This is a genomic window from Dyella humicola, assembly GCF_026283945.1.
Lineage (GTDB): Bacteria > Pseudomonadota > Gammaproteobacteria > Xanthomonadales > Rhodanobacteraceae > Dyella > Dyella humicola.
In genome coordinates, this window is the sequence record NZ_JAPDPC010000001.1 from 3,097,607 (window position 1) to 3,153,099 (window position 55,493).

The following is a 55,493-nucleotide window of genomic DNA, read 5'->3' on the forward strand; positions in this document are numbered from 1 at the left end:
GCCGTGTACGACGTGTAAGGAAAGGCGGGATACAGCGCCTTGCCTTGCTTGTTCACGCCCGCATGCAAGGCACGCACGAAATCGTCGTCGCTCCAGGTGCCAATGCCCGTCTCAATATCGGCCGTGATGTTAGTGGAATAGAGGGTTCCCATCGGCAGTTTGAAGGCCACGCCACCGGCGTAGGCCTGGCCGCCGGGCGCCGTGTGACATGCCGCGCAATCGGCCGCGCGCGCGAGGTATTCACCGCGTGCCAGCGGATCGGTGATGCTGGCAGGGGCGCCGGCGCTGGCCGGTTGAAGCGCCTGATCGTTCCCGCCGTTGCGCGCGGTGAGCAAGGCATAGGCGCCGAAACCGAGTACACCCAGCAGGATCAGGATGACGAGCACACCGATGAGGCGACCAATCTTCATACGAGCATCCTCGTAACCGAGGCAACATCGCCGGGAATATCCGATGGCGTCGCTGCCGACAATGCGGCCTTGAGCGCGTTGTTGTCCGACACCAGCGCCGAAGTGTCGATCGGCAAGGTCCTTATGCGCACACCCGTCGCCGCAAAGACCGCGTTCAACAAGCTTGGCATGGACATGACGGTGGCGGTTTCACCAATGCCACCCGGCTGCTCCTTGCTGGGAACGATGTGAACTTCCATCGGTGGCGTCTGGTTGAGGCGCATCACGCGGTAGTCATTGAAGTTGCGCTGCTCGACCGCGCCTTGCTTCAAGGTGATACCGCTGTAGAGCGCCGCGCTCCAGCCAAACACCAGTCCGCCCTGAATCTGCGCCTCCACGGTGTTCGGGTTGACCACCATGCCGCAATCGACGGCTGTGACCGCGCGTCGCAGACTGATCTCGCCTTGTGGCGATACTTCCACCTCCACCACCACGCACAGGTAGCTGCCAAACGGTGCGGCCAGGGCCACGCCGCGCCCGTGTCGCGGCGGCAGCGGGCCCTGCCCCCAACCCGCTTTCTCCGTCGCCAGCTCCAACACGGCCAAGGCGCGCGGATGGTCGCCGAGCATGGATTTTCTATAGGCAACCGGGTCCTTGCCTGCGGCATGCGCAAGCTCATCGACAAAGCTCTCGACGACGAACACGGTATGCGTCGGCCCCACACCTCGCCACCAGCCGACCGCCAGGCCGGAGGGCATGTCATGCCGCACCCAATCCACGCGCATGTTCGGCACTTCGTAAGGCAGGTCCGCCGCGCACTCCACCAGGTCAGGATCGAGTCCGTTCTTGCCCATGGCCGGGGGAGCGAATGTCGCCAACACCGAGGCGCCCGTGGTGCGATGCGTCCACGCCACGGGCTTGCCCTGGCCGTCGAGCGTGGCGGAGATCCGGTCGTAATAGGCGGGACGGTAGCGGTCCTGCGCGATGTCTTCCTCGCGGGTCCAGATTATCTTGACGGGATAGTCCACCTGCTTGGCGATGGCGACCGCCTGCTCCACGGAATCCTCGAACAGACGCCGCCCGAAGCCACCCCCCATGTACTGGTTGTGCACCACGACGCGCTCGGCCGGCAGGCCGGTGATCTTGGTAGCGACATCGACACAGCGCGCAGGCACCTGCGAGCCCACCCAGATTTCGCATGCATCGGGCCGCACATGGACCACCGCATTGATCGGCTCCATGGTGGCATGCGCGAGCATCGGCAACTGGTAGGTGGCAGAAACCAGCTTGCCGCTGACGCCGTCGACATGCCCGACATCGCGCGCCACGATGGGTGTGCCATGCTCGGAGGCCTGGGCCATGTCCTTGAACAACTGCTCCGTGGTGAAGCTGCCGTTGGCACCGCGATCCCAGTGAATGTCCAGCGCGTCGAGGCCCTGTTTGGCCGCCCAGAAGTGTTCGCCGATAACTGCCACTGCATTGTCCAGCTTCACCACCTTGAGCACGCCGGGAACCGCGCGGGCGCGCGTATCGTCCACCGATGCCAGCCGCCCGCCAAACGTCGGGCAGGCCTGTACCGTGGCCACCTTCATGCCCGGTACGCGTATGTCGATACCGAAGGGCAGGCTGCCATCCACCTTGCCTGGCGTATCCACGCGACGCAGTGGCTTGCCGATGAGCTGGAAATCGCTCGGGCTTTTGAGTGGCGCCTTGTCGGGAGGCGTTACTTGCGCCGCCGCATCGGCCAGCTCCGCATAGCGCAGCGTACGACCGCTAGGCGCATGCGTTACGACACCGCGTGCCACCGTGCATTGCGAAGGGTCCACCTTCCAACGCTGCGCTGCGGCGCTCACCAGCATGTAGCGCGCGACGGCACCCGCGTTTCGCAGGGTCGACCAGCAATAGCGAATGGTGGTCGAACCACCCGTCGCCTGCTCGCCCAACAGGGGGTTGGAATAGAGCTTGCGATTGGGTGGCGCGTGCTCGACGGTGATCTGGTCGAGTCCCACGTCCAGCTCCTCGGCCAGCAACGTGGCCTGGCCCGTATACGCGCCCTGCCCCATCTCGATGCTTGGCATCACCAGTTGCACGCTGCCATCGTTGCCGACGCGTACGAAGGCGTTCGGCGCAAACAGCGATTGACCCTGGTCGATTCGCGTCGCGTCCGCCAGTCCCCAGGCGCGCATGGGGCCGCTCAGCCACATGAAAGCCACCACCAGACCGCCACGCTTGATCAGCTCGCGGCGGGACGGATCTTGCAGACCATCGTCGTCCTGAACAGGGGTAACGCGGATAGCCATGACTTCGCTCTCGGTCGGTGTCTGAAGCCCGTCACCACGTCGTCGCAGCAGCATCGCCAGATCTCATGCGATGGTCTGCGGCAGGGTGATTTGTCCCGTTGCGGCCTGCTTGATGGCTGCGCGTATGCGAACGTAGGTGCCGCAGCGACACAGGTTGCCGGACATGGCCCTATCGATGTCCGCATCCGTCGGTTGCGGCGTCTGCGTGAGCAACGCCGCCGCCGACATGATCTGGCCCGATTGGCAGTAACCACATTGCGCCACTTCGATGCCGAGCCACGCTTGCTGTACCCGCTTACCGACATCCGTGGCACCGATGCCTTCGATGGTCGTGATGTTCTTGTTTACCGCACCGCTCACCGGCAACACGCAGGAGCGAACCGGCTGGCCGTCCAGATGCACGGTGCACGCGCCGCACTGCGCAATACCGCATCCGAACTTGGTCCCGGTCAGGCCAATGACATCACGCAACACCCACAGCAGCGGCATGTCATCGGGAACGTCGACCTGCGATTCCTGACCATTGATAGAAAGGACGATCATGCGGATCTCCCTGCGAACTCGTGTCGTCGCGGCGCGCCCGGACCGTGAATCCGAAAACCAAGGCGTTGGGTTATTGGCGTGCTGTCATTACCGCATGGAATGCCACGCGCGGCGATGAAAATACCGTCAAATCTTCCTCCAGCGAGAAGAAAAGACAAGTGAAGACGTGGCTGTCGCACAGCCGCTGGCTCCGGCCGAGCCCATCCTTGGCTCGATCGACGCCGCCAGGCGCCGCTGGCGTTGGCCGGGCGTTATGACCGAACATGACACCCGGACCCTCCTTGGCCTCGCGTCATGAACGTCGCCCAAGAGTTCGACTCGCTTTACCGCGCGGCCCGGGCACTACCCCTGGGACCGGGTCGGGAAGGTGCTGCACTGGTCACCATCACGCAGACGCGCGGATCCACCTTCCGCCGCGCCGGCGCGAGCATGCTTGTTCTGCGCGACGGACGCATGGTGTGCGAGCTGTCCGGTGGATGTCCGCAGCGGGACATCGCGCTTCGCGCGCAACGGGTTATCGACCGTGATCAACCGGCGCTGGTGGAGTACGGTCGCCACGCAAACCTTGACGTCATGCTTGAAACCGGCTGCGGCGGCGAGTTGGAAGTACTCATCGAGCCGCTACGAGAGCCGCGCGACCTGGCCTTCCTTGAGACCATCGCGCACATGCATGCACAGCGTGTCGCCGGTGCCATGGCCACGGTTTATGCGATGGATGGGCAGGTACTCGATCCCCGACCACTTCGGCTGCTACAGGGCGATGGCATTCACTGGAGCAATATCGAAGACCCTATCTTTCGCGATCGGATAGCCACGGAGCTGCTCCCGATCCGCGCGACATCCGCGAACACGGCCGCCACCCGGCATGTGGCGACGAGCGGGAAACGTTACGACGTCCTCGTCGAATCGCAGCACCCGCTGCACGCCCTGGTCATCGTTGGCGACGGTGCCAGCGCGCGATCGCTCGCCGAATTGTCGGTGCGACTGGGCTGGCAAACCACGCTGGTCGACTACACCGATGGGCTCGTCGATGGAGCCGATGGCATTCGCCACATCAACGCATCGCCGCGGGCACTCGCGGTGCAACTACCGCTTGACGGCGCGACGTCTGCGGTCGTGATGACACACCGTCTGGAGCGCGATCTGGCCTATCTCGAGGCCCTGCTGGAAACGCCGGTCGGCTACCTGGGCGTGATTGGATCGCGTCAGCGAACGGCACGCGTGCGAGAGGCTTTTCCCCAGACACAGGCACGTCTGCATGCACCCGCAGGGCTGGACGTGGGCTCAGAGACGCCGCATGAAATTGCCCTGGCAGTCGCTGCGGAAATCCTGGCCGTGCGCAACGGCAGAGACGGCGGACCACTGTCCCACTCGCAAACCCCGATACATCCATGAACAGCCAAGGGCAACGCATAGCCGCCGTGTTGCTCGCCGCGGGCAACGCCAGCCGTTTCGGCACGGCCAAGCAGACCCTACCCATCGACGGCATGCCCATGGTGCGCCGTGCTGCCATGGCTGCGCTCGACGCCGGTCTCTCACCGGTGGTCGTGGTGATCGGAGCCTATGCAGACACGGTCCAGCCATGCCTCGCCGGCTTGCCGGTGCAACTCACCGAGAACCCCGACTGGGCGTCTGGCATGGGTAGTTCGCTGGGACTTGGCGTCAGAACCGCCATGGCGATGGGAGCCATGCCGCATGCGCTCCTGGTGCTGTTGGCGGACCAGCCGGGCATCAGGGCCGCGGACCTGAAACGCTTGGTCGAAGCACATGCCACTGCACCCGGGCGCATCCAGGCCGCGCACTTCGATGGCCACCTTGGACCACCTTGCCTGTTCCCTCGAGCCTACTTCGACGAACTGGCCTCGCTGCGAGGGCCCAATGGCGCCCGGCGATTGCTCAAACGCTATAGCGACCGCGTCGATCGTCACGAGCTTCCATCAGCCGCCTTTGACATCGATACACCTGCCGGTCATGCAGCGTGGCTCGCCCACCAGGGAGCCGATTGAGGAGGCCGGCGGCGCCCCTCGTCGAACGTCCCGTTCGACTGAAATTTTCTGGCGTTGTGACGACGTCTTGCCCCTGCGGCGACGTCTCATCAAGGTATCGCCAGTGGCCGCACCGATGCAGCCCAGCCCTATAGCCCCGTTTTCTCGCGAGTCACCCGTCGCGTTCACAAGACGACACGGATGCCACGTTGCTGGATCAAACTGCACACAAACTTCGCGAGTCACTTCGTGCAACGTTCATCGCCAGGTCTCGGGTTCTTCTCGACATCGTAAGGCACGTAGTGCGGCTCCCAGACCAGACTGCGAATTTTCTTTGAGAGCGTCGCCGCATCGCATGCCTTTGCGACGCCATCGATCTGCGCCTGCCGCGCAACCGCGTCAGCGACAGCGATCGAAACCTCGCGCAACTGCGTTACGGGTGGAAGAAGTCGGCCATGCTTGTCGCCAATAGCAGGCGACATCGAGGCTACAGCCTTTCCGGCTTGCATGAACATCGCGTCGGTGACACGGCGTGCACCGGCGGCCAGCACACCCAGCCCGATGCCAGGAAATATGTACGAGTTGTTGGTTTGATCGACGGGTACAAGCGCGCCCTTCCACGGGACCGGTGGGAACGGACTTCCGGTGCCAATGAGCGCGCGCCCATCCGTCCAGGTGAAAATGTCTGCTGGAATCGCCTCGGACCGCGATGTTGGATTGGAGAGGGGGAAAATGACAGGCCGATCCGCATGCTTGGCCATCTCCCGAACAGCCGCTTCGGTGAATGCACCCGCCTGCCCCGAGACGCCGATCAGCGCGGTTGGCTTAGCATTGCGAACGACGTCCAGCAGGCCGAACTTGCCTTGCTCGTCTAGAGTCCAATCTTGCACATGCTCTCGCGCTTGCAGGAACGGTTTCTGGGCAGCCGTTATGTTCGGCATGCCTTCCGTGAGAAGTCCAACTTGATCAATCAGAAAGAAAGATGCGCGCGCATCCTTTTCGCTGGCCCCGGCATCGATCATTGCTTGCAGCAGCAGTGCCGCGATGCCGCAACCGGCGGACCCTGCGCCGACGACAACAATCCTCTGCGTGGTCAGCTCCACGCCCGTGACGTTGATCGCCGACAGAATGGTCGCGGTGGCGACAGCGGCGGTACCCTGTATATCGTCATTGAAAGTGCAAAGCCGGTCCCGATACCGCTCCAGCAAACGACTCGCATTGCGCCCGGCGAAGTCTTCCCACTGAAGAAGTACGTCTGGCCAGCGTTCGATGACGGCAGCCACGAATTCCTCGATAAACGCGTCGTAGTCCGCACCTGTGATCCGTTCGTGACGCCATCCGACATATATCGGATCATCCAGGCGCTCCTGATTGTTGGTGCCGACGTCAAGCAGGATCGGCAGCGTTGAATCTGGATGGATGCCCGCACAGCCCGTATAGAGGGAGAGTTTCCCAATCGGAATGCCCATGCCCCCGGCACCTTGGTCGCCCAGGCCGAGAATACGTTCGCCGTCGCTGACCACGATAACCTTGACGTTGTCGAATCGCTGTTCGTTGAAGATCTCCCGAATGCGATGCTTGTTCGGGTAGCTGAGAAAGAGGCCACGCGGCTTGCGCCAGATTTCACTGAATCGCTGGCAGCCCTCTCCTACGGTGGGTGTGTACACCAGCGGCAGCAGCTCGGCGATATTTCGAACGAGCATGGCGTAAAAGAGGGTTTCGTTGGTGTCTTGTAGATCGCGAAGAAAGGCGTAACGCTCGAAGTCGGTGCGGAAAGCGCGCAGCACTCTCACCCTTCGTTGCACCTGTTCCTCAAGTGTACCGACGTGGGGCGGAAGCAGTCCATGTAGATGGAACAGATCACGCTCGGTCTCAGAGAATGCCGTGCCTTTGTTCAACATGGGCTTATTGATCAGGTCGAAGCCCTTGAGCATCGTTTCTATGTAGGCATCGCCATCCATCGGTGAAGGCTCGCTCATGACAGATATTCCCGCAATGAAGCGGCAGTTTGTTTCAGTAGCTGCTAGGCAACGAAGGCCTGCGCAGATCCAGGCAAACATACTTTCTCAACCGTTTCCAACTCGTGAGAACTCGGTCGAGTCTGCGTCCGAGCAACGCATGACTCCCATGAGTTGAACGGATAACGTCAATTTGTCTTGACAAAGCCTTCACGGCCAGCCGCGCACCGGGACGCAATCGTCAAGTGCGTGATTGCCGGAGCGGCTTCCCGCGACGAAATATCACGCGAAGAACGCGTTCATTCCGGCAGATCCAGAAGATAGGTTTTGGCAGCCAAGAGCCGACCACGACGATCTAAAGCAAGCCCAGCTGCGTCGCTTTCAAGGTAGCTGCCGCACGCGTGGAGCACTCCAATTTCCGGAATACGCTCTCGATATGGGTGCGCACGGTACTCGGGCTGATGGACAGCTTTTGCGCTGCCTCCTTGTTGCTCGCGCCAAGGCTGATCCAGCGCAGCACATCGCGCTCGCGCGCCGTAAGGAGGCTGGTCAACGGCGTAGCGACTGGCTTGCCCCTGCTCGCGCGCGGCACCTTCAACAGTGCGCGGACGACATCAGCGTCGTAGCGGCCGGCGGCCGCCTCGGCCATCATCAATGAACCTGCCGCGCCTTCCTCCAATGCTTCTCGCCACGGGCGCGCGACGTACAACGCGGCTAGCGCCGACGCGGCCGCCAGGATGCGTCCTTCGATGGGGATAGTCCCGGCCTTGGCCTCGCGGTAGTAGCCGGATCCATCCGGCCTCTCATAGGCATACGACGCGACTTCCGCCTCGTCTGCGAGTGAACCGATCTGCCGCGCGGCCCGTGCGGTCCAATAGGGAACGAGGCGCACCCGCTCCCACGCCGATTCCATGAGTTTGCCGGGCGTATCCCAGATCATGTTTGGCACTGACGCACGACCTATGCCATGGATCAGCGCGGCGCGGTAGACCTTCTGCTGGCGAGACGCGTCCAGGCCCAGCTCGATCGCCGCGTTCAGGGCGAGTTGCGCCACCCGCCGCGAGTGCCCGGTCATCCAAGGCAGCTTCAAGTCGATGACATGCGCCAGGATTTCCAACGACGTGGTACGCCCGGCAAACGTCGTCTCGAGTGAACACGGTCCTGACAGCGTCGGGTCGCCTTCAAGTTCCGCCAGCCAGCGCTGGGCGTTGTCGATGAGCAGCGAAGCCAGACCAAGCGGATACATCACGTCTGCGCGCTGGCCAATCAGTCGACACGCCTGCTCCAGGCCATACAGGCGATGGAAGATATCGAGGTCACCGGCGAGCGATGCCATGTAGACCGACGCCGGAACCTGTTCGCCGCGCAGGCCATCGGGCGCTCCGCTGCCGTTGTGACTTTCAAACAGATGATGCAACGCGAACTGGGTCGCCTCGCCCAGGCCCAGCTCCTTGGCGATATCCCCGGAGACTTCGCAATGGATGCGCGACAACGAGAGGAAGGCCGAACCGATGCCGCCAGTGCTGGAATGGGATTGAAAGCCGCCGTCGGAGGATTGGATGGCGAGCAGCGCATTTCGGCCGCTCACGTCGTCGCCGAACAGCTGTGCGAACTCTGGGGCATTGGCGGTGCAGCCTGACCAGCGCAGCAGCGCGACCGTCGTGGCCTCCGTGCAAGTGGCGTCATCGGCAGCCGCGGCCCTGGCCAGTTGCCCAGCCATCCATGCGACCCGCGGTGAATGGTCGATGGGCTGCCCCATGGCGAGATCGCCCACGAACGCGATCGACCGGATCACATCGAGCAAGGCGACGGCGGAAACGTCCACGGAGGGTCGGGAGCTGTTCATGGGCAGGAAGTCTAGCGCCACCGCTACCGCGCCAACCTCGGTCATTCAACCGATGGTGCGCGTGGGCGGCAGCGCGCAAGCTGCGCCCCGGATCGATCGCAACACCCGCCCTCTTCCACGCGATGTATGTCCCCGTTCCATTACGCCAACTAACCTCTGGAGTATCCCATGTCCATCAAAGCTCTTGGTCTCGCCGCCGCCACCGCCATGGCCTTCGCCTCCACCGCCAACGCCGCGGCCCCCAAGGCCCAGGAAGTCGTCAAGAACGTCGTGCTCGTGCATGGCGGTTTCGTCGACGGCTCTGGATGGCAGCAGGTTTACAACATTCTCAAGAAGGACGGCTACAACGTCACCATCGTCCAGAATCCAACCGCCTCGCTGGCCGACGACGTCGCTATCACCAAGCGCGCCATCGCCAAGCAGGACGGCCCCGTCGTGCTCGTCGGCCACTCTTACGGCGGCGTGGTCATCTCCGAAGCCGGTACCGACCCCAAGGTCCAGCGCCTGGTATATATCGCCGCGTTTGCCCCCGACCAGGGCGAGTCGGTTCAGTCCCTGATCGCCAACCCGCCCCCGGGCGCGTCGCAGCCGCCAATCCTGCCGCCACAGGATGGCTTCCTGTTCCTTGATCGCGCGAAGTTCGCGGCCGCGTTCGCGGGCGACGTCCCCGCCGACGAAGCCAGCTTCATGGCGGACTCGCAGGTGCCATGGGGTGTCCAAGCCTTGGGCGGTCAGGTGACGGTGCCTGCTTGGAAGTCGAAGCCGAGTTGGTATCTGGTCACCACGGAGGACCACATGATCCCGCCGCCGGCGCAGGAGATGATGGCCAAGCGCGCGGGCTCAACCGTTGTCGAAACGCGTGGCAGCCATGCGATCTATGTCTCGAAGCCGGAGGTCGTCGCCAAGATTATCGAGCAGGCGGCGCTCGGCAAAAAGTAATCGCGACCATGGAGCGGGGCGCAGCGCGCGCCCCGCTCCTCATTACCCATGGAGGCCACTGCAGCCATGGTGATGCTGCGGTGCGGTTCGCTAGAACCACGTGAGGCATGCCAAGTCGGATGCCAGCGTGGTTCAACGTTTCTGGTACGGGTGGAAGATGTAGTTCTTCGCCTCCACTTTCACATGGCACTTGTGCCCGCAGTCTGCGAGCGCCGTCGGATCGACCTTGAATGTGTCGGATGCGACCTCGTAGTTGAATAGCGCGTAGCCCCATCCACCCGTTTTCGGGAATCGCTTGCTGTCCTTTTCCATGACGAACGCCTGTGAGAAGACGTCCGGCACATCCACGACGAAGGGCGCCTCGGTGCTCTTCTTCGGCTTCCACTGGAGCTTCACGATCTTCGAACCCTCCGGGAAGGGCTGGCCGTTGCCGGGGATACCTGACTTGTACGCCTTGATCATGATCGGATTGGCGACGATCACCTTGAGCACTTCGTCGGTCCGGGCGGAAGAGACCACCGACCAGTCCTCGTATCCTCGGAAGTCAGCAAACGCGATGCCACCCGGCGATACCAGTGCGTACTTGTCGTTGTTCTTGTCCTGCGCGTAAAGGGCCGCGCCGCCGAGGACGGCGAGCAATCCCGTGGCCAGCGCGATCGTGAGCTTTCTTTGGCGCTTCATGGCTGATCCTCGCTTGGCTGTCGTAGATGAGCTCCATTGACCGGCGACTTGCTCACCCACAAGTTCGAACGAACCGCGTATCGCGGCACCACTTCGGCAGGCAGGTGCAGCGCACCCGTCGCGCGGCTCGATATCGGTTGCCGAGTGTAGTCAGCACTATTTCATCGCCGCGTGAATTCGTCGTCGCGCACGCGATGGTTCCGCCAACGAGCTACGACGGTTGATCCATACTTTACGAGCCTTGGCTGCTTTGGCTTGGACTGTCCCTGAGATGACAGCACTTCCAGCCTATGATGGGTGTCCGGGAACGCCGAAGAGCGTGCTCGATTCATTTCAACACAGGATTGGCTGTGCTCTATGCGCTAGACCACGGCTCGGCCAGGAGAATGCTTTTATGTCGATAACCCAGGGCGACGAGCTCACCTCGATGCGGGCGACCGCCCCACTCGTACACTGCATCACCAACTACGTCGCCATGAATATGGCTGCCAATGTGCTGCTCGCTGCAGGAGCGTCGCCCGCGATGTTGCATGCGCAGGAAGAGGTCGCGGAATTCGCCTCCCTTGCCAACGCGCTGACAATCAACATCGGAACACTTTCCTCACCCTGGTTGGCCGCCATGAAATTGGCGGCAGCCAGTGCCAATGCCTCGCGTACGCCGTGGGTGTTGGACCCGGTAGCCCATCACGCCACTGCCTTCCGGCGAAGCTCCATCAACGAACTCATCGATCTCCGTCCCACGATTATTCGTGGCAACGCGTCGGAGATCATTACGTTGAGCGGTGGGTACAGCGAGAGCCGTGGCGTCGACAGTCTGGATTCCGTGGCGGCTGCCGAGGATGCTGCCGTACGCGTAGCCAGGCAGCGTGGATCCATTGTCGCCGTCACGGGGGCAGCCGACTTCGTGACGGACGGTGACTGCGCCGCCCGCTTGACCGGCGGATCGCCGCTGATGCCACGGATCACGGCGCTGGGTTGCTCGCTGACCTGCATGATCGGTGCCTTTGCGGGAGCCCGCCCCACCCACTTGCTTGGCGCTACCGTTTCGGCCCTGGCTTACTTCAAATTGGCGGGTGAGTTGGCGGGACAGCAGGCTGCAGGCCCTGGATCGTTCGCTTGGCGTTTTCTCGATGCCCTGGCATCCATAGAGCAGGACGATCTAAACGCGTGGATGGAACACGGCGTCGTCACCCTCTAGTAGCGGGAATTCCATTGGCTGCACCCTCTCGACGGCCAAGCATCGGACGCCTGCCTATCGCAAGCATCCCGTTCTTGGGGGCCTATACCGACTGCACACGCGTGCCCGTCGCCAACGACCGAAGCACCGTGCCATAGCCGGCCAAGATGGGCTAGCCGCGCGGCGGCCCCCAAGGGCTTCGTCGCATGCGTGGCGCCAGGGCCATCAGGCCCTTCCCAGGGCCAGTCCCCGCCGCGCGGGTGCCACCCGACTTTGTGCGGGGTGTCTTTCGGCCGTCTCGCCCAGCCGGGCGATCCCTGAAGCGCGCTCGCGCGCCCGCCGCCTCGGTCGCCGAGTGGCTCTCTTCGCGTCGCCTTATTTTTATACATTTACGCACACAACTATTGACCGCGACCTTTTTGAAGAATATTATCCGCTTCGGTACAAATATTACGCGCGTGCAATCCGGGCGCCCTACAGACACAGGAAACCAATCCACGGCGATTCGTCGCCACCATTCTTGGAACTCATGCATATGAACACCTCACGCTTCTCCACACTTACCGCGCTATCACACAAACGCATCGTCGCCAGGGCCCTGATACTGGCGCTGAGCCTTGTCGGCACGCCGTTGCTGGCCGGGCAGACCGTTGACGCGAAGGGGCCAGCGCACGGCGCGTCGCAGCGCCAGTCGGTGCCCAGCTCGCGCGGCGACGACAAGCACGACGAGTCGGGCAGTCGGATCAACGGCCGCGCCGATTGGGACGTCGACTATCCCTCGCAGCTCGCGCCGCCGGAGCTGAAATCGCCTCGCGATACAGACGCGGTCGCGACCTTGGCAGCGCCGGCTTGCAGTGCGGCGGACGAGTGCGCGCCGTAACTTCCGTGGCGCTAACTGCGGGCTGCCGTGGGTGACCGGGTTCGCCTGGAAGGAGATCTCGGACTGGGCCTCTGGCCATGCTGGCGCGCTTGAGTCGTCTTCCGTGATGGCTTGAAACGCGCGCCACCGCGGGCATCGATATGCTCCTGCAGATTTTCAATGAAGAGATGGCACCTGGCTGGCACATGGCATCCCGCCGCCATCAGTGGCAACAACGTGGGGCGCTAGCGCTGCGGGCCGCCGGAAAACGCGAGCGTAGTTACCCAGGTATCGGTGACACCTTGGTGCAATGGCGGTCGCGCTGCCTGCCGAGTAGGCTTTTCGGAGAAGTGGGCGCGAATCCACGGCGCGCTGTAATCCATAGCCAACAAAGGTACGGGTTTCAGCTTGCACCTATGGGACGTGGGCGATGCGCGGAACCGGGCTGCGGCGTGGCGAACTGCGCGAGGGTTGTGGGATCGCACAGAGGTGCTTTCTCAAACGACCTGGCACGAGCCGCGCGTCGCATGTAGCACCGATTTATCGAGGCGCGCCGCCATGGCACTGCTGAGCAAGCTACCGATTGTTCCCGCGAGCTTCTTTGGCATCGTGCTTGGCATCGGGGGCTTGGGTGGCGCATGGCGCGCGGCGCACCGCGTGTGGCAGCTGCCGTCGCTGATCGGCGAGGTGCTGCTGCTCATCGCGACCCTTGTGTGGGTCATGCTGTTGGCCCTTTATGCGCGCAAGTGGATCTTTGCGCGCGATCAAGCACTCGCCGAGCTCAGCCATCCAGTGCAATGTTGCTTCGTTGGCCTGGCCGGCCTGACGGCCATGGTGATCGCGATAGCGGTATTGCCCTATTCGCGGACGACAGCCCTGGTGCTGTTCGCCCTGGGCTTCATCTATACCGTCGCCTTCGCCGTGTGGCTAACCGGCAGCCTGTGGGAAGGTGGACGGGACAACGCGAACATTACGGCAGCGCTCTATCTGCCCGTCGTAGGAGGCTCGTTTGTCGCGGCGGCCGCCGCGGCGGCATTGGGCTACGCTGATTGGGGACAGCTCGCATTTGGCGCCGGCGCTTTCACCTGGTTGGCCGTCGACGCCATGCTGCTGTACCGCCTCTATGCTTCCGAGGCTCTGCCACCCATCATTCGCACGACCATGGGCATTCAATTGGCGCCGCCCACCGTGGGAGCGCTGGCCTACATCAATGTGTCCCATGGTCCGCCTGACATGTTTATTCACGCCATGCTTGCTTATGGCTTGATGCAGGCCGTCGTGCTCACACGCATCCTTCCGTGGATAGCGGCACGGCCATTTTCGATGGGCTACTGGGGCTTCAGCTTCGGCGTGACGGCTCTTTCAACCGCACCCTTGCGACTCATCGAGCATGGCGAAACCGGGCCGTTTGCCGTACTGGCGCCGTATCTGTTCATCGGCGGAAATCTGATTGTCCTGCTGATGATCGCGGCTACCATCCGCTTGCTATGGCAGGGCAAGCTGCTGTCTACCTAGCGAGTGCACTATGGTGAGGCTTTTGACGAGGAGTCAGCCATGATTTCAGCCATTTTTCTGATCGCGCCCCAGGTTGTCAGGACCGAGCACATGGAAGAAGCGCCGGAGCTTCTTGAGCGCGATGGCGTCACGTTCTCGCTTCGTGGCGGACCTCGGCAACCGAAGCCAACGGACCGCGTCTGGGATTGTGTCGCCGTGTATGCCCCCGACGAGCTGACGGAAGAGGAATTCCAACATCTCTACGAAACCAACCGGCCCCAGGTACCCGAGCTGAATTTGCACTACTGAGTGCACGGAACCAAGCACATGCAGCTTCGATGCCTCCAAATGCCAGAGGAGCACGGCACGCGGATCGGCAGAGACGCAAGCAATGTCGCGATATTCGACTTCCACTTCGCGGTTTCCAGTCGATCCCGGAAGCTGCCACTTGAGGTGAATCACCATGGCCAAGGGCTCTGACTTGCTGGTTGCGGCGCTGGAAAACGAAGGCGTCGATCGCATCTATGGTATTCCCGGCGAGGAGAACCTGGACTTCGTGGAGTCATTACGGGCGTCGAAGATCGAGCTCGTGCTCACCCGCCATGAACAAGCCGCCTCCTTCATGGCCGCAACGCAAGGTCGACTCACCGGTCATCCTGGAGTATGCCTATCGACGCTTGGGCCCGGCGCGCTGAACTTCACCACCGGCGCAGCCTATGCACATCTAGGTGCCATGCCCATGTTGATCATCACCGGGCAAAAGGCCATCAAGAGCGCGCGGCAGGCACGCTTCCAAATCGTCGACATCGTCGCCGCCATGCGGCCGCTGACGAAGATGACGCGGCAAATCGTGTCTGCGGCATCGATACCTGCCCTGGTGCGCGATGCATTCCGGGTGGCCAGCGAAGAGCGACCGGGGCCAGTGCATCTGGAGTTACCGGAAGACATTGCCGTGGAAGAGGCCGATGTGCGACTGGTGCCGCCGCACCGGGTCGACCCTCCCATTGCGGCACCCATGTCCGTAGAGCGAGCGGCCGAGATGATCGCCAAGGCCGCATGTCCCATCATCATGGTCGGTGCGGCCGGTAATCGGCCACGCCTGGTGGAGCCGCTTTCGGATTTTGTACGCCGGCTGCAAATCCCATTCTTCAACACGCAGATGGGCAAAGGCGCCGTCACGGGCGGTTCGAATCTGTATCTCGGCACGGCTGCGCTTTCTGAACACGATTACATCCACAGCGCGATCAAGCGGGCGGACCTGGTGATCGCCATTGGCCACGATACCGTGGAGAAGCCTCCGTTTTTGATGGGGGGAATCACCGGTGGCCCGAAAGTCATCCATATCGGTTACGAATCCGCCCATGTGGAGCAAGTGTTCTATCCGGACGCCGAGCTGATTGGCGACATAGGCGCCAGCGTGACCGCGCTTGCCGACCGTCTCGCTGGCCGTGTGAGTGCCGACCCGAACATGCTGACGCTGCGGAAGCGCATTCTCGAACGCATCGGCGAGCGCGGCGATTGCGCCGCGTTCCCGCTGGTTCCGCAGCGCATCGTGCGTGATGTCCGTAGTGCCATGCCCGAGGATGGCATCGTGTGCCTGGACAACGGCATGTACAAGATCTGGTTCGCCCGCGGGTATCGCACGTATGTGGCCAATACCCTCTTGCTCGACAACGCGTTGGCCACGATGGGCGCAGGCCTTCCTTCTGCCATCGCGGCAAAGGTGCTCTATCCGCATCGCCGCGTTATGGCGGTCTGTGGGGACGGCGGCTTCATGATGAACAGTCAGGAGTTGGAGACGGCCGTCCGCCTCGGTCTTGATCTGGTGGTGCTTATTATTGAGGACAGTGCCTTTGGCATGATCCGCTGGAAGCAGGCCGTCGATGGTTTTGCCGACTTTGGCATGGGTTTTGGCAATCCCGACTTTGAACTGTATGCCAAGGCCTACGGTGCGCAAGGGCACCGCATAGAGGCCACCGATGCACTCTTGCCGACGCTTGAGATGGCGTTCAAAGCCGGCGGTGTGCACCTGATCACGGTGCCGGTGGACTACAGCGAAAACACTCGCGTGCTCATCGATGAGCTAGGCAGCATGCCAGAGAACATCGCGTCGCCTTGATGGGCCTCTTCACCGATGAAGAGCCTAACGAGAGCGATTGGCCATCCGTTCCACCGCTCGCGGCGAACACCATCATGAACCAATGCCTATGGCGGCTCGCGCCAAACCACGTTCAATGCCGTCGAGTCGCTCGAACAAACAGGCTAGAGGTCAAGTTGTAGATCGCCCATCGGCGACGAACAGCATATGAGAACCCGCCCTTCCGCCGGTGCCTCGAGAGGCTCCGGCGAGTAAGTCACTCGCCCACCGATCAGGGCTGTCTCGCAATTGTGACAAACGCCAGTACGGCACGACCAGCGAACAGGAACATCGCATGCCTCGGCTAGCTCCAACAGGCTGAGGTAGTTGCCATTCCAGTGGACCATCAGACCACTTCGCACGAACGAGACTGCTACTCCCTCATTGCGTTCGTCTTTCGGTGGGTGCGGGAACGTGTCAGAGATGGACGTAACGCCAGGTCGAATAGCATCGAGCGCCCCGAACAACTCCGATGAAATGTTGGCATCGGCGTAGCCGGCAGCGCGGAGACCGCTGCGCGCTGCCGATAGGAACGCGGGCGGCCCACATAAATAGAAATGCGCATCGCCAGGGATCTGAAGCACCGCGAGTCTCGCCACGTCGATGCGCCCTTCGACATCAAACTGCGCGCCAATATGGTCAGTCGCGTTCGGTTGGCTGAAGCCGATCAGCCGCTTGAACTGACCCAGACCTGCAAGCAAGCCATCAACTTCCTCAGCAAACACGTTTTCATCGCCACTTCTGGCGCCGTAGACCCAGTAAACCGTCCTGGGCGAGGCATCGCGCCGCGCAGCCAGCTCATGAAGCATCGCCAGGAGAGGGGTGATCCCGATGCCCGCCCCCCAGAAAACCACGGGATGCGGCTCCTCGCTCAGGCAGAACGTCCCGCGTGCTGCACTGATGCTCAAAACGTCGCCAGCGCGCACTTCATCGTGCAGGTATCGACTTCCTTCGCCGGCGTCTCGCTTGACGGAAAAACGATATCGTCCCGGCGTGGAGCCATCGGATATCGAGTAACTGCGCATCAGCGGAAGACGAGGAGGTGGCGGTGTCAACTTGACCACCACGAACTGTCCGCCTGGTGCGGGCGGCAGCGCTTCGCCCTCGGCCGCTTCAACGGTAAACGAGCGCACCGAAGCACTTTCGTCATGGGTCGCAACGATCCGCACCGCCCGGAAGCCATTCCAGGCCGGCGCTGCGGAGGCAGCGCCGGTGAGGCCGGCGTTGCCCTGCCCTGTCTCCCCGGCAGCAAGCAAGGCGGCGAACGAATGGCGCCAGCCTTCGCTAAGCGCCGGCATCTGGACGGCACGCTCGAGTTCCTCTCGCGGATGGCCGGGTAGATATAGCAGGGCATCCACGTCTGCCACCGTCATGCCATCACCCGATCGCTCCTTGACGAACTGATCTCCCGCGCCCACCAGTCCCTCTTCGATCACTCGGCAGTAGAACCCCGGGCGCTTGTGCGAGACGAGCAGAGAAGCCATCTGCGGGTTCTCCATTCGAATGCCTACCCGATAACAGGTCACCCGAGGTTGCGTTACTTCCAGGAGTGCTTCTCCGATGCGATAGCGGTCGCCAATGCAGACCTCGTGATCGGCTAGACCATCAACGGTGAAGTTTTCCCCGAACGCGCCGTAATCCAGCGGGGCGCGCCGCAAATAGGTTTCCCAGTATCGATACGACTCAAGCTGGTAGACCATGACCGCGCGATGTTCGCCGCCATGCCCTGCCAGATCACCCTGGCCGTCGCCGTCGATATTCAAGCGTCGGACCATCACCCGTCCTGTCACAGGCGTTTTCCATACCGCGGTATGGACCACCTTTCCCTGCCAAGGAATGTCTTTCGGCAGGCCAACATTGATCGAGAGGAGTATGGCCATGATCCTGACCTCAAGCGCCATCTGGCGCTGTTGGTTTGCAACGAATGCCGTCACGCACGCGCCCGGCATGACCCGCTAGCGCGCAACGCCGGCTACCCGGGGACCGGCGGACAGCACCTCTCGCTGTACCGCCGGCATCGGTTTTGCCGGATCCGCCTGGCATTCACTCATTTTTCCCGCGGGACAAAACCGGGCAACCCGGTGTCGACGACCTGATTCAAGCGGATCCTCGTCGTGATGTCATGCTGCATCGCCTGCAAGGCGTCTTCCGGCAGCGGCGATATGTCGAAATTCTCCAAGATATGATCCGGGTTGGTCGACGTAGTCAGGAACGCGGTGCCGCGTTGCAGAGCCCAGGCGAGCGCAACTTGCGCAGGCGTCTTGCCGACACGCTGCGCGATGTTCGTGATCACCGGATCGTTCACTACCCTCGGTTCCATGCCATGGCCCAAAGGAGCGAACGCGAGCAGCACGATGCCTTGCTGTTGGCAGAATTCGAGCAGCTCCCATTCGGGGAGATACGGGTGGCATTCGACCTGCACCACGGCAGGCTTGATTCGGGCCGCCGCGACAATTTCCTTCACCGCGTCCAGGCGCACGTCCGATAAGCCGATATACCTGCACAGGCCCTCGTCAACGAGGCGCTCCATCGCTTGCCACGTCTCCAGCAACGTTACGTCGGAGTCATAGATCGGCCGACCATCTTCGCCGGTCGGATACTGTTCCTCGCCAGACGCGAAGGCAAAGGGCGTGTGGATCAGATAGCAATCCACGTAATCCAATTGCAGGCGACGGAGGCTCGCCTCGAGCGCAGGCTTTACGCGCTCAGGACGATGATTGTTGTTCCACAACTTCGTAGTGACGAAGAGATCCTTGCGCCAGACCGTCCCTTCCGCAAAGGATTCCTGCAACGCGGTCCCGACCACGTCTTCGTTCCGGTAGATCTCGGCAGCGTCGATATGCCGAAACCCGATCTCCAGCGCCACCTTGATGGCCTTCTTGGCCGCGACGGGATCGGCAATCAACGTACCAAAGCCGAGAGCAGGGATGGCCCCCTTTCCTCCAGCGAGCGGAATGGTCGTGTCACGGAGGGTGTTAGAACGGTGCATGCTTGTACTCCATTGTGGGGCCACCTGTCGCACAAGTGGCGTAATCCGCCGGCGCAGTCCCGCATGTCAACGCAGCCAATCGCGATGCTGCATGCGTGAAGCGACGTCGACGGCTTCAGATCATTCAATAACGCCAGAGCAAGCTAGGTAGCGTAGTCCGCGTGCAGCAGCCGTCACGTGAAAACTCAGGCCGTTGCAATCGCCCCGGCGACGCGCGACCTGCCGCTCCGGCTTTTTTTCGACCGCCTGCCCTGGTGCGCAGCGCGCTCATTCGGAAGTCAGACGTTGGCCGCGATCCGCCGCAGTTCGCTCGAAGGCTTCGCTCGCATTGCCGCCGAGCGCAACGGAAAGCTGCACCGTATCGAGATACTGTGCCGATTTCGCCCGGATCTGGCCGATCGATGCCCGCTGATAGGCCCGCTGAGCGTCCAGTACCTGGAGCACGCCGGTCTCACCTGCCCGGTACCCTTCCTGACTCAACCGCAAGCTCGCCGCGGCGGCATTCAAGGCGCGCTCCTGCGCGGCATATTCCTCGCTGTCATGGTTGATGGCCTGCAGCACGTCGGCGACTTGACCCAACGACTTGACGACCGTCTGTTGGTAGCCAGCAAGGGACGCCTTGTAGCCATCGACCGAGGCGCGACGGTTTGCCTTGAGCGTTCCGCCATGGAAAATTGGCCCCGTCAGCCCAGCGGCGATGCCCCACAGGGTTCCCATCCCAGCGCCCGGCCCTACCTGGCTGAGCGACGCCGAGAGCTGCAGGTGCGGGTACATGTCGGCCGTGGCTACGCCGATCGCGGCACTTGCTGCATGAAGCTGGGCTTCCGCCTCGAGGATGTCCGGCCGTTCGCGAGCAAGCTCCGAAGGCAGGCTGACGGGTAGATGCGCCGGCAGCGCGAAATCGTCGAGATCAAATTCTGGTGCCACCCAGTCGGCGGGGCCTTTACCCGCCAGGACTGACAACGCATGGCGCGCGGTATCGCGCTGTTGAGCGAGCGGCGGTAGCAGGGTCTCATCCTGCGCCAGCTGGCTCGTCGCCAGCGCGATATCGACCTGCGTGGCGCTACCGTACTGGTGCGCCGAGCGGACGAGCTCGAGGTTCTTCTGATCATCGGCGAGCAGCTTCTGGACCGCGTCTATTTGCGCCCGCGCGGATGCGAGCGAGATAGCCTGGCTGGCGACGTCGCCGGTCACCGTCAGGTAGGCAGCGTCGAAGCGATGCCTCTGGAGATCGGCCAATGCCGTCCGCTCCTCGACCAGCCGCTTGGTGCCGCCGAAAATGTCGAAGTCGAAGCTCACCGTCGGACCGACCGCGTAGAAGTTGGACGTCGATGGCGCGCCGGTGCCATCGGAGCGCTGGCGACCAGCCTGAGCGCCAAAATCCACCTGCGGCTTCAGCGCACCCGCGGCGGCCGCAATGCCTTCGTCCGCTTGAGCGATTGTCGCATCCGCCGCTTCCAGGTCGAGGTTGCCTTCGATCGCCTTGCGCATCACTTGATCGAGCTTCGCGGAACGGAAGGTCGACCACCAATCGCCATCGATCTGCTTGTCGAAGTCGGCGTGCTGCGCGCCCACCGTCCCACCACCCCCGGCAAGCTGAGTTTCGGCATCGACATCGTAGTGTTTCGACGCAGACGCCGACGGTCGCTCGAAGTTGGGGCCCACCATGCACCCGGATAGAAGCACGAGTGAGGACGTCGCCACTATTGCCATCCGAACCATGCGCCCGGACAGGATCGATCTAGCCAATTTCATTTTGCAGCTCCACGAAGGTCAGTGACTGGTACGCGGTTTGCGAAGAAACAGAACAAGCGGGCTCACCATCAGCATGGCGATCATCAAGAGCTTGAACTGGCCGATGACCGCGATGATCGCTGCCTGCCCGGTGACCAGTTCATTCATCAAGGCGAGTTGCAGCCCCGCGAGGTGGCCAGTCGCGTGGGCAACGGCGCCGTAGGGCCTCAGGTTCTTGGCGAGGGCCAGGTGCATACTTTGGGTATTGCTATAGAAGAAGATCTGCACGATCGCGATGCCTATCGTGCTGCCATACAGCCGCGACAGGTTGAAGACGACGGTGCCTGCCGAACGGAATTTCGGATCCAGCGTGCTGAAGGCGGCCCTGCTGAGTGCGGGCAACAGAATGCCGAGGCCGGCGCCCTGAAGCGCGCCTGCTGCGATCACCGGCAACGAATCCATCAATGGCGAATAACCAAGCATCCGCCAGTTGCCGTAGATCACCAGAGCCATGCCGCCGAACAGGAACAGTCGGTTGTCGATCCGCGGCGGCACGCGCCACGTCAGAATCAACAAGGCCACCAGTGCTGCGCCGCGCGGGATCGTCAGGTAACCGGCCGTGTCAGCCGGATAACCGAGCAGCTCTTCGAGCATCGGCGAAGTGAGGGCCAAGGTCGGTAGCAGGACGAAGCCGAACACGAAGAACATCACAGTGGAGAGACTGAAATTACGATCCCTCAGTACCGCCGTGTTGAGGAAGTGGTCTTTCCTGGTAAACACGTGCACGGCATAGAGGTAGAAGCCGAGCAGCGCAGCCAGGCCTTCGACCCAGGTCTCGGTCGACGCAAACCATTCCATGCGTTCGCCGCGATCCAGCATCATCTGCAGACCCGCGATGCCTATGGAGAACGTCGCGAATCCAAAAAAATCGAAAGCCGGGCTTTTTTCTGCCTTCTTCTCCTTCAGGCAAAGAGCCATCGTCAGGAAGACGGCGCCGGCGATCGGAAGGCTGATATAGGAGAGTGAACGCCACCCGTAGTATTCGCTGAGCCAGCCGCCCATGGCCGGACCGCTGACGATGCCGAGCATCGCCGTAACGCTCCACACCGGGCCGATGCGCCCATGCCTCAGGGGCGGCAATTCGTCCAACAAAATGGCCATCGATAGCGGCGCAAGCGTGCCGCTCGCAGCGCCCTGAAGGATGCGGGCGAATACGAACTCCAGCGGCGTCGTCGCCAGCGTGGCGAGGCCCAGCGCGACGGCGAAGATGGCGATGGAAACCTGGAAAACCGTTTTGCGCCCGAACCTGCCGGCGAGCCAATGGGTCATTGGCATCACGATGGCGCCTCCCGCTATGTACGACGAAAACACCCAACCGATCTCATCATCGGTCATCGACAAAGCGCCTTGGACGTGTAGTACCGCCGCGTTCGGGAGCGAGATGTTGTACGCCTGCATGTAGGTCGCGAGCAGGCCGGCTGCGATGAGGGCACGATGCCGCCACACCACCCTGCTCGGGTTAACGAGGGTGCTCACTGAGCCGCTCCCGCCACAGGCGCCGCCTGCCGGGTATCCACGCGCACATTGACGCTGATGCCGGAGTACAGCGGCCACTTGGCATCGGCGGCATCCAGTTCGAGGCGCACCGGCAGACGCTGCACCACCTTGACCCAATTACCAGTCGCGTTCTCAGGCGGCAGTACCGCGAATTCGGATCCCGTGCCGGGGCTCATGCTGATGACGTGCGCCTTGAAGCGGTGTCCCGGATAGGCGTCTACATCGATGGTTGCCGCCTGGCCCGGCCGCATATGGGTTAAGCCGCTTTCGCGGAAATTCGCCTCCACCCATACGTCCCGGCTCGACATCATCGAGAACACGGCGGCGCCGCCATTGACGAAATCGCCTACTTGCAGATCGTCGACCTTGGTCACGATGCCGTCGTCGGGCGCCACCACGTCGGCATAGGAAAGGTCCAGCCGCGCTCGATCCAGCTGTGCTTTAGCCTCGCGAACCGTCGGGTGTTGATTGACATCGAGTTCGGGGTCGCCATTCAAACCGGCGATACTGTTCGCCACCTGTTGTTGGACCGAAGCAATGTGCTGCCGGGCAACCTTCAAATCGGTTTCGGCCTGCTCATAGGACGAGCGTGAGGCGAAATCCGAAGCCAGCAGCGCCTTTTTCCGGTCGTACTCGCGCCCGGTGAAGTCGGCCGAATCCTTGGCGGATTGAAGCTCAGCCAACTGCTGGCGATACGTCGCCTTAAGGCCCTCCACCTGCAGGCGCGCACTGTTTAGTCTCGCCGCAGCTTGCTCGACCGCAATCCTGTAAGGCTCCGGATCGATGCGAAACAGCAGCTGGCCCTTGCGGACACTCTGATTGTCCTTGACCGCGACTTCCACCACTTGCCCGGAAACCCGGGCATTGATGGAGTCCTTCGCGGCCCGAACGAAAGCATCATCGGTCGTTACGTAAGGTTCGTCAGCCAGGTATTTCACCCCACCGCCAACGATCAGCAAGAGCGGCAGCGCGACCATCAGCGGCCAACGCAGCTTCGCCCTGATACCCCGGCGCATCGTCTCGGCTTGATCGCCTGAATCCAGGCCACTAGCCATCTCATCGAATTGTTTGCGCATCATAAGATCCGAAATCACCGTGGGAATTACGCCGGTACCGGCCATCGTTGGTTGGGTTGCTGCCGCCTTCGCAGGCGCTCCTCGGCGGAGTCCAAGTACGGACTCACCTGCTCGTCACTCAAGCTCGAGCGGCCGCCGCCCGGCAAACCAGCTATTCATGCAGCCACCTCTCTGCGCCTTCGCCAGCGCGTGGTGACCTGACGAGCGGCACGGGCCGCCTTCGCCCGCTTGCTTTTTGTACTGCCGCGTATAATATTCTCGCAAAAGCTGGAGGTCAAGTTTTTTATGCGAAACGATACAAAACAAGGCGAGGCAGCAAAGAGGCCCCGGGGCCGGCCACGCGCCTATGAGCCAGAAGTGGCACTGCGGCAGGCGGCCGACGCCTTCTGGAAGGGCGGCTACTCAGGCACATCGCTGGACGACATCACGGCTGCGACCGGCATGAATCGGCCGAGCCTTCGCGCGGCGTTTGGCGACAAGCACACGATGTATCTCAAGGCACTGACCGATTATTGGGACCTCAAATTCGCTGTGATGCATGAAACGCTCGCAAGCGATCGGTCCTTGAAAGACACGCTGATGAGCGTTTATGACGCAGCGCTATCTATCTATTTCTCTGGCAATGGCCACGCACGCGGGTGTTTCGTGGTGGGTACGGCCATCACCGAAGCCGTCAACGATCCTGAAGTCCAGAGCATCGTCATGGATGGATTGCGTATGCTCGATGCGGACTTCGAGGCTCGCCTGAAAATGGCCCGCGATGCGGGAGAGCTGAAGCAAGACGCTGATCCTGGAGCGCTCGCCGTGCTCGCTTCCGCGACCATGCATACGATTGCCATCCGTGCCCGGGCGGGCGTGCCTCGGAAGGACCTGAGGAAGCTTGCGCGAAAGGCGGTGAGCGTGATCTGCGGATGAACAGTGGGCGGCAGAGAGTACGCTTTGAGGGCGGTCGGCCGGGCCGCGGCTCGCACCTCATTGGAGCTATCAGCGTCAGCGGGTCATTGACCGCGACTTCGGTGAAAGCTCATCGGATGACGGAGCACGATGCTTGTCTGACTCGTGAGGCGAGTCATGCCTGACTCCCTCCCCGACATCATCGCTCCGCATCTAACCGTGCTGTTCTGCGGCATCAACCCCGGAATGATGGCGGCGGCCACCGGGCATCATTTTGCCGGACGCGCGAATCGGTTCTGGCGAGTGATTCATCTTGCCGGCTTCACTGCGCAGGAAATCCTGCCCGAAAACGACCGCCTGATCCTTCGAAACCACTGTGGCCTGACGTCGGTGGTAAAACGGCCAACAGCACGGGCAGATCAGCTGTCGCCCGAAGATTTCATTTCTTCTGCCGCCGGGTTCGAGCAAAAGGTCGGGCGCTATGCACCGCGTTTCGTCGCCTTTCTCGGCAAGGCGGCGTACGCCGCGTTATCGGGTCAACGAGAGGTCGCCTGGGGTTTGCAAGCCGCGACCATCGAGCACTCTGCCATTTGGGTACTACCCAATCCCAGCGGGCGGAATCGCGCGTTTTCGCTCGATCAACTGGTCGAGGCTTACCGCCAACTCTATCTGGCGGCAGGTTAGCGTTTAGCGTCAGAAGCTCGTCGAACGAAATGCTTCTGCCGCAACTCTGGTGCACCAAGGGCATGCAAAGCAGCGCTCTGCCGGCCGTGCATCAGCGCGCGGTGAAGACCGCCTGGCAAAACCATTAGGCGCTTGTCAGCACGGGGCCAGATACGTACCGATTATTCGGCACGCGCCATCGCCACGGCAGATCTTTTGCCAGTCGGATGCCGACTCGAGGTCCACCCGAGAGGTTTTCCGGTGCCGCGATACCGTCGTCAATGATGGCGTAGCCATCACGCGCGCCGGCTAGATCAATGCCATTTTGCTCCCCGGTAATGCCCATCGCCTGTGTCAGGCGAGCCGGCCCCCGGCACAGGTCGCGATCCTTGGTCCCCCAGGGACGCGCTTCGCGCATTCGCTCCAGGCCATGCAAAGGCTCGATCGCCCGGATAAGCACGCCGTCGCCCGCCGGCGTGCACACGCAATTGCAACACCAATGCATGCCATAGGTGAAGTAAACATACATATGCCCCGCAGGGCCAAACATGATGGCGTTTCTCGCGGTTTTGCCACGAAAGGTGTGCGCTGCCGGGTCGACCGAACCGACATAGGCCTCTACCTCGACGATACGACCTGCCCGACCGTCGGCGGAGGCCAGTATTTTATTGAGCAACTGCGGCGCCACCGTGGTTGCTGGCTGTTCGTAGAACGATCGCAAGAGGACCGCCCCCGGCCAGGCGACCGCCCGATGAGATCCTTTGGACATCCCACAGCTCCATCGATCGTATCGAAGGCGACATTCTAGGCATTGCGAATGTCGTCCCTCGGTCAAGATGTTCCAAAGAGGCGTGCCCGGACTATCTCAACACTCGACCTTGCTCGGTTAGCCCGAGGCGACCTGCGGCCGCGACGGCTTCACCTCGCGAGCCCACCTCGAGTTTGCGCAGGATCGCTGATATGTGATGCTCGACGGTCTTCTCGGAGCGAACGATCCGGCTAGCAATTTCAGCGTTCGACAGTCCCTTGGCCAGCAAGGACATCACGTGCCGCTCGCGCAAGGTCAAACCGGCGGGATTCGCTACGGTCGTGGCTCTGGGACCACGTGTCACGCCGCGCACGCCAGCCTGACGCAGCTGTTCGCGACAACGCCTGACGGTGGCGCAAGCACCTAAAGCGGTGAAGGTTGCCAAGGCCTCAAGCTTGCTGGCTTCGTCACCATCCAACAGCGCCACGGCGCGCATGTAGGGGCAATCGAGTCGGTCCCAGATCGCAGCCGCAGCCCGCCATCTTCCATCCCATTGCAGCGCGTAAGGATCGTCTTCGTCATGGTAGCTACCCTGCACGGCGCCGAGCTTCCAACACCAGAAGCCAAGTTCGCCTAGCGCACGCCGGTCACTCAGCTGTTCAGCCAACTGGTAGGTCTGCTGCACCAATGGATCGGCCAGACATGCATCACCATGTAGCCACGCCGCCTCTGCACGGGCCGCGGCGATAGGTGCAAGCCGTTGCAGCTCGCCGGTGGCGCGGGCAAGCTCGCTGGCTTCGTCGAGCAGTTCGCTGGCACCGGGATCGCCACGCCGCAAGCGGATCCGTGCCAGCACCGCCAACGCGGGAATGCGCGTGACCGGCGCTACCGTCGGGCGGGTAATGAGTTGGCCGGCGATCGTGGCGGCAGCTTCCCAGCGCCCTTGCTCGAAATCCAGGCGCGATTGCCAAGCCAGTACATAGTTGGACCACGAATCGAAGTCGCGTTCGGCGAAATACACCCCGGCTGCCCGGATCGTTTGCATGGCAGCCGGATAGTCACGGATGGTGACCTCCGTGCTTGTCAGGTTGGCATATGCGCGCGCGACATGTTCGCCATAGCCTCGCTCAAGGGCCAGACACAGGCTTTGCTCGAGGAGAGCTTTCCCCCCTACATCGCCACTGGCGTATAGCGCCGTGCCCACATTGTTCAACGCGTGAGCCAAGACTTCCGCATCACCGATCTGCTTCGCCAGGTCGATCGCGCAGGTGCCCCAGGCGACGGCATCTTCGGTTCGCCCGGCAAGCATATATAGCTGCGAACGATTGCTCAGCGCCCAGGCGAGTTCGCTATCCGCCGGGAGGCTCTCAAGCAGTTGCACCGCCTGGTCCGCGTAGGCCTCGGCGTCTCGATTGCGCCCGGCAAACCAATGCAGGCGCGAAAGCCAGCGCAGCATGTGTCCCTCTTGCCGCTGGCTGCCCAACTCACGCCAGATGGCCAGCGCCTGCAAGCCCGCCGCGATGGCGTTGTCTGCCTGATCGGTGAGGTAGCACTGGTACGCGCGCTGTTCGAATAACTCCGCCTGTGCCTTCAGGGGCAGTTTCGCTGCATGTGCCAAGGCCATGCCATAGAGTGTGGCCGCCTCGCAATGCGAACCGTGTGAAATCGCCTCCGCCGCCGCTTGCGGCGCATATTTCAACACGGCCGCAGCGTCCCCGGCCCCGGCGGCGTGATGCACCAGGCGCGCGGTTGCCACGTCATCGTAGCCCGCTTCCAGGCAGGACAGCACGCGCGCGTGCAACGCTGCAGCCAGCGGCTCGGGCAATGCCTGCTCCATCGAGATGCGCGCCAGTTCGTGCCGATAAGCGTAGAAGCCGCTGCCTGCCGTAAGCAACCCTGACGCGAGTGCAGCCGAAATCTCCTCGACCGTCGGAGCGAGCACGGCGTCCACCGTGCTGATCTCGATACGAGTCGGCACGATGGCCACGAGGTCGAGCAAGGCACGCACCCCGGGTGGCTGCCGTGCAGCGCGTGACAGCACAGCGTCTCGTACGGTAGCCGGCACGCCATCGGCCCCCAGGATCTCCGTAACGAAAAATGGATTTCCACCCGTGGCGGCGAAAATACCTTCCGCCAGGCAACCCGATCGCTGCGCCATGCTGGCCACCCCCGCTTCGGACAACGGCAGCAGCGGCACGCGTATCAACGCGTCCGCCGGCAAATCGCCGAACACCAACCGCAGTGGATGCCGTTCGCCCAGCTCGTCATCGCGATAGGTCAGCAACAGCAATGCACGAACCTGGTGAATGCGTCGGGCGAGATACTTGACCAGGTCCAATGTCGCTGCATCCGCCCAATGCATGTCCTCAAGGATCAGCAGCGTCGTGCGAGGCGATTGCTGCAGATCGGCAAACAGGGTCGCGAAAAGCTGTGACCGAAGCCCGTCCACGCCCAGCATGCCTTGCAGATGCGTATCGAAGGCGCTCGCCATGTCATAGACCGGACCCAGGGGCCGGGGCGAAAACAAAGCCTCGCAGCCTCCGCAAAGAATGCGTTCTTCTCCGCATTCACCTACCAGGCGCCGGACGAGCGAGGTCTTGCCGATCCCCGCCTCACCGCTTACGAGCACGGTCAGTCCCTCGCCCTGGCTTGCCCGCCCAACAGCATCACGCAAGCGTTGCAGGGCGTAATCTCGTTCGATCAGCTCCACCGCCTCGGCTCCCGAAAACCTGCCCGATTGTCGCACCGGGCAGGTTCCAAGCGAGTAAATCATGGCGCCATCCACGCGCGTTCACTTGATCAAGCGATGTAACTGAATGGGAGCCACGGCGTTCTGAGGTGGGCTGCAACAAAAGACTCGTGACCGTCGCGCCCCATGCCGAGATAGAAGTACGGATCGAGCACCGATACCTCCGTAATGCCGTTCACCGGCAGCGCGTTGCGTCGACCCACCTGGCGGATCGCCTCAGGTGTGGGTGCGTCATAAACGCAAAACGTCCGGGTCCGGTCAAGGCTCACATAGGAGTGCACCCAGGTGACGCCCTCTTCTGCATTGGTGTTGACGATCTTGCGGCAGAGGCGATCGCCCGTCTCATTGATGGGCAGATCCAGTCCTTCAGGAAAGGCTCGTTCGACAATGTATCGCGGCATGATGGTCTCCTAGATAGAGGCACAACTCAGGGCCGAGCTGCGATTGAATGCTACGAAGACGGGCCTTGTGCGACATCGGGAACATCCCCCAGATTGCGCGCTAGCGACCCCCAATTTGGCGCTGACGGGAGCGCCACCTCCGCATCGCGCGGCTTTCGAGATGCGAAGAGCGCGAGCTCGGCATCCTCTCTCTCCCTGGCTAGGCCCTGCATCGTCCGAACAGAGCGGAACCTGATTCCCCATACCTGCAACAACAGCCATTGCGGCGTGCGGGATGCCGACACCAGCCCAGCTCAAGCGCGCGCGCCGCCATCGCCCCTGGATTCCTCGTATACGTCGTGTTGACCCGCCAGCGGCGATTCTCCCGCGACACAACGGCGCCACCGCATCGATCCCATGCTTTGTAGCCTCAGACTGCCCGTTCGCGCGGGAGGCCGGTTTCGCGGTTTTGCTGCGTTGGCTGCGTTTGCGGCGATGGCATCCCGACGGAGGCCACCGTCGCGATCGCGATGCCGTTTCCATCGGCAACCTTTAGTGCGGGCGCGAACCCATCGACGGCCACACCGCATGCGACCACTGGAGTATTCCGAATGAGCAGCACCATCACCTCCAAAGACGGCGTCGACATCTTCTACAAGGACTGGGGCACGGGGCAGCCCATCGTGTTCAGTCACGGCTGGCCACTATCGGCCGATGATTGGGATACGCAGATGCTGTTCTTCCTGAGTCATGGCTATCGCGTGATCGCGCACGATCGGCGCGGCCATGGGCGCTCCACCCAGACGGCCGATGGCAACGACATGGACCACTACGCCGCCGATCTCGCGGCGCTGACGGAGGCCCTCGATCTGCGCGATGCCATCCACGTGGGTCATTCGACGGGCGGCGGCGAAGTGGCGCGCTATGTGGCCCGCCATGGGCAGGAACGGACGGCGAAGATCGCTCTCATCAGCGCTGTGCCACCGATCATGGTCAAGAACAAGAACAACCCGGATGGAACCCCGATCGAAGTCTTCGATGGTTTGCGCGCGCTACTCGCAGCCAATCGGGCCCAGTTCTATGTGGACATTCCTTCAGGACCTTTCTATGGCTACAACCGCCCGGGTGCCAAGGTCGACGCGGGGATCATCCAGAACTGGTGGCGTCAGGGCATGATGGGCGGCACGAAGGCCCACTACGATTGCATCAAGGCGTTCTCGGAAACCGACTTCACTGAGGACCTGAAGAACATTCACCAGCCTGCGTTGGTCCTGCATGGCGATGATGACCAGGTGGTGCCTTACAAAGACGCAGGTGTCCTTTCTGCGAAGCTGCTGAAAAACGCGACGCTCAAGATCTATCCCGGCTTTCCCCACGGTGCGTTCACCACCCACGCCGACGTGATCAATGCGGACCTGCTTGCCTTCATAAAGAGCTAGCGCCACGTGCCCGGATGATCAGTTGATGCAGGCTCCCTGCTCCGCGCCATGTCCGCCGTCGAACGGGGCGCGGAACCGGTTGCAGAGCGGCGCTTCGCGCAGGCCGGGATCGCCGGGAAGTGGGTCGTGCCGCCGGGATCTTCTACCGTGATGTAACTGACCATGACCATCGGGCGAATGCGATACAGAGGCCGGCCACCGGTATCTGGCGTATCTTCGCCATCCAGAGGGTAACAAGCTGCCGTGCATCGCATGGCAGGTTGATACGCCCTATTTTAATCATTGGGAAGGAAACATCATGACGACGAAAAGCGAAACGGCCATCCTCGCTGGCGGCTGCTTCTGGGGTATGCAGGATCTGCTGCGGAGCTACCCGGGCGTGCTGTCGACGCGAGTGGGGTACTCAGGTGGTGATGAAGCCAACGCCACCTACCGCAACCATGGCACACATGCGGAAGCGATCGAGATCGTGTTTGATCCGAGTCGGCTCAGCTATCGCCAGATCCTCGAGTTCTTTTTCCAGATTCATGACCCGACCACGAAGAATCGCCAGGGCAACGATGTGGGCCTGAGTTACCGCTCAGCCATCTTCTATCTCGACGACCAGCAGAGACACGAAGCCGAGGACGCCGTTGCCGACGCCGACGCATCCGGTCTCTGGCCCGGCAAGGTAGTCACCGAGATTGCCCCCGCGGGGCCGTTCTGGGAAGCCGAACCGGAACACCAGGACTATCTGGAACGCTATCCCAACGGATACACGTGTCACTTCATCCGACCGGATTGGAAGCTGCCCCGGCGCGGGCAATGATCCGTTGGGCCGATGTCACTGGCGACGTCATAACCACGTCGAAACGCCACGCCCCCTCGTCCACAGGCACTCACTCCATGGCTACCCAGCCGTCCGCCTACGTCCCGATCAGCTGTGAATTTCACGACCTGCTCGAAACACTCGCCACTACGCGCCAGTTGGCACAGATTCGCTTTCGCGACCAAGAGGGCGTTGTGCAGCATCGCTCTGTGACCATTACCGATGTCTATGCCCGCGAGAGTGCCGAATATCTCTCGATGGGTTCCGGTGAAACCCTGCGCCTGGATCAACTGCTGGAAGTCGACAACGAACGTTTGACCGAGGTATGAGGAGGCTCTCATGAAAGCGACGCAAATCGCGGCCATCATGGCTCTCGCCATCGCCAGTGCCATAACGCCCCACCTAGGGCGGGCGCAGCAAGCGGGCGTCCATCGCACCGACCTTCAACGGCACGATCTCAGCATGCCTGGATGGGAGGCCATCCAGGTGCGCGTCGACATCGATCCCGGGGTGACTGCGCCGAATCACAGGCACCCCGGCGAAGAGATCATCTACGTGCTTGCGGGCTCGCTGGAGTATCAACTCCAGGGCAAGCCCCCGGTGACGCTCAAAGCTGGCGATGTCCTGTTCGTCCCAGCGGGAGTCATCCACAGCGCGAAAAACGTTGGCCACGATAACGCGTCGGAACTCGCGACCTACGTAGTCGAAAAAGGCAAGCCACTGGTCGAGCTGATCAAGTAGGAAGCGATCATCATCGGGTTTTGCCGGGCCCAGCGAGATCGACATCGATCTGACGGGAGCGCCTGTAGCGGGCGACATCGCGAAGCCGCAAGTGCCCGGGTTGGATCTTCGCCTCGGGCCGCGGTTTCAGGGCGTACTCGCCAGCCCGTGCGTGAGGCTCGGGAGTATTGGACGCTTGTCTGAGGCGTTCGGCTCTGCGCCGGCCACGGAGGCAAGGCCATAGCGCGCGGCGGGTTGGTCACGCGAGAGATTGGGCAGCAACTTCTGGCGCGCCTCTTCGTAGGCGCTCCAGTCGGCGCTATCGGGCAGTGAAGGGACCGTGAAGATCTCGCCCTGGTCCAGGCCAGCCAAAGCAGCATCCACCAGGTCCATCGCCGACATGACGATGCTGGATGGCAGCTTGTCGACCGGGTGGCCAACCACGTCCCAGAACTCGGTGGCGATCGCGCCCGGCAGGACCGCCTGCACACGCAGGCCCTTGGCAGCCAGCTCGTGATGAAGCGAGCGCGTAAAGGCCAATACATAGGCCTTGGTGCCGCCGTACACGCCGTTGAGAATCTCCGGCGCCACGGCCACGATGGAGGCGACATTGATGATCGTGCCGCCACCCCGTTCGACGAAGCCGGGCACGGCCGCGTAGGTGAGACGCGTGAGTGCGCTCACGTTGAGCGAAATCATTTCGGTCATGCGTGCGACGTCCGATGCCAGCAGCGGTGTGGCGGCACCAAAACCGGCGTTGTTGACCAACGCAGTAATGCTTCGGTCCTGGCGCAGCAGGTTCTCAACGCTGGCGAGTTCGGCGGGATCGTTGAGATCGGCAGGAAACACCTGGATCGAACGCCCCGTCTCGTCGGTCAGGCGACGCGCAAGCCCATCCAGCCGTTCGCGATTGCGGGCCACCAGGATCAGGTCATGACCGCGGCGCGCCAGGCGGTCTGCATAGATGGCACCAATGCCGCTGGAAGCGCCAGTGATGACAGCGGTGCCTTTGGAAGAGGAATTCATGTTGAGGTCTCGGTTTGCACTGGCGGGATGCCAGCGTCGTGAAACCTTTATAGGTCGAATGCGTGTAGACTCAAATGTCCGATATGCCACTTTTTATGCCATACAGGAGATTTACCGTGCATCGCGTCGGCTTGGTGGTCTTTCCCGGCTTTCAGGCCATGAGCCTGGCAGCGGTCTCGGCGTTCGAATTCGCCAATCTCACCATGGAGCGGAAGATTTATGAGATCCGCTACGTATCCGAAACGGGCGGCCCGGTTGCCGGCTCGTTCGGCATGACGATGCAAACGGATACTTTCGCCCGACGCGGCTTTCACACCTTGTTGATCGGCGGAGGCGTGGGCATTCCCGACTCGACGCCCGACTTGCTTCGGTGCATACGCAACGCTGCCCGCCGCTCGCGGCGCGTCGCCTCAATTTGCACCGGTGCCTTCCTTCTGGCCGAAGCGGGCCTGCTGGACGGGCGCCGTGCCACTACGCACTGGCTGCTCGCACCTCAGCTCAAGCAGCGCTATCCCCAAGTCAATGTTGAAGAGGATCGCATCTTCATCATCGATGGACCGACCTGGACATCGGCGGGCATGAGTGCGGGTGTCGATCTGGCACTGGCCATGGTCGAAAAGGATCTGGGCCCGGAGGTGGCACGCAAGGTGGCCCAACTACTGGTGGTCTATCACCGTCGCGCAGGCGGCCAGTCGCAATTCTCCGCCCTGCTGGAATTGGAGCCCAAATCGGACCGCATCCAGCATGCACTGAGCTACGCGAAAAGCCATCTGCGGTCGGCGCTCACGGTAGAAGAACTGGCCGCTGCCGCCAACCTCAGCCCGCGGCAGTTCAGCCGCACATTTCGCGCCGAGACCGGCCAGTCGCCTGCCAAAGCAGTGGAACACCTGCGGGTCGAAGCGGCCCGCCTGATGATGGAACAGACGCGACATCCCGTTGAGGTTGTGGCACGCGAAGTGGGCTTTGACGATCGCGAGCGCATGCGGCGTGCCTTCGTGCGGATGTTCGGAAAGCCACCTCAGGCGATGAGGCGCGAAGCGCCAGGCCCGGTGTAAAACGAAGCATCCGCAAGCCGCACGTCAGCGGCCACGTGGCTGCGGAGTCCTGCGGGTGGCGCGGCCCGTCACGGCAAGATGATGGTTGCCGTGAGACCTCCGCCCTCGCGGTTGCCAAGGGTCAGGCTTCCACCCATGGAGCTCGTCAGTTGTGCCGCGATGGCCAAGCCCAGTCCCACGCCGCCCGTATCGCGGTTTCTCGATGCCTCCAATCGATAGAACGGTTGCAATACCTGCTCCAGTTCCTCGTCGGCAATACCGGGACCACGGTCCGACACCGCCATGCACAGGGCACCCTGCCCGTTCCGCCAGGCGGCAACTTCCGCGACGCCGCCGTATTTGATGGCGTTGTCGATAAGGTTGCCGAGAACGCGCCGCAACGCCTGTCGGCGGATCATGGTGGAACCGCTGACCGACGCCACGAGGGAAACCGGCCGCCCCACATCCTGATAGTCGAACACGAGGCTCTCGAGAAAAGCACCCACATCCATGCGTACCGGCGCCTCTGCTCCACCATGCGCGCTTCGGGCGTAGGCCACACCCTCGCGCACAAGCTGTTCCATCGCGCGCAAATCATCGAGAATCTTCTGCTTCGTCACACAGTCTTCCAACGCCTCGGCGCGTAGACGCATGCGTGTAATGGGTGTCTGCAAGTCGTGAGAAATCGACGCGAGGATATGCAGACGCTCCTTCAAATGGCGACGGATGCGTTCCTGCATAGCATTGAAGGCCGCGGCTGCCTGGGCGACTTCGGTTGGTCCTTCCTCACTCATGTCGGGTCCGTCAGCCGTAGGCATCAAGGTTTCCGCGGCCTTCGCCAGGTTGCTCAAGGGGCGCGTTGCCAGCCGCACGGCAAGCCACGTGAACAACAACAAGAGCAGCACCTGCAGAAACAAAACAAAGGGGAGCCATTGCGCTACGGGCATGAGACGTGGCGTGATGTCGAGGGTAAGCGGCGAACCATCGCGCAAGGTGAAGTGCACCTGGTAACGGCCCCGCGCGGCGGCGATGGCGTCGCCGTGCACGCGGAAGTCCGCGCCAACTTCCTTGGCGATCAGGCGCGTGACGTCCCGCGAACGAGTCGTGGTCAACGGAACGCCAGGTTGGCCAGGATCAAGCACGAAATGGTAATTGTCTCGCCGCAGTCGCCCTAGCCAGTCCGGACGCTCAGGCGCCGGCAAATGGTCAAGCACGGCGACCGACGTCCCTATGTCATGCTCCATGGTGTTTAGCATGACGGTGGTGGCGCTTTGATAGCGCTCATAGAACAGCAGCGCGAGCGAAAGCCCCTGAGCAAGCATCAGGCCGGCAAAGATGATCAGGTAAAGCCGCGAGGCCATGCTGCGCGGCAGCCAGCGCCAGGCGACGGCCGGGGCCTCCGCGCTCATGCATCGCTCCCGGGCACGGTCACCGGCATACAGAACACATAACCCTCGCTACGGACGGTCTTGATATAGGACTGATCTTTCGCGTCGTCGTCGAGACGACTTCTCAGTCGGCTCACCAGCAGGTCGATGGAGCGATCGAACAACTCCGCATCCCTGCCCTGGGTCAGGTTGAGCAGCTGGTCCCTCGACAGCACGCGTTGCGGGTGATCGAGAAAGACCCGCAGCAAGCGGAACTCGGCACCGCTCAATGAAATGATCGTGCCACCCTCGTCGAGCAGATGACGTGCCGCGGTGTCCAGCCGCCACCGGCCGAACGCCAGCATGTCCGCCGATTCGGTGATGCGCAGATTCGGCGGCAACATGCGCGTGCGCCGAATCACGGCCTTGATGCGCGCAAGCAACTCGCGCGGCGAGAACGGCTTGACCACATAGTCGTCGGCGCCCATTTCCAAGCCGATGATGCGATCGGTTTCATCATCCCGCGCCGTCAGCAGGAGGATCGGCACGGCGCGATGCTTGCCGCTGCGCAAAGTCCGGCAGAGCACCAGGCCATCGTCGCCGGGCATCATGATGTCGAGCACGATCAGGTCGAACGCCGACGTATCGAGCTGCGCAAACATGTCGCGCCCATCCACGGCGGCACTGGCGCGCAGGCCGTTCTTGCGCAGGTAGTCCGCGACCCCCGTGCGAATGTCGTGATCGTCATCGACGACAAGAATGTGATCGATATGTTCCATGTCTACCCATCCCAAGGATTACGTCGCTCTCATGCCTCACGCGTCAGGACGGTTCGCCGAGCAACACCTGAACGCGCTTTTCGGTGTCTTCATAGTCACCCTCGCCGAAGTGGCTATACACGATGCGACCATCGCGATCGATCAGATAGATGGCCGGCCAGTAGCGATTTCCGTAGGCATTCCAGATGCGAGAGTCATTATCCACCGCAACCGGCCAGGTGATGCTGAACTCATTCAAGGCAGCCTGAAGGCTCCGCGCGTCCCGTTCCTCGTCGTACTCGGGCGTATGTACCCCGACGACGACCAGGCCGTCCTTGCCGTATTTTTCATAAAGCGCCTTCGTGTGGGGCAGCACGTGAATGCAGTTGATGCACTCGCGCGCCCAGAACTCCACCAGCACGACCTTGCCGCGCAGTTTTTCCAGCGACAGCGGCGGCGAATTGAGCCAACGATTCGCGCCGACGAGGTCTGGGGCCGGCGTTCCCGGCGCGTGCTCCTGAGCGCTTGCCGTACTCCAGGCATTGGGCCAGACGGCGATGAATGCGGCGCTTAGGGCGGCCAGGACGGCTGCTAGACGCAGAAATTTCATAAGGCTTGCCTCGCGGACAGGGAGGGCGGTGCCACAGCGCACCGCCATACGTCCTATTGAATCGACTCCGTTTATCTCAGGCGTGTCCGCTTTACCGGCTTTTTGTATCCGTATGTACAGCGCCGCCGGACCGCGCTGCACGCGTTCAGCGGGACTTTTGTATCGGGATGTATCCAGCCCCCGTCGCGACACATTGCGATGCCTTTTGGCGCTCGGCGCGACACACCGTGGATACGTCGCGGCGGTTTCCTATGCCCTCCAGCCGATCCTTCGCCACCACTCGGGGCGCGCGGCCATTCAACCAGGAAACCGATCATGTCCCAGAGCAACGCCATTCTCTACACCGGCAAGACCCATACCACTGGTGGCCGTGATGGCCAGTCACGCAGCAGCGACAACCGCCTCGACATCAGGCTGTCGCTACCCGGCTCCAACGGCACCGGCACCAACCCGGAACAACTGTTCGCCGCTGGCTGGTCTGCCTGCTTCCTCGGTGCCATGCAGCGCAACGCGCAGGCGCTGGGCGTCCGCTTCCCGGCCGATGCTGCGGTCGACGCCGAGGTGGACCTCGCCAACACGGCCGAGAAGAGCTTCTTCTTGCAGGCGCGCCTCAACGTGAGCTTGCCCGGGCTGGATCGCGCCGAGGCCCAGTCCATCGTCGATCTCGCCCATCAGACCTGCCCATATTCCAAGGCGATCCGCGGAAACATCGACGTCGTCACCTCCCTCGTCTGAACCACGCTCCCATCCGAGCTCTATCCCACGTATCCACGGAGAATCCCATGAAACGCACACACGCCACGCTCGCCGCCACGTTTGCCCTCGGTCTCGCCTGCCTCGCCTCGATCGGCCACGCCGAGGACGCCAAGAAGCCCATGGAAAAATGCTATGGCGTCGCTCTCGCCGGCAAGAACGATTGCGCCGCCGGTGCCGGCACGAGCTGCGCAGGCACGGCGAAAGCCAACTACCAGGGCAATGCCTGGGTGCTCGTCGACAAAGGGACATGCACCACGATCAAGACGCCCAAGGGCCACGGCTCCCTCGGGGCGCAGTCGTAATGTCCTCGACCGAGCTGACTGCCTTTCGGATGGCGCGACCGCGCGAGGCGAGTACGACGCTTGCGGCGCGATGGTCGGGAGTGCTCCCGGATGCCTTGCTGCTGTTGGTCGCCCGCTGGGGAATCGCTTCGGTGTTCTTCCAGTCGGGTCGTACCAAGGTCGAGGGGTTCCTGTCGATCAAGCCGTCGACCTACGACCTGTTCGCCTCGGAGTACCACCTGCCGCTGATTTCGCCGGAATGGGCGGCTCGCCTGGCCACTGGAGCGGAACACCTCTTCCCCCTGTTGCTGGTGCTGGGGCTGTGCTCGCGGGCGTCCGCGCTCGCCCTGTTGGGCATGACCACGGTGATCGAGATCTTCGTCTATCCGGACGCCTGGCCGACGCACCTGAGCTGGGCCGGCTTGCTCCTGCCGATCATCGCCCGCGGTGGTGGCAAGTGGTCGCTCGACCACCTGTTGCGCCGTTGGCGCGAACGCCGCGAAACGCAACGCCAGGGCACGCCCCAAGCTTTCTCATCATTGGCACCAAAGGGAGCCCACCATGCGTAAATTGTTGAGTTTCACCCTTGCCCTCATGGCATCGACCGGTTTCGCGCATGCGGCCGAGGTGGCGCCCACCGGCGTCAAGAACATCGTGATCGTCCCTGGTGCTTTCGTCGACGGTTCGGGCTGGCATGTGGTGCACGACATCCTGATCCACAAGGGCTACAGCGTGAACATCGTGCAGCCCCGCATCGACACCTTGCTCAACGACGCCGAGGCGGTCAACCGCCAGCTGCGCAAGGAAGACGGTCCGACCCTGCTGGTCGGCAGCGACTACGGCGGCGCCGTGATCAGCCAGGCCGGCAATCGCGACAAGGTCAAGGGCTTGGTCTATGTGGCCGCCGTAGCGCCGACCGTTGGCGAAAGCACGCTCCAGCTGGTCGAGTCCATGCCCGAGCCCAGTAACGATCTTCAGCCCTCCTGGGACGGCTACATCTACGTCAAGGAAAAGCAGTTCGGCGCCGATTTTGGTGGCGACTTGACCACCAACCGCACCAATTTCCTGGCCGTGTCGCAGGTGCCGGGAACGGTAGGTGCGCTGCGCGCCATGACCGAGACAGCCGCCTGGCGCAACAAGCCCAGCTGGGCCGTCGTTGCGACCGAAGACCGCGTGTACAGCCCCGAGCTTCAGCGCTCGATGTACCAGCGCGCCGGATCCAAGGTCACCGAGATCAAAGGCAGCCACCTCGTCTACATGTCGCAGCCGGAACAGGTCGCACAAGTCATCGAAGACGCGGCGAAGAGCCTGAAGTAACCCCACACCCACCACCACGGTCCCTCCGGACCCACCCCCAGGAGTATCACCATGTCCATCATCGCCACCAAGTCACGTAGCGGCTTTGCTGCCGCCGCCGCCGCTGTCGCCCTTGCTCTTGCCTCGCTCCATGCACCGGTGCACGCCGCCGACCAAGGTTCCCAGAAGCAGGAGCCAACCCGTTGCTACGGTGTCAACTCCTGCAAGGGCCAAAGCCTGTGCGCAACGGCCAAGCACGACTGCAAGGGCCTCAATGGCTGCAAGGGCCAGGGCGTCGTCGTGAAGACGCCAAGCGAGTGCACCGCCGCTGGCGGCACGCTGACCGAGCCCAAGTGATCGAATCGCTGGACCCGCGCCATGCGGGTCCAGCCCTCGCCCGTGCTGACCAGGAACCTTGCCATGCTCACCACCCTACCCACTTTTGCAGGCTTCGGACTTGGCTTGCGCCGCGAGCACTACCGCGACTTCCTCGAAACCGACGTACCCGTCGACTTTGTCGAAGTGATCTCGGAAAACTTCATGGTCGACGGCGGGCAGCCACGACATATCCTGCGCCAGGTGCGCGAACGTCATCCCATGGCGTTGCACGGTGTATCCATGTCGATCGGTTCCGCGGATGGCCTCAATCACAGCTACCTCCGGCGCCTGCGGGCGCTGGTCGACGAGATTGATCCGCTGTTCGTGTCGGATCACCTGAGCTGGTCACGCATTGACCACTTCAACTCGCATGATCTGCTGCCGCTGCCCTACACCGAAGAAGCGTTGGAAATTGTCTGCGACAACATCATGACGGCGCAGGACACTCTCGGCCGATCGATGTTGTTCGAGAACCCCTCGAGCTATATCGCCTTCCCTGGGCAGGCCATGCCCGAGTGGGAATTCCTCGGCGAAATGTCGCGCCGCACCGGCTGCGGCTTGCTGCTGGACATCAATAATGTCTATGTCAGTTCGCGCAACCACGGACTGGACGCGTATGCGTATCTTCGTGGCATTCCGCTTGACCGGGTACGCCAGATTCATCTTGCGGGGCACACGCAGGGCCCCGAACTGCTGATCGACACCCACGACCAACCGGTCTGTGACGATGTCTGGTCGCTATACGCCGAGGCGACGACGATGCTGGGTCCCGTGGCGACCATGATCGAGCGCGATGATGCCATCCCTCCGCTTGCTGACCTGATCGAAGAGCTCGACATCGCACGCGCTATCCGCTGGAACAAACAGCAGATGTTGGAGGCCGCATGAACCTTGCCACGCTGCAACGAGGCTTCCGCACCTGGCTGGTTGCTTCATCGAGCGAGGCTACGCTGCGGCAGCTTGGCGCCGGCGCCACGGCAGGCCTGGACGTCTACCAGAACAACTACCGAGCGCAATTGGTCGGCTGCCTCGAGTTGAGCTTTCCGCAACTGCGCACCTGGCTCGGGCACGCGGCTTTTCTGGAGACGGCGATCACCCATATCGACAGTCACCCACCGCATGCCTGGACCCTCGATGCCTACGGCATCGACTTCGACCAGACCTTGCAGGCGAGATTTCCGCACAACCCGGACATCCACGAGCTGGCTTGGATCGAGTGGGCCCTGTCGGAGTCGTTCGTTGCCGCCGACGCGATTCGCATGTCGAGTGACGAACTGCAGACGGTCAACTGGGACGCGGCTCGCATCTGCCTCCATCCCAGCTTGCGCCAACACACCGCGACAACCAATGCGGAAGCTATCTGGTCTGCGCTACAAGATGGCGCTGAGCCACCGGAAAGCGAAGTGCTGCCAACGCCGGGCGGCCTGATCGTCTGGCGCCACGAGTTCACCTCCCGCCTCAGGTTTGTCGACACGATCGAACACGAGGCACTGCTGTCGCTACGCGACGACGACCGTTTCACCACGTGGTGTGATGCCCTGGTCGATCGTCTGGGTGAAGAAGCCGGCGTTGCCATGGCCGGCCAACTGCTCGCCGACTGGCTTGCAGCCGGCATCGTTACCGGAACACGGTGAACGGTGGGCTTGGCGCGCAACGAGCCGTGTCAGCCTCGCCATCGGTGCGCCAGCCGCAAATGCTGCCCCGACGCGTCGCCGACCGTTCGCAATGAGTCGCGTCGTCCTCAAGCTAGAACTTGTGGTAACCCACAACCGCCGTCACGCACGGCCTCGCTGTGTTGTTCGCACGCGAATCCACTGATTAAGTCCCGCACATAGCGCCAGTAGCGCTGCGGTAACGAAGAACACCTCACGCAAACCCACCCAGGCACCGATCTGCCCACCGACGAGGGGGCCGATCACCTGTCCGGAAAACTGCGCCGACTGCAGATAGCCCAGCGTCTTGCCGGCCTTGCTCTCGTCGACCGCATGGCGCACCAGCCTGGCCACCGAGGGAAGCAGGCCAGCGATCGTCATGCCCATGAGGCCTCGCAACAAAGCCAACTGCCACCACTGCGTCACGAAGGCCTGGGGCAACATCAGTGCGCTGGTCGCCAGCAAACAGGCCACGATGACCTTGCCACTCCCTACACGGTCGGCCAGCGCACCGAGCCGGGCAGCCGTCAGCATGCTGCCGAAGGCCGAGGCAGCCATGACGAAGCCCGCCGTTTGTGCCAGGTGATTACGCGGCACGCCAAGCTGCCCGATATACACGGTGATAATCGGCTCGATCGACATATTGGCCAGCAGCACCATCATCGCCGTGACGAGCAAGCTGAAGATCAACCAGCGATCCGTGCTGATCGATGGTGTGGTGTTCTCCGCGACGCGCGCATTGGCGTCCAAGGTGCGATCGAAATCTTCCCTGACCAGGAAGATGGTCGCCGCCGCGGCCAGCGCAATCATCGCGCCGCCCACAAAGAAGGTTCCGCGGATCCCCACCAGGCCAGGCAGGAAGCCGCCTACGAGCGGCCCCACCAGGTTTCCCGTCAATGCACCCGTGGACAACACGCCGAGTGCCCAGCCCGATTTATCCCGCGGCGCCTGCGTGCCGATCATCACCACTGAAGCCGAGGCATAACCACCGACCAGACCCGCCAGCAGTCGAAGCACCACGAGTTCGACCACGTTGTGCGCCATACCGATCAGCGACATCAACACGGCCATGCCGATGGCCGCCCGCACGAGCATGGGTTTGCGGCCGAAACGATCGGCCAGGTGCCCCCATAGCGGCGCGGTGATGGCCGTGCCGAGGAAGGTCGCACCAAAGGCAACGCCCGACCATTGCACCACCGCCGAAGCCGGCTGCACGCCAAGTTGCTCGACGTAGAGCGGCAGGAAAGGCAGCAGCATGCTGAGGCTCACCAGGGTGGTGAACGAGCCGAACGTGCTTACCGCGAGGTTGCGCTTCCAGTAATCGGCGTTGCGTTCAGCGTAACCAGCCCGGCCAGCACCTGGCTGCAGGCCATAGCTCACCGACTTCATCTGCGCTGACATTCTGCAATCCTCGTGACAACACATCCCGGCTACCAACCCGTGCCGAGTGTTTGCCACTGCACCTTCAATGAAGCAGTGGCTGCGCGACAAGGCCGCGCAGCCGCCAGCACTACTTCTGCTTTGACTGGTGCTGCTTGCGATATTCGGGGACCGGCAAACCGCCCCAGCCCCAATTTTCCAGCTCCACTTCGTCGATGGCGACGAAAGTGGAGTCCAGCGGCTTGTTCAGGACATCGAGCAGCAACTGGCTGACGCCCTTGATCAAGGCAGCCTTCTGCTCTGCAGTGGCTGCACTGAGGCCAGGCGCCGAACCCTCACGGGTAATCTTGATGTTCACGAAAGGCATGACTGTCTCCTCGAGGGATGGGGTGGGCATGCTGCCCACCCCGTTTCGCCTTAGTGGCCGGCGCTCTGGCCACCGTCAACGTGCAGGATCTCACCAGTGACGAAACCGGCCGAGTCGAGATAAATGACGGCGTCGGTGATGTCGGACATCTCGCCCATGCGGCCCACCGGGTGCAGACCCGCGAGCACCCCGTGCGTCTCTGGCGCATGCATCGGGCTCTTGATGATGCCCGGCGCCACCGCATTCACGCGGATGCCGCGCTTGGCGTACTCGATGGCGAGCGACTTGGTGGCCGCGTTGAGGCCGCCCTTGGTGAGCGAAGCCAGCACCGACGGCACGCCGTCGATCGCGTGGTCGACCAGGCTCGTGCTGATGCTCACGATGTGGCCGCTGCCCTGCTTCTCCATCTCCGCCACCGCGAGCTGGCTGATGTGGAAGAAACCGGTGAGGTTCACCGACAACACGTTGGCGTAATCTTCAGCCGTGTAGTCCGTGAACGGCTTGGCGACAAAGATGCCCGCGTTGTTGACCAGAGTGTCGATGCGGCCGAAGCGCGACAACGCTTCCGTGACAATGCGCTGCGCGACGGCGCGGTCAGCGATGTCGCCCGGCACCGCAATCACGTCGGGATCGCTGGACGGCTTGATCGAGCGGGAGTTGGCAACGACGCGATAATTGCGGTCGCGGAAGGCCTTGACCAGCGCAGCGCCGATGCCCTGCGACGCGCCAGTGACAATGGCGACTTTCTGTTGACTGTTCATACGGTATGCACTCCTAGAGAGAGGGGATTTCAAGCTGATGCGTATCGGGCTCGTCGCTCCGATGTGTCTAATCTAGGCGTGCATGGCGGATAAGCGAATCCCTGCTATTCGGCAGACATTCTTCCGCGCCGCGGTGGAATCGGCGCTTCGGGCGGCGTCTCCGCCTCCTTCGCCAGGCACGCGAAGCGAGAGCGCAGGCGCGGCAGCGCGAAGTCGACGAAGGCACGCACCTTCGGCACCGACAACCGTCCATACGGCGACACGATGTGAACAGGGAGTGGCGTAGGCTCGGCGTCGGCGAGTACGACGCGCAGCAAACCCTGCTTGATCTCCGACGCGACGTGGTACGAGAGAAGCCGCGTCACGCCGTGCCCTTCCACCGCCGATGCAATGGCTCCGCGTACGTTATTGATCACCAGTCGAGGGGTTAACGAGACGGAACGAGGAACCGACGATCCCTCCAGAGGCGGGAAACTCCACGATTCCAGACCCATATGCGCCATGGCGATGATCTGGTGCTTTCCAAGGTCAGCGGGTTCCGCGATGCGGGGATGCGTCGCCAGGTAGCGCGGCGAAGCCACGATCACCCGACGCACTTCCCCAATTCGATGGGCAACCAGGGTCGAGTCGGCTAGATGGGTGATGCGCAAGGCCAGGTCCATGCCTTCGTCGATCAGATTCACCGCTCGTTCCAGCATGTGCAGTCGAACGTTGACGGTGGGGTATTCGTCCATGAACGCATCGACGATGGGCCGCAGAATCTGCACGCCGGCGAACACCGTCGCGGTGATGGTCAACGTTCCACGAGGCACGGAACGCTCGCCTGCCGCACTGCGATCGGCCTCCTCCAGATCCATGAGCAGCTTGCGACAGGCCGTGGCATAGCGCTCGCCCGCCTCACTCAACTTGATGGAACGTGTCGTCCTGTGCAGCAGCGGCACGCCGACATGATCTTCAAGAAAGGCAATCGCCCTGCTCACCGCCGCCGGTGACCGCCCGGTCTTGCGACTGGCGCCAGCGAGACTCCCTTCATCGAGCGCCGCAACGAAGACTTTCATGGCATCTATGCGGTCCATATACATTCCTGGCGAGTGCGCGATGGAGAACGGAGCCTGGAAAGTGTCCTACGACCCCGCATATTCGGCTAGCCATAGCCGATTTCCTTGAAGTCAGATGTATCGTGCTCGTGAAGAACCATGCGGGCAGACCGCGGCACGCACCCGGACTGGGTTGGATGGCCTCCGCCAGGTCGTGCGTAAGCGGAAGCCCTTACTCGCACACGAGCGGCCCACCAGACCTGGCGCTGGACGTTCGGCATGGGAATTCCATGGCACGAAATGCCGCTTAGAGCCTCTTCAAAGTCTCTTTGCGGTCGAAAGCCCCTCCCTAACCCTCCCCTGCGACCGCAGGGGGGGGAGGCTTGGAGTGGGTGCTTGTGGGCCGCCGCCGAGACTTTGAACAGGCGGTTAGACGTCCGACCGAATGCCCGTGAAATCGACGCGATGCTCGTCGTTCTCGATGACGTGATGACCGCCACCTTCGTGGATGACGAGAACGACTTGCTCGCGCGGCTCGCCGGTGAGCTTGCTGACTGCGTCGATCAACCCGGCAGCAAGCGCTCGCAATCGTTCGTCGGATCGTTCGCTACGCAGATCGATGGTGAGTATGGCCAACACGGCCTCCCGGGATCGAAACAAGGGTCACCAGGCGCGCTAGCCGCGGCTTGGCGAGACAAACACAGCCGTCGTGCGGCGGGCGGGAAACCACGCCTTCTTCACGGCAGCTTCAAACACGAGCTCAGGCCAAGGCGCGCTCCAGTTCGCCAATGAGCGTCTGCATGAGTGTCGGTGAAGACATAGAGCGGGCCAAGGGCGCACCCTGACCCGCCCAATGCGCGCCATAACCCGCCTCTCCCGCCGCACGCCCTGCCGCATTGAGCGCCTTGCCGGCGTCGTAGGTGATCGGATAATCGGGAACGACATCGTCGGCTACGCCGGCGCCAAAGCGTGTGAAACGATTGGCCAGGCTCCGCGCGGGCCGCCCTGAAATCACCCGCGTCATCACCGTCGCATAGGCGGCATCACTCGCCAGGATCTTTCGATAGCCCGCATCCGCCAGCGACTCGTCCGTGGCCACAAACGCCGTTCCCAATTGCGCGGCACCGGCCCCTAACTCGAGCGCGGCGGCAATGCCGGCGCCATCCATGATGCCGCCGGTCGCAATCACCGGAACGCCCACGCGTTGCGCCAGGAGCCGGGTCAGCGCAAACGTCCCCAACTGGCTGTCCTCGGCGTCAGGATTGAATACACCGCGGTGTCCGCCCGCCTCATAACCCTGGGCCACGATGACATCGATGCCTGCGTCTTCAATCGACCGCGCTTCCTGCACATCGGTCGCCGTCGCCATGAGCACGATGCCAGCACCATGCAAGGCGGCGATCTGGTCCGGCCTGGGCAAGCCGAAATGGAAGCTCACCACGCTCGGCCGCTCTTCGACCAGCATGGCAAGCATGTCGTCATCGACCAGAAAGGATTTGTAGATCTCCTTCAGCGCCCGTGGGGGCGACGCCCCTGCACCGTCGAATTCGGGGCCCAGTCGCCGTAGCCACGCGGCCTGCTTGGCCTCGTCCGCCTGTGCCGGCCGATGGACAAAGAGATTCACGTTGAGAGGCCCGTCACTCAGCCGGCGAAATTCCCGGATCGCGTCACGCGCCTGGTCCGCGTTCATGGCGCCCATGCCAAGCGAGCCCAGGCCACCGGCGGCGCTCACCGCAGCGGCCATGGCGGGCGAGGAAATGCCCGCCATCGGAGCCTGGATGATCGGCACTTTGATGCCGAGCAGACCGAGTAGAGACGAAGGGACGCGAGTCGCCATAACCGTTCACTCCTGCAGTGATGCCACTCGGCTGCCTCGAAGAAAGCTACGTAGCTTGCCCGAGGAGCCGCATTGATTACCGTGTGCCCAGCTGCCATCGCCATTTTGGTGGACACATCCACCCGTCCGGCAAACCACGCCGGCTGTCAGTAGTGCCTTTTCTCGAACCTGACACACCCACGCAGTTTGGCTCATCCCCAGAGGAGACCATCCCCCTGGGCACAGGCGTGCGAAAACGCTTGCGAATGTACGCTGCGCCAACAGCGCAGCGAAAGACTTGCCGCGCGGCAATCAGTATTCCGCTAATCGAAAGAATCGCATCGACTTCACCATGGTGCTCGTGCTCACCCAACCGCTCGAAACTGAGGCAGTTGCCGTCACGGCAACCATGACGCGGCCCGCTGCAGCAGCGCAGCGCCACACGACTCATCACGCCTGCGGGGTATAGACAAATTCCACGCGTACCCCGCCGGGTTCGCGCACCATGCAGTGAAGCCTCGGCCCCTTGCCCACCGGTTGGGGAGCAAACTCCGCCACCACGCCCGGCCAGGCCGATACGCGCACAAATAGTTCGCCAAGCGCCTCTTCACTGGGCGCCTTCAAGGCGACGTGATGGAGCCCGATGTTTTTTCGCCTATCGAACGGCGTATAGCCATCCGACGCGTCGACTTGCCACAGGGTCAGGCGGCTGAGTCCGTCCGCTACGAACACGGCCGGATAGGCAGGATTCTCGCCGACGACGGTCCAACCAAGGCAGTCGACGAAGAAGCGTCGAGAGAGTTCAAGGTCGGCCACGGTCAGACCGAGGTGATCGATGCCCTTGGTCAGGGCATTGGGATTTTGCATGTTCGGCTTTCCATCGTCCCAGGGGAGCCAGCAAGATTAATCGATAACGTGCTACGCGTTGCGTGCCAGCGTCGGCTCGTCAGAGCCGTCCACATCGGGAGCAGCGATCCCAAAGATCGCTTCCGCCGACCGTGTGTAAGCCATCCTGGCCATCTTTGATGCGGGTGCGTCCTCCCTATGTTTGGACGTCCGTTTTTCGTTCTCAGCAGATCTTCCGTCAAGAGAAGCAATGCAATTTGCTCAGCAGGAAGCCAACGTTGAACGGCTCATCATTGCTGGACCTCACGACAGCGGCGTTCCGTCCTAACCGTGGCGTTATTGTTCTGGTTGTTCCTCTGCACCTGATTGCCGACGACGCCACCGGCCACTGCACCGCCCACCGTCGCCAGGGTTCTGCCCCTGCCGCCGCCAATCTGGTTCCCGACGACGCCACCCGCCACGGCGCCAATGGCAGTGCCAGTAATACGGTTGGGGTCATTCGTATTCGTCTGCGTCACTTGCACGTCTTCACAAACGACGCGCGTGTTCTGAGACGAATTGCTCTGCGCCTGGGCCACGCCAGCAATACCCGTGGCAAGCGCCAAGGCGAACGCGCTGATCGCTAGTCTTTTCATGGGTGTCTCCAGAAGTATGTCTTCTGGATACGCCCGAGGACGTGATGGCAAAGTTAACTCACGCCTAGCTCACGCATGCTTAGTTTTGCCTTAGCTCGATGCCACTTGCGGCCATATCCGGCTTAGTGCCGAGTTGGATGGGCGGCAACAAATTATTGTTGCGTGCCTTGCCCCAAAAGCCCTTTGGCCTCGCTATGCTTTGACAACTCCCAACCGGTCGCGACAGTCACCATGCCAGAACGCGTTTCCGCTACTCGACGGTTCATTGATGTAGCACTTTTGTCGCTCAGTGCCGATCTGCGCAGGCCAATCGAAGTCGGATTCTGGCGCTCCCCGGGAACCTTCTCGCGGACATCGCCGTCGCCATGTTTCACGGGGTCGATCGCGCACCGAGAAAGGGCGCCCCATCGTCGGCCCACCCTTCGCGTGGCTGACGTGAAAATCCACGGCATCGACTTCGCGCCGGCTGCGAGGTCCCCGGTACAGCACGGTGCCTTGCGCGCACACGCACTTGGCCTTGCTTGGAAAGGCGCGTATGGACTTCTCTAGCAGCCACTGGCTGGTCGTTGGACTAACCGGGCAGACGATTTTCTCCGCGCGCTTTCTGCTGCAATGGATCTACAGCGAGATCAAGCGCCAGAGCGCCATACCCATGATCTTCTGGTACGCCAGCATTGTTGGCGGGGCAACGCTGCTCGGCTACGCCATCCACAAGCAGGACCCTGTGTTCATTGTTGGACAAACAGGAGGCGTTCTCATCTACCTGAGAAATCTTCAGCTACGCCTGCGCGAAAACCGGCAGGAACGCCGTGAGGCCATGAACTGATGCATATCGACAACCAATCTCTGTGGATTGCCGCGGGCCTGGTGGGTCAGGCGCTCTTCGGCGCCCGATTTCTCGTACAGTGGCTGTATAGCGAGGCACGCGGGAAAAGCGTCATTCCCGGCGCATTCTGGTACCTGAGTGTCGCTGGCGGATCGATCATTCTTTGTTACGCCATCCATCGGCAGGAGCCGGTTTTCATCATCGGAGAGACCGTGACCTTGCTCGTATTCCTACGCAACTTGCACATGCTCAGAACGCGCCAAGCACGGCAGTGACACTGCTATGGCCACTGCGCTTCGCCTTGCCTCAAGGAATCTGAACATGCCCCAAAGTGCGCTCAATGACGGCAGCTCGCCAGGCCTCGTGGGGAACTCGCGACACCGGCCTTTGCTGTGGTTGATCTTGCTTGGACTGGTTCTCGGCTTCGCCTTCCAGGGAACCCGGGGGCTCTGGAGTCCTGATGAAGGCCGTTACGTCGGTGCCGCGCTGCAGATGCTCGATTCCGGCAACTATCTCGCACCTGGCTACAGCCCCAGCGAGCTGAACTTCTCGAAACCGCCGCTCACCTATTGGGTGATTGCGGGGTCACTCCAGGTATTTGGCCGAAACACCTGGGCAGCACGAGCCCCCTATGCCATCGCCTTGGTACTCACGATGTGGGTGCTCTACGCCATGGGAAAACGGCTGGTGCCGGAGAAACCGTGGTTGCCGGGCCTGATCTACGGCTGCACGCTGTTCCCGTTCTTCACCGCCAACATCATCAGTACCGATGTATTTCTCACGCTGTTTGAAGGTTTGGCCGTACTTGGCTTCGTACGTTCGATCGTGTTCGACGGCGAACGCGATCGACGTCAGGGCGTGACCGTGATGTGGCTGGGTTTTGGCCTGGCCTTCCTCACCAAGGGCCCGCCAGGGCTGTTGCCGCTGCTCGCTATCCTGATCTATGCCGCCAGCCGTGATGGCTGGCGGAGCATGGGGCGCCTGTTCACGCTGCCAGGCATCGCGGCGTTTCTGGTGGTCGGCTTTACCTGGTATCTGCTCGCCGCATGGCGCTATCCCTGGTTGCTGCACTACTTCCTGCATCAGGAGGTGTACGGCCGCATCTTTACCGCGGTGCATCGCCGGCATCCTGGTTTGTTCGGCTGGGCCGTTGTTTATCTGCCCGTGCTGATCCTTGGGTCACTCCCATGGTGGCCCGCCTTGTTTCGCGCCGTGCGCTCGAGCATTTCCCGGGTCCAGTGGCGCAGCTGGTATCGCCAGCACGCCATCGAACCCTTCCTGCTGCTCTGGTTTCTGGTTCCTTTTGTGGTGTTCTGTCTTTCCCAGTCGCGACTGCCGCTCTACGTGCTCCCGTTGTTCCTGCCGTTATCGCTACTGGTAGCACTTCAGCTGCGCGACAGGATCGATCTGCAGGTACCACGCCAGCGAGTGATGCTATGCCTCTGGGTGATCGCGCTGGTTGCCGCCAAGGGCGCCGCGGCCTATGCCATGCATCCGGCGGAGGACAATCGCCAGGCGGCGCGCGAAATCGCCGCCATGACTCCGCTGCAGGACGTCGCCGCCGTCATCGTCATCGTGAATACGGACGCGATGTATGCCATCGAGGAACAGACGCCGTGGGGGCTTCGCCTCTATCTGAACAAGCCGGTGTATGGCGTCGCCTGGCGTACACCCGAAGGGGCGGCATCACTGTGCTCGGCGATACGCGAGCAGCACCAGACACTGGTGATCGTCGATCACGCGATTGATCCGGCGGCCATTCAACCCGCCCTGGCCAGCTGCCAGGTACGCGCAGCGGACCCGCTTGGCAGCTGGCGCGGCAACGCGCTGCTGCGGATGCAAGGCTGATCTCCGCTTCACCTAATTGGCTCGAGGGTTTTCAACGATGTGCGGAATCGGTGGCATATTGAATCGGACCACGGGCGAATCGGCTCCCATCGTGGAGCTGAAGACGCGCGCCATGCTCCGGGCGATGGCGCACCGCGGGCCAAACGGAAACGCGATTTTCTCTAGTCGCGACTTGGTCATGGCGGTCAATCGCCTGGCGATCCGTGGGGTCGACCAAGAGCAGCCCCCCTTGATCGAACATGAGGACGGCATCGTCGTTGCCTGCAACGGCGAGATCGACAATCACCGCGAGCTGAGGCGCACACTGGAACAAAGCGGACACGTCATCCCCCAGAGCACCGACGTAGCCGTTATTGCACCGCTTTATCTTGAAAAAGGGCTCGCTTTCCTCGAGCACTTGCAAGGGGTATTTGCCATCGCCCTGTGGGATGCGCGAAATCAGCGGCTCATTCTCGCGAGAGACCGCGCTGGCGAACGCCATCTTTACTACTCGACCTCCGACAGCGCGGTGTTTTTCGCCTCGGAGCTCTCGGCCCTGGTGGCTGCTCAAGGCCCAGCCGCGCAGCTTGATTCGGCCTCGCTGGCCCACTATCTACGCTCGGGATATTGCCCATCGCCGCGTAGCCTGCTGGAAGATCATCGCAAGGTCCGCCCCGGCGAAATGATCGTCATTGAACCGGCGGGTACGCGATGCGTGCGCTACTGGACTTCGCCGATTGGCGTCGCCAAGCAGTCCATGCCAAGCAAGGATGCGTTCGACCAGATCTTTCGAAATGCGGTGCGGCGACAGAGCGATATCGATGTCGACTACGGCGTTCTGCTGAGCGGCGGCGTCGACTCTGCCCTGATGACGGCGGTTGCGCGCAGCCTGCGCCCGGACAAGAAACTCTCTGCCTACTGTATCCGCTTCGCCGAAGCATCGTTCGACGAAGGCGGCCATGCTGCACAAATGGCCGCCCACCTCGGCTGCGACTTCGTGCCGGTAACCGTCTCCCCCACCGACGTGCCCGAAGGCATCCGCCAGCTGGTCTCGACCACGGGAGAACCACTGGCCGACCCGGCTTGGCTGCCGCTGGCACTGGTGACCCGACGAGCAGCCGAGGATGTGCGTGTCCTGCTTGCCGGTGAAGGTGCGGATGAGCTGTTCGGCGGTTACCCCACCTACCTGGGCGCGCACCTGGCCAGCCGCTATGCCCGCCTTCCCGCTGTATTGCGATCGAGCATCCAGCGCCTCGTCGAGCGCCTCCCGGTTAGCGACAAGAAGGTCACCGTCTCTTTTCTTCTCAAGCGCTTTGTGCGAGGCCAGGAGCTCGATGGACTGACGCGTCACCTGCTTTGGACCGCCAGCATTTCGCCCGACTGGATGCGACGCCTTGGCGTAGAGCCGCCCATCGACTTCACGGATCACGACCTTGGCGCCGTCGTCGATGCCCTCCAGAATTATGACTTCGGACATTCGCTGCCCGATGCCTTGATGGCCAAGGCGGACCGCGGTGGCATGTATCACGGCGTCGAGATCAGAGCGCCATTTCTCGATCAGACGGTCATCGAGTTTGCCGCCACCTTGCCGCTGGAAGCCCGTGTTCACGGCCTCACCACCAAGGTGTTCCTCAAGGACTACGCGCAGCGCTACCTGCCCCGCTCCGCGGTAACCCAGCGCAAGCGAGGCCTTTCCGTACCGCTTTCGCAATGGCTTCGCGGCCCGCTGTACGACTGGGCCAGGTCACGGCTGGCCAGCCGAGCGCTCGCCGGCGCGGGCATCGATACCGATGTCGCACAGGCGCTGATGACGGAACATTGCCTGCGTTCCAACGACCACGCACGCGCGATCTGGACGCTCATCGTGCTCAGCGAATGGCTGGAGTGGCTTGCGCGGACGCGCGCAACGGCCGGCGATGAGGTCGGCGTCCCGCCCGAGCTTCGATTGCTGACTGTCTGACCCCCTCAGCCCTTCGCTCCCGAACGGCCCAAGAGATATTTCACGCCTCGACGTGAGGCGCCTCGTATCCGCAAAACTACGTAGTGCAGGCCGGTACTTTTTCGCTGGTGCTCAGGACTCCACGGGTTTCTACTTAGTGGTGAGGCGCGCTGGCATGCGCATGCCCGGTCGGCCTGCAACCGATCCGGGCGACCGCAGATAAACGGACGCGCCAATCGCCAGCGGCCAATTGTCCGTCTTCAAGTGCCACGCTCCTTCACCGATCTCTCGCCAAGAGGAAGTCGACGCCATGTTCAAGCAAATCAAATTTGCTGCCTTGGTCCCCATCCTTTTCATGGTGGCGGCCTCCTCTTCCATCGCTGCGTCACCGCTGACTGGCGCCCCTCAAGCTTCGTCCAAGGAACAAGCGAAAGATGCGAAGTTGAGGAGCGACAGTTTTGCCGCGTTGAATTCACTGTACGCATCGGAGCCAAAGGCCAAGGAGTTTGCCAAGAAGTCCAAGGCCATACTGGTCTTCCCGAACATCCTCAAGGCAGGCTTCATGGTCGGCGGACAAGGCGGCGACGGTGTGCTGATCGAGGGTGGCAAAGTGGTGGGCACGTTCAACCTCTCGGCGGCATCGTTTGGATTTCAGGCAGGCGCACAGTCGTTCGCTCAAGTCATGTTTTTCACCACCAACGACGCGATCGCATACCTCGACAAGAGTGATGGCTGGTCGGTCGGCGTGGGGCCGAGCATCGTCGTAGTCGACCAGGGCATGGCCAAGACAGCGACGACCCAGACGCTTAGCTCGGATGTGTACGTCTTCATCTTCGGGCAGCGCGGGCTGATGGCCGGCGCGGGCGTGCAAGGCCAGAAAATCACCAGGATCAGAAACTAGGTACGGCTAGTGATCTTGCAGCGTGCCGCCTGGCTAGTCGGCACGCTGTCTGGCCGGTGCAGCGGGAACGGAATCGACGGGAATATTCGCCTCGATCCAGCCTGCCATGAACGCCTCGAGCGCCACGCGCGGCGGGACCTCGAGACCAGCTTCCCGTACGAACGCCATGGCGGCCTTGATAAACGCCTGCCTCGACACGCTGGAGGCCTGGCGAGCCGCCGCCTGCCGCTGTCGCAGCTGGACGATGTGGGGTGACGGCTGGCCGGGCTTGGCGAATTTCTGGTAGCGACGCAGCTCAGCAGCCACCAGTTCGCCATCGAGCGATGCCTGCCATACTGCCTTCTGCGCCTTCAACAGCTGCATCAGGCAGCCGGCGGCCTTGGTCAGCACTCCCGTACCACCCGCCGCCAGCAGCATGCCGCTCAGGGACGGGGACAGCGTTGGGGTCCCCAGCAAGGGCTCGCCCTCGCCCAGACGTTCCATCTGGCAGAGAAAGTCAGCGTGAGGAAAGGCTTTGATGGTGACCATGATCGACCTGCACGGGGAGCGCAAACGACGAGTCTTTCACAAGCACGTCGCCAACGGCTCCCTGGCGCAGCGTCCCACACCGAGGCGCCAGTGATTGGGGAGGTCTAGCCCTCCCCAACCCTCCCGAGCACGTCAGGGACTGCTCGCCTTGGCCGCCAGGTCGCTGGCCGTCAATGGCCCGATCGAAACGGTGTCCGTATGCGAAGCGATGAATTCACGAAATTCGAGCGACGCCTTCAGGCCGACGGCCAGCCCTTTGGCCTTGGCTGCGTCGTCCTCTTTCTTCTGTTGCGCGTCGGTCAAATCCGGAGCGATGGCGATGTAATCCCAGGAATCGCCCTGAAAATGCCCGTACCATTGCGCGCGCGGCAGACCAAGCTGCTGATCGAGGGCATCTCGTTCGGCCATCCATTTGAGAAATGCCACATGCTTGCCGGGCGCAACGCGATAGAGCGAAATCACCGCGCGGCCGGGCTCCTTCGTCGACGCGCCACTCTGTGCCATCACCATCGGTGCGGCCAGAGCCAAGCCAATGAACAGACATCTGCTGATCAAGCGATACATGGAATTCTCCTCGTGAATTCGTATGCCAGAAGACCGGTACGAACGACGACCAGGGAGCGCCGGTGTCACTCTCAAGCGGGGCGGGCTACACTAAACGAAGAGATTGCTCCAGCAACGTACACCCGCAGTCAGGCGCTCCGCAACAGCGGAGCCGCGTCGCGCACGACGAAGCCAAAACAGACGCTCGGGGAACGAGGAAACCGGGCCGCGTGCCGTGGTCGCACCGGCCCACAATCAGATCGCGAATCAACGACGATGCGCGGAAGGCGCGGACGCGATGGTCATCGCGCCCGCGCTGGCCTACGTGGGCCGCTTAATTGGCCATCTGACCGCCGGGATGGGATACGAAGCGAGGCGGCGTGGAGCCGTCGGCGAATTGCCAGGCGCTGAGATAAGCGAGCTTGAGGATCTTCGCCATCTTCGGATAATCGATCTTGTCGGCGGTATCGCTGGGATGGTGATAGTCCGGATGGAAGCCGGTGAACCACCAGAACGCCGGCACGTTGTGCAATACAAACGGAAACTGGTCGGAACGGAAGAATACGTTGAGCGCGTACTCGTGGTCGAAGCGATCGTCCAGCACCAGGCCCACCTGCTCGTTCTGCTTGGCCACGGTGCGCTGGTAGTCGGGGCTGTAAGCAGCGCCAATCAGGTTGAGGCGGTTGCTGGTATCGGCAGGAACCTGAATCAGGCCGTCAGTCTGGGGGCTGGGCTTCTCGTCGCGGCCGATCATGTCGAAATTGATCATGGCCCGCGTCGTATCCAACGGACGCAGCGGATGCGCTGCGAGATAGTAGGCACCGAGCAGGCCACGCTCTTCCGCCGCAAATACCGCGAACAGGA

56 protein-coding genes (2 of these 56 running past the window's edge) are annotated in these 55,493 nt (G+C 62.3%); 27 read left to right on the forward strand and 29 right to left on the reverse strand.

Annotated elements, in window-relative coordinates:
- The 3 genes from OUZ30_RS13720 to OUZ30_RS13730 all read right to left on the reverse strand — a co-directional run.
- Positions 1-410 carry the start of a c-type cytochrome gene (locus OUZ30_RS13720; protein WP_266182863.1) on the reverse strand. It extends 880 nt beyond the left edge of the window, so 410 of the gene's 1,290 nt are visible here — the first part of the coding sequence; it begins with the start codon at positions 408-410; its stop codon lies beyond the left edge, outside the window.
- Positions 407-2,689: a xanthine dehydrogenase family protein molybdopterin-binding subunit gene (locus tag OUZ30_RS13725; RefSeq protein ID WP_266182864.1), complete on the reverse strand. Its 2,283-nt coding sequence runs from the start codon at positions 2,687-2,689 to the stop codon at positions 407-409. The genes OUZ30_RS13720 and OUZ30_RS13725 overlap by 4 nt, the downstream gene beginning before the upstream one ends.
- A 63-nt stretch (positions 2,690-2,752) precedes the next feature.
- Positions 2,753-3,232 (reverse strand): (2Fe-2S)-binding protein, encoded by a 480-nt coding sequence (locus OUZ30_RS13730; protein WP_266182865.1) that lies wholly within the window; start codon positions 3,230-3,232, stop codon positions 2,753-2,755.
- A 294-nt stretch (positions 3,233-3,526) separates the two neighbouring features.
- On the opposite strand from OUZ30_RS13730, the gene OUZ30_RS13735 reads away from it, so the two are divergent.
- Positions 3,527-4,627, forward strand: coding sequence for an XdhC family protein (locus OUZ30_RS13735; protein ID WP_266182866.1), 1,101 nt, complete (start codon positions 3,527-3,529; stop codon positions 4,625-4,627).
- On the forward strand, positions 4,624-5,238 hold the full coding sequence (locus OUZ30_RS13740) for a nucleotidyltransferase family protein (RefSeq protein ID WP_266182867.1): 615 nt from the start codon (positions 4,624-4,626) through the stop codon (positions 5,236-5,238). The genes OUZ30_RS13735 and OUZ30_RS13740 overlap by 4 nt, the downstream gene beginning before the upstream one ends.
- A 221-nt stretch (positions 5,239-5,459) precedes the next feature.
- Here OUZ30_RS13740 and OUZ30_RS13745 read toward each other — a convergent pair whose 3' ends face one another.
- Together OUZ30_RS13745 and OUZ30_RS13750 are read right to left on the reverse strand one after the other, a co-directional pair.
- Positions 5,460-7,196 carry an NAD-dependent malic enzyme gene (locus OUZ30_RS13745; protein WP_266182868.1) on the reverse strand — a complete coding sequence of 579 codons (1,737 nt, stop codon included), beginning with the start codon at positions 7,194-7,196 and terminating at the stop codon, positions 5,460-5,462.
- 334 nt (positions 7,197-7,530) lie between these two features.
- Positions 7,531-9,021: an HD domain-containing phosphohydrolase gene (locus OUZ30_RS13750; protein WP_266182869.1), complete on the reverse strand. Its 1,491-nt coding sequence runs from the start codon at positions 9,019-9,021 to the stop codon at positions 7,531-7,533.
- A 207-nt stretch (positions 9,022-9,228) separates the two neighbouring features.
- On the opposite strand from OUZ30_RS13750, the gene OUZ30_RS13755 reads away from it, so the two are divergent.
- Complete coding sequence (locus OUZ30_RS13755) at positions 9,229-9,960, forward strand: alpha/beta hydrolase (protein WP_266182870.1); 732 nt, start codon at positions 9,229-9,231, stop codon at positions 9,958-9,960.
- A 132-nt stretch (positions 9,961-10,092) separates the two neighbouring features.
- Here the strand turns inward: OUZ30_RS13755 and OUZ30_RS13760 are convergent, their stop codons facing one another.
- Positions 10,093-10,641, reverse strand: coding sequence for a cytochrome P460 family protein (locus OUZ30_RS13760; protein ID WP_266182871.1), 549 nt, complete (start codon positions 10,639-10,641; stop codon positions 10,093-10,095).
- A gap of 394 nt (positions 10,642-11,035) precedes the next feature.
- On the opposite strand from OUZ30_RS13760, the gene thiM reads away from it, so the two are divergent.
- From thiM to OUZ30_RS13785, 5 genes are all read left to right on the forward strand, one after another.
- On the forward strand, positions 11,036-11,839 hold the full coding sequence (gene thiM / locus OUZ30_RS13765) for a hydroxyethylthiazole kinase (RefSeq protein WP_266182872.1): 804 nt from the start codon (positions 11,036-11,038) through the stop codon (positions 11,837-11,839).
- A 514-nt stretch (positions 11,840-12,353) separates the two neighbouring features.
- Positions 12,354-12,698: a hypothetical protein gene (locus tag OUZ30_RS13770; protein ID WP_266182873.1), complete on the forward strand. Its 345-nt coding sequence runs from the start codon at positions 12,354-12,356 to the stop codon at positions 12,696-12,698.
- 537 nt (positions 12,699-13,235) lie between these two features.
- A complete protein-coding gene (tehA, locus tag OUZ30_RS13775) occupies positions 13,236-14,192 on the forward strand; it encodes a dicarboxylate transporter/tellurite-resistance protein TehA (RefSeq protein WP_266182874.1) in 957 nt (318 codons plus the stop codon).
- Positions 14,193-14,231: 39 nt separating this feature from the next.
- The gene (locus OUZ30_RS13780) at positions 14,232-14,480 is read left to right on the forward strand and encodes a hypothetical protein (protein WP_266182876.1); all 249 of its coding nucleotides are present in this window, start codon (positions 14,232-14,234) and stop codon (positions 14,478-14,480) included.
- Positions 14,481-14,634: 154 nt separating this feature from the next.
- Positions 14,635-16,290, forward strand: coding sequence for an acetolactate synthase large subunit (locus OUZ30_RS13785; protein WP_266182877.1), 1,656 nt, complete (start codon positions 14,635-14,637; stop codon positions 16,288-16,290).
- Positions 16,291-16,433: 143 nt separating this feature from the next.
- On the opposite strand, the gene OUZ30_RS13790 is transcribed toward OUZ30_RS13785, so the two are convergent.
- The 5 genes from OUZ30_RS13790 to OUZ30_RS13810 all read right to left on the reverse strand — a co-directional run bounded on the left by OUZ30_RS13790 (position 16,434) and on the right by OUZ30_RS13810 (position 23,664).
- Entirely contained in the window at positions 16,434-18,242 is a 1,809-nt protein-coding gene (locus OUZ30_RS13790; RefSeq protein WP_266182878.1) for an MOSC domain-containing protein, read from the reverse strand.
- A 113-nt stretch (positions 18,243-18,355) separates the two neighbouring features.
- On the reverse strand, positions 18,356-19,297 hold the full coding sequence (locus OUZ30_RS13795; RefSeq protein ID WP_266182879.1) for an aldo/keto reductase: 942 nt from the start codon (positions 19,295-19,297) through the stop codon (positions 18,356-18,358).
- 267 nt (positions 19,298-19,564) lie between these two features.
- Positions 19,565-21,052, reverse strand: coding sequence for an efflux transporter outer membrane subunit (locus OUZ30_RS13800; protein WP_266182880.1), 1,488 nt, complete (start codon positions 21,050-21,052; stop codon positions 19,565-19,567).
- 18 nt (positions 21,053-21,070) lie between these two features.
- Positions 21,071-22,567: a DHA2 family efflux MFS transporter permease subunit gene (locus OUZ30_RS13805; protein ID WP_266182881.1), complete on the reverse strand. Its 1,497-nt coding sequence runs from the start codon at positions 22,565-22,567 to the stop codon at positions 21,071-21,073.
- On the reverse strand, positions 22,564-23,664 hold the full coding sequence (locus tag OUZ30_RS13810; protein WP_266182882.1) for an HlyD family secretion protein: 1,101 nt from the start codon (positions 23,662-23,664) through the stop codon (positions 22,564-22,566). Before OUZ30_RS13810 ends, OUZ30_RS13805 begins: the two co-directional genes overlap by 4 nt.
- Positions 23,665-23,892: 228 nt before the next feature.
- Between OUZ30_RS13810 and OUZ30_RS13815 the strand changes: the two genes are divergently transcribed.
- Together OUZ30_RS13815 and mug are read left to right on the forward strand one after the other, a co-directional pair.
- The gene (locus OUZ30_RS13815; protein WP_266182883.1) at positions 23,893-24,579 is read left to right on the forward strand and encodes a TetR/AcrR family transcriptional regulator; all 687 of its coding nucleotides are present in this window, start codon (positions 23,893-23,895) and stop codon (positions 24,577-24,579) included.
- A 156-nt stretch (positions 24,580-24,735) separates the two neighbouring features.
- On the forward strand, positions 24,736-25,242 hold the full coding sequence (mug, locus tag OUZ30_RS13820; RefSeq protein WP_266182884.1) for a G/U mismatch-specific DNA glycosylase: 507 nt from the start codon (positions 24,736-24,738) through the stop codon (positions 25,240-25,242).
- Between the two features lie 124 nt (positions 25,243-25,366).
- Here mug and OUZ30_RS13825 read toward each other — a convergent pair whose 3' ends face one another.
- From OUZ30_RS13825 to OUZ30_RS13835, 3 genes are all read right to left on the reverse strand, one after another.
- Positions 25,367-25,990: a DNA-3-methyladenine glycosylase gene (locus OUZ30_RS13825; protein ID WP_266182885.1), complete on the reverse strand. Its 624-nt coding sequence runs from the start codon at positions 25,988-25,990 to the stop codon at positions 25,367-25,369.
- Between the two features lie 91 nt (positions 25,991-26,081).
- Complete coding sequence (locus tag OUZ30_RS13830) at positions 26,082-28,742, reverse strand: ATP-binding protein (RefSeq protein WP_266182886.1); 2,661 nt, start codon at positions 28,740-28,742, stop codon at positions 26,082-26,084.
- 26 nt (positions 28,743-28,768) lie between these two features.
- Entirely contained in the window at positions 28,769-29,119 is a 351-nt protein-coding gene (locus tag OUZ30_RS13835) for a DUF4242 domain-containing protein (protein ID WP_266182887.1), read from the reverse strand.
- Positions 29,120-29,709: 590 nt separating this feature from the next.
- On the opposite strand from OUZ30_RS13835, the gene OUZ30_RS13840 reads away from it, so the two are divergent.
- The 4 genes from OUZ30_RS13840 to OUZ30_RS13855 all read left to right on the forward strand — a co-directional run bounded on the left by OUZ30_RS13840 (position 29,710) and on the right by OUZ30_RS13855 (position 32,086).
- A complete protein-coding gene (locus tag OUZ30_RS13840) occupies positions 29,710-30,537 on the forward strand; it encodes an alpha/beta fold hydrolase (protein ID WP_266182888.1) in 828 nt (275 codons plus the stop codon).
- Between the two features lie 298 nt (positions 30,538-30,835).
- Positions 30,836-31,345 (forward strand): peptide-methionine (S)-S-oxide reductase MsrA, encoded by a 510-nt coding sequence (gene msrA / locus OUZ30_RS13845; RefSeq protein ID WP_266182889.1) that lies wholly within the window; start codon positions 30,836-30,838, stop codon positions 31,343-31,345.
- 77 nt (positions 31,346-31,422) lie between these two features.
- Complete coding sequence (locus OUZ30_RS13850) at positions 31,423-31,674, forward strand: hypothetical protein (RefSeq protein ID WP_266182890.1); 252 nt, start codon at positions 31,423-31,425, stop codon at positions 31,672-31,674.
- 10 nt (positions 31,675-31,684) lie between these two features.
- Positions 31,685-32,086 (forward strand): cupin domain-containing protein, encoded by a 402-nt coding sequence (locus OUZ30_RS13855; RefSeq protein WP_266182891.1) that lies wholly within the window; start codon positions 31,685-31,687, stop codon positions 32,084-32,086.
- Positions 32,087-32,212: 126 nt separating this feature from the next.
- Here the strand turns inward: OUZ30_RS13855 and OUZ30_RS13860 are convergent, their stop codons facing one another.
- Entirely contained in the window at positions 32,213-33,091 is an 879-nt protein-coding gene (locus OUZ30_RS13860) for an SDR family NAD(P)-dependent oxidoreductase (RefSeq protein WP_266182892.1), read from the reverse strand.
- Between the two features lie 116 nt (positions 33,092-33,207).
- Here OUZ30_RS13860 and OUZ30_RS13865 point away from each other — a divergent pair, with 116 nt between their 5' ends.
- Positions 33,208-34,146, forward strand: a complete 939-nt coding sequence (locus OUZ30_RS13865) for a GlxA family transcriptional regulator (RefSeq protein ID WP_266182893.1) — start codon at positions 33,208-33,210, stop codon at positions 34,144-34,146.
- A 68-nt stretch (positions 34,147-34,214) separates the two neighbouring features.
- Here OUZ30_RS13865 and OUZ30_RS13870 read toward each other — a convergent pair whose 3' ends face one another.
- The 3 genes from OUZ30_RS13870 to OUZ30_RS13880 are packed head-to-tail and all read right to left on the reverse strand — an operon-like array spanning position 34,215 to position 36,860.
- A complete protein-coding gene (locus tag OUZ30_RS13870; RefSeq protein WP_266182894.1) occupies positions 34,215-35,534 on the reverse strand; it encodes a sensor histidine kinase in 1,320 nt (439 codons plus the stop codon).
- Positions 35,531-36,271, reverse strand: coding sequence for a response regulator (locus tag OUZ30_RS13875; protein ID WP_266182895.1), 741 nt, complete (start codon positions 36,269-36,271; stop codon positions 35,531-35,533). Before OUZ30_RS13875 ends, OUZ30_RS13870 begins: the two co-directional genes overlap by 4 nt.
- A 43-nt stretch (positions 36,272-36,314) precedes the next feature.
- The gene (locus OUZ30_RS13880) at positions 36,315-36,860 is read right to left on the reverse strand and encodes a redoxin domain-containing protein (RefSeq protein WP_266182896.1); all 546 of its coding nucleotides are present in this window, start codon (positions 36,858-36,860) and stop codon (positions 36,315-36,317) included.
- A gap of 315 nt (positions 36,861-37,175) precedes the next feature.
- On the opposite strand from OUZ30_RS13880, the gene OUZ30_RS13885 reads away from it, so the two are divergent.
- The 7 genes from OUZ30_RS13885 (at position 37,176) to OUZ30_RS13915 (ending at position 41,205) form a co-directional block, all read left to right on the forward strand.
- Positions 37,176-37,595: an organic hydroperoxide resistance protein gene (locus tag OUZ30_RS13885; RefSeq protein WP_266182897.1), complete on the forward strand. Its 420-nt coding sequence runs from the start codon at positions 37,176-37,178 to the stop codon at positions 37,593-37,595.
- 47 nt (positions 37,596-37,642) lie between these two features.
- Positions 37,643-37,918: a BufA1 family periplasmic bufferin-type metallophore gene (locus OUZ30_RS13890; RefSeq protein ID WP_266182898.1), complete on the forward strand. Its 276-nt coding sequence runs from the start codon at positions 37,643-37,645 to the stop codon at positions 37,916-37,918.
- On the forward strand, positions 37,918-38,466 hold the full coding sequence (locus OUZ30_RS13895) for a DoxX family protein (protein WP_266182899.1): 549 nt from the start codon (positions 37,918-37,920) through the stop codon (positions 38,464-38,466). The genes OUZ30_RS13890 and OUZ30_RS13895 overlap by 1 nt, the downstream gene beginning before the upstream one ends.
- Positions 38,459-39,214 carry an alpha/beta fold hydrolase gene (locus OUZ30_RS13900; protein WP_266182900.1) on the forward strand — a complete coding sequence of 252 codons (756 nt, stop codon included), beginning with the start codon at positions 38,459-38,461 and terminating at the stop codon, positions 39,212-39,214. Before OUZ30_RS13895 ends, OUZ30_RS13900 begins: the two co-directional genes overlap by 8 nt.
- A 51-nt stretch (positions 39,215-39,265) precedes the next feature.
- The gene (bufA2, locus tag OUZ30_RS13905; RefSeq protein WP_266182901.1) at positions 39,266-39,550 is read left to right on the forward strand and encodes a BufA2 family periplasmic bufferin-type metallophore; all 285 of its coding nucleotides are present in this window, start codon (positions 39,266-39,268) and stop codon (positions 39,548-39,550) included.
- 63 nt (positions 39,551-39,613) lie between these two features.
- The gene (gene bufB, locus OUZ30_RS13910) at positions 39,614-40,459 is read left to right on the forward strand and encodes an MNIO family bufferin maturase (protein ID WP_266182902.1); all 846 of its coding nucleotides are present in this window, start codon (positions 39,614-39,616) and stop codon (positions 40,457-40,459) included.
- Positions 40,456-41,205: an HvfC/BufC N-terminal domain-containing protein gene (locus tag OUZ30_RS13915; RefSeq protein WP_266182903.1), complete on the forward strand. Its 750-nt coding sequence runs from the start codon at positions 40,456-40,458 to the stop codon at positions 41,203-41,205. Before bufB ends, OUZ30_RS13915 begins: the two co-directional genes overlap by 4 nt.
- Before the next feature lie 141 nt (positions 41,206-41,346).
- On the opposite strand, the gene OUZ30_RS13920 is transcribed toward OUZ30_RS13915, so the two are convergent.
- From OUZ30_RS13920 to OUZ30_RS13955, 8 genes are all read right to left on the reverse strand, one after another.
- Positions 41,347-42,624: an MFS transporter gene (locus OUZ30_RS13920; RefSeq protein WP_266182904.1), complete on the reverse strand. Its 1,278-nt coding sequence runs from the start codon at positions 42,622-42,624 to the stop codon at positions 41,347-41,349.
- Between the two features lie 109 nt (positions 42,625-42,733).
- Positions 42,734-42,970, reverse strand: coding sequence for a tautomerase family protein (locus OUZ30_RS13925; RefSeq protein ID WP_266182905.1), 237 nt, complete (start codon positions 42,968-42,970; stop codon positions 42,734-42,736).
- A 50-nt stretch (positions 42,971-43,020) separates the two neighbouring features.
- Complete coding sequence (locus OUZ30_RS13930) at positions 43,021-43,731, reverse strand: SDR family NAD(P)-dependent oxidoreductase (protein ID WP_266182906.1); 711 nt, start codon at positions 43,729-43,731, stop codon at positions 43,021-43,023.
- A gap of 104 nt (positions 43,732-43,835) precedes the next feature.
- Positions 43,836-44,789 (reverse strand): LysR family transcriptional regulator, encoded by a 954-nt coding sequence (locus tag OUZ30_RS13935; protein ID WP_266182907.1) that lies wholly within the window; start codon positions 44,787-44,789, stop codon positions 43,836-43,838.
- A gap of 408 nt (positions 44,790-45,197) precedes the next feature.
- Positions 45,198-45,404, reverse strand: a complete 207-nt coding sequence (locus OUZ30_RS13940) for a tautomerase family protein (RefSeq protein ID WP_266182908.1) — start codon at positions 45,402-45,404, stop codon at positions 45,198-45,200.
- Between the two features lie 124 nt (positions 45,405-45,528).
- A complete protein-coding gene (locus tag OUZ30_RS13945) occupies positions 45,529-46,605 on the reverse strand; it encodes an NAD(P)H-dependent flavin oxidoreductase (protein WP_266182909.1) in 1,077 nt (358 codons plus the stop codon).
- 429 nt (positions 46,606-47,034) lie between these two features.
- A complete protein-coding gene (locus OUZ30_RS13950) occupies positions 47,035-47,451 on the reverse strand; it encodes a VOC family protein (RefSeq protein ID WP_266182910.1) in 417 nt (138 codons plus the stop codon).
- A 269-nt stretch (positions 47,452-47,720) separates the two neighbouring features.
- Positions 47,721-48,065, reverse strand: a complete 345-nt coding sequence (locus OUZ30_RS13955; protein WP_266182911.1) for a glycine zipper 2TM domain-containing protein — start codon at positions 48,063-48,065, stop codon at positions 47,721-47,723.
- Positions 48,066-48,600: 535 nt separating this feature from the next.
- Between OUZ30_RS13955 and OUZ30_RS13960 the strand changes: the two genes are divergently transcribed.
- From OUZ30_RS13960 to OUZ30_RS13980, 5 genes are all read left to right on the forward strand, one after another.
- Complete coding sequence (locus OUZ30_RS13960) at positions 48,601-48,891, forward strand: lipid-A-disaccharide synthase N-terminal domain-containing protein (RefSeq protein ID WP_266182912.1); 291 nt, start codon at positions 48,601-48,603, stop codon at positions 48,889-48,891.
- The gene (locus tag OUZ30_RS13965) at positions 48,891-49,166 is read left to right on the forward strand and encodes a lipid-A-disaccharide synthase N-terminal domain-containing protein (RefSeq protein ID WP_266182913.1); all 276 of its coding nucleotides are present in this window, start codon (positions 48,891-48,893) and stop codon (positions 49,164-49,166) included. Before OUZ30_RS13960 ends, OUZ30_RS13965 begins: the two co-directional genes overlap by 1 nt.
- 46 nt (positions 49,167-49,212) lie before the next feature.
- Positions 49,213-50,739, forward strand: coding sequence for an ArnT family glycosyltransferase (locus OUZ30_RS13970; RefSeq protein WP_266182915.1), 1,527 nt, complete (start codon positions 49,213-49,215; stop codon positions 50,737-50,739).
- Between the two features lie 37 nt (positions 50,740-50,776).
- Positions 50,777-52,678, forward strand: a complete 1,902-nt coding sequence (gene asnB / locus OUZ30_RS13975; RefSeq protein WP_266182916.1) for an asparagine synthase (glutamine-hydrolyzing) — start codon at positions 50,777-50,779, stop codon at positions 52,676-52,678.
- A 289-nt stretch (positions 52,679-52,967) separates the two neighbouring features.
- Positions 52,968-53,558, forward strand: coding sequence for a lipid-binding SYLF domain-containing protein (locus OUZ30_RS13980; protein ID WP_266182917.1), 591 nt, complete (start codon positions 52,968-52,970; stop codon positions 53,556-53,558).
- 33 nt (positions 53,559-53,591) lie between these two features.
- On the opposite strand, the gene OUZ30_RS13985 is transcribed toward OUZ30_RS13980, so the two are convergent.
- The 3 genes from OUZ30_RS13985 to OUZ30_RS13995 all read right to left on the reverse strand — a co-directional run.
- Entirely contained in the window at positions 53,592-54,086 is a 495-nt protein-coding gene (locus OUZ30_RS13985; RefSeq protein ID WP_266182918.1) for a hypothetical protein, read from the reverse strand.
- Between the two features lie 132 nt (positions 54,087-54,218).
- The gene (locus OUZ30_RS13990) at positions 54,219-54,650 is read right to left on the reverse strand and encodes a hypothetical protein (RefSeq protein WP_266182919.1); all 432 of its coding nucleotides are present in this window, start codon (positions 54,648-54,650) and stop codon (positions 54,219-54,221) included.
- Positions 54,651-54,963: 313 nt separating this feature from the next.
- Positions 54,964-55,493: the 3' portion of a M20/M25/M40 family metallo-hydrolase gene (locus OUZ30_RS13995; RefSeq protein WP_266182920.1), read on the reverse strand. The gene runs 1,120 nt beyond the window's last position; the window shows 530 of its 1,650 coding nt (coding positions 1,121-1,650); its start codon lies beyond the right edge, outside the window; the stop codon is at positions 54,964-54,966.

What these genes read in the sequence shown, in the direction of transcription:
- OUZ30_RS13725 (WP_266182864.1), bottom strand. Translation starts at nt 2,689, where the DNA reads ATGGCTATCCGCGTTACCCCTGTTCAGGACGACGATGGTCTGCAAGAT.
- OUZ30_RS13730 (WP_266182865.1), bottom strand. Translation starts at nt 3,232, where the DNA reads ATGATCGTCCTTTCTATCAATGGTCAGGAATCGCAGGTCGACGTTCCC.
- OUZ30_RS13735 (WP_266182866.1), top strand. Translation starts at nt 3,527, where the DNA reads ATGAACGTCGCCCAAGAGTTCGACTCGCTTTACCGCGCGGCCCGGGCA.
- OUZ30_RS13740 (WP_266182867.1), top strand. Translation starts at nt 4,624, where the DNA reads ATGAACAGCCAAGGGCAACGCATAGCCGCCGTGTTGCTCGCCGCGGGC.
- OUZ30_RS13745 (WP_266182868.1), bottom strand. Translation starts at nt 7,196, where the DNA reads ATGAGCGAGCCTTCACCGATGGATGGCGATGCCTACATAGAAACGATG.
- OUZ30_RS13750 (WP_266182869.1), bottom strand. Translation starts at nt 9,021, where the DNA reads ATGAACAGCTCCCGACCCTCCGTGGACGTTTCCGCCGTCGCCTTGCTC.
- OUZ30_RS13755 (WP_266182870.1), top strand. Translation starts at nt 9,229, where the DNA reads ATGGCCTTCGCCTCCACCGCCAACGCCGCGGCCCCCAAGGCCCAGGAA.
- OUZ30_RS13760 (WP_266182871.1), bottom strand. Translation starts at nt 10,641, where the DNA reads ATGAAGCGCCAAAGAAAGCTCACGATCGCGCTGGCCACGGGATTGCTC.
- thiM (WP_266182872.1), top strand. Translation starts at nt 11,036, where the DNA reads ATGTCGATAACCCAGGGCGACGAGCTCACCTCGATGCGGGCGACCGCC.
- OUZ30_RS13770 (WP_266182873.1), top strand. Translation starts at nt 12,354, where the DNA reads ATGAACACCTCACGCTTCTCCACACTTACCGCGCTATCACACAAACGC.
- tehA (WP_266182874.1), top strand. Translation starts at nt 13,236, where the DNA reads ATGGCACTGCTGAGCAAGCTACCGATTGTTCCCGCGAGCTTCTTTGGC.
- OUZ30_RS13780 (WP_266182876.1), top strand. Translation starts at nt 14,232, where the DNA reads ATGATTTCAGCCATTTTTCTGATCGCGCCCCAGGTTGTCAGGACCGAG.
- OUZ30_RS13785 (WP_266182877.1), top strand. Translation starts at nt 14,635, where the DNA reads ATGGCCAAGGGCTCTGACTTGCTGGTTGCGGCGCTGGAAAACGAAGGC.
- OUZ30_RS13795 (WP_266182879.1), bottom strand. Translation starts at nt 19,297, where the DNA reads ATGCACCGTTCTAACACCCTCCGTGACACGACCATTCCGCTCGCTGGA.
- OUZ30_RS13800 (WP_266182880.1), bottom strand. Translation starts at nt 21,052, where the DNA reads ATGAAATTGGCTAGATCGATCCTGTCCGGGCGCATGGTTCGGATGGCA.
- OUZ30_RS13810 (WP_266182882.1), bottom strand. Translation starts at nt 23,664, where the DNA reads ATGCGCAAACAATTCGATGAGATGGCTAGTGGCCTGGATTCAGGCGAT.
- mug (WP_266182884.1), top strand. Translation starts at nt 24,736, where the DNA reads ATGCCTGACTCCCTCCCCGACATCATCGCTCCGCATCTAACCGTGCTG.
- OUZ30_RS13825 (WP_266182885.1), bottom strand. Translation starts at nt 25,990, where the DNA reads ATGTCCAAAGGATCTCATCGGGCGGTCGCCTGGCCGGGGGCGGTCCTC.
- OUZ30_RS13830 (WP_266182886.1), bottom strand. Translation starts at nt 28,742, where the DNA reads ATGATTTACTCGCTTGGAACCTGCCCGGTGCGACAATCGGGCAGGTTT.
- OUZ30_RS13835 (WP_266182887.1), bottom strand. Translation starts at nt 29,119, where the DNA reads ATGCCGCGATACATTGTCGAACGAGCCTTTCCTGAAGGACTGGATCTG.
- OUZ30_RS13840 (WP_266182888.1), top strand. Translation starts at nt 29,710, where the DNA reads ATGAGCAGCACCATCACCTCCAAAGACGGCGTCGACATCTTCTACAAG.
- msrA (WP_266182889.1), top strand. Translation starts at nt 30,836, where the DNA reads ATGACGACGAAAAGCGAAACGGCCATCCTCGCTGGCGGCTGCTTCTGG.
- OUZ30_RS13850 (WP_266182890.1), top strand. Translation starts at nt 31,423, where the DNA reads ATGGCTACCCAGCCGTCCGCCTACGTCCCGATCAGCTGTGAATTTCAC.
- OUZ30_RS13855 (WP_266182891.1), top strand. Translation starts at nt 31,685, where the DNA reads ATGAAAGCGACGCAAATCGCGGCCATCATGGCTCTCGCCATCGCCAGT.
- OUZ30_RS13860 (WP_266182892.1), bottom strand. Translation starts at nt 33,091, where the DNA reads ATGAATTCCTCTTCCAAAGGCACCGCTGTCATCACTGGCGCTTCCAGC.
- OUZ30_RS13870 (WP_266182894.1), bottom strand. Translation starts at nt 35,534, where the DNA reads ATGAGCGCGGAGGCCCCGGCCGTCGCCTGGCGCTGGCTGCCGCGCAGC.
- OUZ30_RS13875 (WP_266182895.1), bottom strand. Translation starts at nt 36,271, where the DNA reads ATGGAACATATCGATCACATTCTTGTCGTCGATGACGATCACGACATT.
- OUZ30_RS13880 (WP_266182896.1), bottom strand. Translation starts at nt 36,860, where the DNA reads ATGAAATTTCTGCGTCTAGCAGCCGTCCTGGCCGCCCTAAGCGCCGCA.
- OUZ30_RS13885 (WP_266182897.1), top strand. Translation starts at nt 37,176, where the DNA reads ATGTCCCAGAGCAACGCCATTCTCTACACCGGCAAGACCCATACCACT.
- OUZ30_RS13890 (WP_266182898.1), top strand. Translation starts at nt 37,643, where the DNA reads ATGAAACGCACACACGCCACGCTCGCCGCCACGTTTGCCCTCGGTCTC.
- OUZ30_RS13895 (WP_266182899.1), top strand. Translation starts at nt 37,918, where the DNA reads ATGTCCTCGACCGAGCTGACTGCCTTTCGGATGGCGCGACCGCGCGAG.
- OUZ30_RS13900 (WP_266182900.1), top strand. Translation starts at nt 38,459, where the DNA reads ATGCGTAAATTGTTGAGTTTCACCCTTGCCCTCATGGCATCGACCGGT.
- bufA2 (WP_266182901.1), top strand. Translation starts at nt 39,266, where the DNA reads ATGTCCATCATCGCCACCAAGTCACGTAGCGGCTTTGCTGCCGCCGCC.
- bufB (WP_266182902.1), top strand. Translation starts at nt 39,614, where the DNA reads ATGCTCACCACCCTACCCACTTTTGCAGGCTTCGGACTTGGCTTGCGC.
- OUZ30_RS13915 (WP_266182903.1), top strand. Translation starts at nt 40,456, where the DNA reads ATGAACCTTGCCACGCTGCAACGAGGCTTCCGCACCTGGCTGGTTGCT.
- OUZ30_RS13920 (WP_266182904.1), bottom strand. Translation starts at nt 42,624, where the DNA reads ATGTCAGCGCAGATGAAGTCGGTGAGCTATGGCCTGCAGCCAGGTGCT.
- OUZ30_RS13925 (WP_266182905.1), bottom strand. Translation starts at nt 42,970, where the DNA reads ATGCCTTTCGTGAACATCAAGATTACCCGTGAGGGTTCGGCGCCTGGC.
- OUZ30_RS13930 (WP_266182906.1), bottom strand. Translation starts at nt 43,731, where the DNA reads ATGAACAGTCAACAGAAAGTCGCCATTGTCACTGGCGCGTCGCAGGGC.
- OUZ30_RS13935 (WP_266182907.1), bottom strand. Translation starts at nt 44,789, where the DNA reads ATGAAAGTCTTCGTTGCGGCGCTCGATGAAGGGAGTCTCGCTGGCGCC.
- OUZ30_RS13945 (WP_266182909.1), bottom strand. Translation starts at nt 46,605, where the DNA reads ATGGCGACTCGCGTCCCTTCGTCTCTACTCGGTCTGCTCGGCATCAAA.
- OUZ30_RS13950 (WP_266182910.1), bottom strand. Translation starts at nt 47,451, where the DNA reads ATGCAAAATCCCAATGCCCTGACCAAGGGCATCGATCACCTCGGTCTG.
- OUZ30_RS13955 (WP_266182911.1), bottom strand. Translation starts at nt 48,065, where the DNA reads ATGAAAAGACTAGCGATCAGCGCGTTCGCCTTGGCGCTTGCCACGGGT.
- OUZ30_RS13960 (WP_266182912.1), top strand. Translation starts at nt 48,601, where the DNA reads ATGGACTTCTCTAGCAGCCACTGGCTGGTCGTTGGACTAACCGGGCAG.
- OUZ30_RS13965 (WP_266182913.1), top strand. Translation starts at nt 48,891, where the DNA reads ATGCATATCGACAACCAATCTCTGTGGATTGCCGCGGGCCTGGTGGGT.
- OUZ30_RS13970 (WP_266182915.1), top strand. Translation starts at nt 49,213, where the DNA reads ATGCCCCAAAGTGCGCTCAATGACGGCAGCTCGCCAGGCCTCGTGGGG.
- asnB (WP_266182916.1), top strand. Translation starts at nt 50,777, where the DNA reads ATGTGCGGAATCGGTGGCATATTGAATCGGACCACGGGCGAATCGGCT.
- OUZ30_RS13980 (WP_266182917.1), top strand. Translation starts at nt 52,968, where the DNA reads ATGTTCAAGCAAATCAAATTTGCTGCCTTGGTCCCCATCCTTTTCATG.
- OUZ30_RS13985 (WP_266182918.1), bottom strand. Translation starts at nt 54,086, where the DNA reads ATGGTCACCATCAAAGCCTTTCCTCACGCTGACTTTCTCTGCCAGATG.
- OUZ30_RS13990 (WP_266182919.1), bottom strand. Translation starts at nt 54,650, where the DNA reads ATGTATCGCTTGATCAGCAGATGTCTGTTCATTGGCTTGGCTCTGGCC.